Genomic DNA, 57,671 nt, shown 5'->3' with positions numbered 1-57,671 from the left:
GGCGTTTTCCATGATGATAAAACAACTCAGGCACATCCGTATCAAAGCGCAGTATAAGGGCGTCAATGCACGCTTCCTTGATGTCATCGGCAAGTACACCGAATGCCAATTCCCACACTCCCTGAGATTTCCTGAAAACATAAAAAGCAAGACCATTTTTGCTATAAAGATGATAATCTTTCATGCCCATGCTTTTATCATGCACGGTAATTTGAGCGTACATTACCCGATTTCGGCAAAAGATTTCTAGCGGTTTCATTCCACAATATTACTAATAATATTAGTAATATTGTATACGGTATAGATTTATAGGGTTTCTCATTTTTTATATGCGAATGGTTGGATGATGCCTCTCATAGCTCGATAATAGCATTAAACAAATTGCCTGGACGTGTTACTTGAGCGTTTCTATGATACGCTTGTACATCTCTTGCATAAGTTATTGGTTTGGAAGTCGGAATGGCTACGGGAAACTGTAAGTTTAGTAAATTTCATTCTCTTTAACTTACTTTCTTGCATACTAGTTTTCTAAAATAAAATATATACCATTTTTTGGTGTACCACGAAATTCACAAAGCATATTTTCTTGCAGTATCTTAGGATCGAGTTCGACAGTGAAATGACACTTACTGCTTAAATCGGATATTTCTGCCTTTCATCCCATTTTAATTCTTTAATATAGCTAGCAATAACACAAAAAGAGTCATTTTCTACTGGTCGAACAATTGCTTTTCTCCTTAAAAATTACTATTTTTGAATAGTATTAATGTGGTATTATGAGAAATTTAGAGCACTTAAAAGAAGTTAGCAACAGCATTGTTCTCAAGTTGCGCAAACAAAAGCTTGATAAAGGGCAACCATTTTTAATAAGATCTAGCAAATTACCCAAAAATCAAAGCTACATCGAATACCCAAATCATTTAGTTAAAATTGTGATTGTTTCTTCTGATAAACGATCTTTTGATGTAGTACAGGAATTTAATATTCGTCAATCAAAAGATATCTTGAGAGAACTCAATATTTACTAATGCCTGATCTTTACATAATAACGGGTTCTAACGGTGCCGGGAAATCTACATTAGGTGCAGAATATCTTCCAGAGCATATAAAGAGTAATAATATTATTTTCGATGGTGATTTACTCTATACGAAAGAACTATCTCGGATATTCCCAAAAATTGTTCCTTCAGCAAAATACGCTCGGAAAGAGGCTTTGGATTATGTAGTACAGCAATTTGAAGAACAGACAAAACATGCATTAGAAAACCGGTTAGATTACGTCTATGAAGGACATTTTACAAATGACGAAACTTGGGAAACGCCCAAGCTGTTCAAGGAGCCTTCCCTATCCTATTGCAGATAATCTATCTATTAAATTCTTCTTTTGAAATTGTCTTCGTGTCAAATTTGTCTTTAAGCGAGTGATCTCGACTTCGGACAGCAAGTCGCAAACTATAAGATGGTACGCTTTGCACTTCATATCTTTTTCCATCTATTGTTTCAATCCGTTTTGGCCCCATATTAAAATCTAATATTTCCTCTCCAATTTCGTAATGAGCGCTTTGATTAAAAACCATAATACATTGCCCGTCTTTAATCCCCTGTCTAAAATCCCGGCCGCTGGCAACCTTTAGATAATAGGTATTTTGGGGTATATCCTTTACTTTAATTGATTCACCGGACTTTATATAAAATGCTCTTATACATAAGCCTGTGTTTCTTTCCATAACTTTTACAGCAAAATCTGCTCCTGCCCCAACTGTTATTTCAAGTGATCCTTGGGCACCATAGTCATACCGCCAATCCATATTATCACACTCGGGCGAGTCACCCGTATTTAAATTCATCCTATTATATAAATTCTCAGGTTTCGCTATCAAATAGGATCTTCTTAACCACCCTTCATAGTGACCGACAGAAACTTTAAACCAATCATAAGCTATATCAATGATGAGCACCTCCTGTCCCCTGCTCAATAACCCGTAAGATTTAGATTCTGCATTTGGAAACTCTCTCAAATTCAGCTTGTCCGCATTGACTATATACACATCATCTATCTGAGCGTACAGTGATAGAGAACTGAGATAAATAACAAGAAGCACAATTATTCTTTTCATAATAAAGTTTTGTTCCAAAATTATCAGTTTGATAGATCAATAATTATGGTTTCCCGTAATCTGAGCTTATTTTCTTTCTATATTTTTACCATAGTCAAGTATGGGGATAAAAATTTAGCAAACAGGTTTGTTTATGTATGAATATTTTTTAAATTAGAATTAGCTAAAAGCCTATATGTTAACCTAACAGACCATTTGGAGTCATTATGAAATATTTGGAATATATACCTAATTTATGGTTTAGATTTCGTGATGTAGCGCGATTATACTTACGAAAACTGACATACAGCTTTTCTGGAAAGGATATAACAGTAAAGAAGTTTACCTACCACGCCGCTAATAACAAAGGACTATTAATAATAAAATATGAATGTGATGGACTTCTCTACACGGAAATTCTAAGCAAAAAGTACTTCAATCTAAGCAATACAATCATTCTAAACCTTGAAAAAATTGGGAATAATATCCCTTTGGAAGTCTCATTCATTGGGCGGCGGAAAAAGATGGTCGAAAAGATTACGGTTGATCATATCCTCCAAACAGACTTCGGACGATTCAAATCTGAAATAAACCTAAAAAAGCTGGAGATGACGGATTTGAGACTTGCGCAGAGCAAGAATACATTGCGCTATAGATTAAACAGCACAGCCGTTACCATTAAATCACCTAAACTGAAATTTAGATAATCCTCATTATATGGAAAGCCAATTTTACAACACCAATAAACCCGGAAAAGTTATCAAATTTTTATGGGCCTCCGCTGGCGGAGACGAATATATTTTGGAACGATCTACCTATAGTGATCAGGTTAAATATGCTTGTCTCGGCGGTATTGTATTCGCTACAGGTCTGATGGCTGGGTTATCAGGGGGATATGCATTCTACACGATATTTGAACCCCGGGGTAATGTACTCGAGAATCCAATTCATATCCCGACAGTCTTTATGGCTCTTGTTTTTGGGGTCGTGTGGGGGCTAATGATCTTTAATTTAGACCGTTTTATTGTGGCAGCCACAGGGAAAGGTGATGGTACAGAAAAAATAACTTGGGATGAATTGAAAGGTGCTCTCCCTCGAATTATCATGGGGATGATTATTGCTGTTAGTATTTCTAAACCCGTCGAAATCCGGATGTTCAAAACGGAGATCGATACGGAGCTCAGAAAAATTCAGATCCAAAAGCAAACAGAGTATGCGGCCGAAGTGGATAAGACCTATGCTGAACGTGAAAGAAACCTGGAAAAAGATTTTGGTAAGGTAAGCGAAGAGCGAAAGAAATTATTAAAAAGCCTGGAGGAATATGATAAAAAATATCAAGATGAAATGGCTCAGGGACAAGGTGGACGGGGAAAAGGTGAAGGCCCTGTAGCACTGGCATTAAGGCGGGAAAGAGATAAGGCAGATGAAAGGCTGGCAAAATTTGATCAGCAGAATCAAGCTGAACTAACGAATCTGAATGAACGGAAGGACGCACTCAGAAAAGAAAAAGAAAAGGAAAGATTAAACAATAAAAAAGCAGCGGATGGTCTTGATGGTCTGCTTGAAAGAATCAAGATCGCACATGAGGTAGCTGGTTTTTCCATTACCTTATTTATCACGCTCCTATTTATGGCAATTGAGCTAACACCGATATTCTTTAAACTGATGTTAACAAAAACTCCCTATGATTATCTCAAAGAGAATATCGAGGATATGATGATGGCCAACAATGGTATTGAAATAAAATATGACTACTATAAAGATAAAAAAGGCCTGGAACGGCATCTAGTCATAAACCATGAAGCCGACATAAAACTCTATGAGAAAATAAAAGAATCAGACATTCAGAAAGAACTTTCGGATTACGCCATCGAAAAGTATAAACAGAATGAGAAAGATATTATAGATCATAATCCTGACCTCTATATCCGAAAAAATACAAGCCTAAAAAGTGGCGAGGAATTTAGGGAAGAACTTGCTAAGGAGCTTCAAGATCTTACGCAGCAATTGGATGCAAGAACTCAACGCGAATTATTAGCTTTTGCCTATGCAAGGTATAAGCAGAATGAGGAATCTGCGATCATGAATAATCCTGAAGCATACATCGATTCTGCGAAAAAGAAAATAGAGTCGGATGTACCTGAATCACCAATTGATGTGGCGGATCCTGATAAAGATAACTCAAATATGGCCTAAATTGTAATCGTAAGATGAAGTATTCATTGTCGAAATTCGAGCACTTTCTGTTTTTTTTCTCTTCAGAGGATGTATACGTCATTGAGCGATATTTACAACTTAAGGAAGAAAATAAAGAGTACAGGATCAAGTATTACTTTTTGACTATTGGATTGGCTGTCCTAATATTTTTTATATGTGCAGCTATCAGTACCATGTTTTTTATCTACAATATCTTTGATGGTTATTCGAGGCTACTCAGCTTACCCATTGGATTATTCATCGGATTGCTGATTGCCAATATCTATTTGTTTTTACTGTATACCATTACCCCTACGATCCTGGACACGGTAGACAAAAGAAAGAGAAACGACATCAAAATTAAGGACGTCAAAAATACGCAGGAAAGCACATCGATGTTTTCATTTTCTTTTCTGTTTCGCCTGGGGTTTATTGCCTTCATTGGTTTGATCATTGCTCAGCCACTCAACGTCTGGTTATTGGTGGATATGAACCCATTTGGAATAGGCAAAAAAGAAATCGTACAAATAGGACGCTATAAATCGGAATCGCTGGTGGATAGCTATCTGACCAATGACGATCATTATACAAAGAACGAAATCGTACTTTTTAAAGACATCAACGAGAAATTGGCATACATAGAGCATGGACCCCGTGATTTAATGGAGATACAATCAACAATAAACACCATCAACCAAAAAGTAAAGGAAGATGAAAGTGCGGTGCGGCAGTTGAATCAATTTAAGTTCAACCTAAGCCAAATAAACAAAAACTTCCTAAAAAAGAGGTTCAATTATCAAGAAACCGATGCATTAATTTCACAAATAAATGCCTTTGTCGAGCAAATGGCGCAAAGTGATCAAGATTTTCTTGATAAACTCGAAAAAATGAATGTCAATCAGACATTGGACAGGAATATATTTGGCTTTTACCTGCACAATGCGATCCCGCTGATAAAAGAAAAGATAGAAAGTCACGATCAGCTAAAACAGTTGCTTGATAAAAATACACTCTATACCTTAAAAATCAGATTATTAATGACAGAAAACCCTATTGCCCTAATCATAGCCATACTGACAATCAGTGTATTCTGTATTCCGGTTTTTGCGAAATTCTTTATCCGAAGGAAATTTAATTATTACAAATTTAGGGCCGGATCGGAAAAAACAATCATCACGAAACTTTATGAGAACCACCGTAAAAATTATGCAGATCTCATAAATGCGAGATTGAAGGAGCAATTAGTTGATAGCAACAGAAATTTACTCGGAAAGCTAGCGCCAGTGAAGCGCATCAATACACCGCTATATGAGCATATTGAAAAGGATCTTTTACAGAGAACAGATCGTGAGGAAATAGAAAAGTTTGAGTATTGGAATGATGCCCCCTTTAGAACACAACGGAAATCGGATGTAAAGCTTCCAAATAAAGAGGATCTCATAAACAAATTATACAATTAGCGGATGAATCTACTGATCATTGGAGTAATATTGTGCGCATTATGGTGGTTTTTCTTCCGAAAAAAAAGAGCCTCCAAAATAGATTTACGAAAGAGATCAGAGGACATCGTCGTTCCTGTGGTCGAAAGTAATGAATTAAAGTACAATTTAACTTCCAATAATTATCCGCTATACGATGAGAGCAAGTCAAACTGGTATCGTGAAGTGAGCGTCCCCTTCTTCTGGGAACGAAAAACGCATGTACAGGGAGAAATGATCGGTAAATATTATGGCGAATATCTGCCAAACAGTAATGACCAACCTATTTATCACATCACAATTTATGAAGCGACAATATGTCCCAGAAATTCGGATAAATGCGGTTGCATAAATGGAGAAAAAACATATTGTGAAGGAATCCACAGACATGAAGAAGGTGGTTTTGTGGATTTTGAACAACCGGTATTTTTCGATAAATCACAGCTACCGGAAAAATTCACGCTGCTCCTTCCAAACGATCAACTTGAATATAGGATCGATATCAATGGATTAACAATGTATAATGTTCAATATCTCCGCCATCTTCATCAGAAGGAAAACAAGGAGGTATTTGGTACAGTTAAATGTGTTGTAAAGGGATATTTTTCGGATATAATTGAAGGGAAGCGGTTGCAGAGAGAGTATAAACCATTGGCTGAACAAGTTTCTCAACCTTCTTTTCCAAATGCTATTCCCCAGGGAAATCCACTAGGTCAGAAGCCAAGCGGTAATCATGTTTTTGAAGATGATGGTAATACTGGCAGTTCCAACATTTTCCGAGCTGGTTTAGGTTCCAGAAAATTTTCAAATGGAAATTGGGACAAAAAAATCTCCTATTCAGGAAACAGTCATACCGGAAATAATTATGCAGATACTGGCATAAGTTGGATATTTGTGCTGTTGGCGCTTCTTTTTCTATTAATTATCATTCCTGGTTTAAAGTTTCTGATACCAATAATCGCGGTTATATTATTATTGACGCTGGTGCCCGGTAAGATTTGGGAGTGGTTTTTCAAGATCATCGGGTTTCTGTATTTAGCATCTATTGCCGGACTTATTGGCTGGACAGTTTTCAATAGCTTTCAGAAAAATCTAGCTCCGTTAATCGAGATTCCCAAATATATTGTAGCCTCGCCTACTATAAAACCTGCGCCAAAGCCTGTAATGGAAGAATCAATAAATAACAATAACAGAGATACCATCTTAAGGTTTTCTAAAGAATGGAAAGATTACTCAGGTGCGGAGTATTCTGGGGGCTACTATATCTTTAAAAGTGACTATCAAAAATCAAAGAGTAACAAGAATGCTCTATTTGGAAGTAATCAAAGGGCTAACTATAACTTTATTGTCCATAAGATAAAGGAGTTTGATCAAAATAAGCTTGACGGTGTCTATAAGATGTTTGATAGCTTGGCGACGGCTAGAAATTTAACCAGGCTGCAGTTTGCTTCAATGGTAATGGCATTTGTGCAAGACTACAACTATTCCCTGATCTTACCACAAGAATGCGATCCAACGATCTATTCAGACTATTTTGTAAAAAATTATCTGACAAAAAATAATGGTTCGTGTATACCCAATGAGCCTTTTGGTCTATTGACACCGTTGGAAACCATTGCAACCTCGAATGCAGATTGCGATACACGAACATTGCTAATTTACACCATTTTGTCCAAGTATGGGTACGATATGGTCATGCTATCAAGTGATCTCTATGGGCATTCACTGATTGGCATTAATTTGCCTTACTATGGAAGCAACTATTTTATATACGGAAATACAAAATATGCTTTAGTCGAGACGACAGCTCCAGCAGCCAGGCCGGCTTACATCCCAAGCGAAATCGCGAACATGAACAATTGGTATATATCCTTAAAATCTAAATAATATGAACCCTAACTTCTTTTTAATTTACACGGTTTTTGCATTGCTTACAATAATGATCAGTTTATTTGTGCTGATCAGGCTAGCTAGGATTTTAAAAGTAAAAACACAGCGGGATGAAATCGATTACTACAATGGAATTGTTGAGGTCGGTATGCTTATCGGATGTGGCATATTATTTTTCGATGTATTTCCAGCTGTCTCTACCATGCTCAATGCCATGGATATGCAACAGGTGAGTTTATATAGTAAAGATATTATCAAGCTACTATTCGTTTATGAAGGGGTTACTTTGGGAAGTATCATAATCGCCTTCCTCTGTTCTCGTGCGGTATTTGGAATTGTGACGCGCCAATTTAAAGAGGGCCTGACACCGATCTTATTCAGGTTATTTTTTGCTATCATTTTTATTGTGATGATTGTTGCGGTCAAACCAGTTGTCGTAGAGCTATTAAATTACTTCCAACCTACCATTAAGACACCGTTCTTTAGATAGTGTAATTTTTTAGTTAGTGGAGGAAAAACTGTAAATTGACAATGTTACCTTATTCACGAAGTATCTTTTCGGGCTGAAACTCAATAAGACGCCATTGAAATATGGTAATGATTTAATTTTATTAAAAGTTGCTCGGTTTGAAAATTCATTAGATATAACACGTAAAGCTATGATGAAAAAAGTACTGTTTATTATCTTACTGTATACAATCTCGTTTCCCGTAATTGCGCAAAACAAATATGCTACAACAACGGATGGAAAGATGGTATTATTAAAAAGCGACGGAACTTGGGAATATGTAAAAGACAGATCTACATCATCAAATATTAATCAATTTAAAAATACGAGCTCCTCCCCTTCGCCGCGCAGAACAAATACATCTAAAAGTAGTTCTTCTTCCAGAAATTATATCCGTGGACCTCGAGGAGGCTGTTATTATATCAACTCCAATGGCAACAAGACTTATGTCGACAGAAGCATGTGTAATTGATTAGGCAATTCGGATATGATTATTAGGGTTATTCTCATCATATGCATAAAGATTATTACCTATATTCGGCTGATAAAGAAATTCTTTTTAACATTGAATGGGATAGCTTCTTTCTTTCTCATCGCAACAGATCATAAAAAAATGGATAAGTTTATCGCCAGCCATTTGTTTGAGGTTTTTCTCTGGAATGACAAGACAAATCATTATTGGGAATATACCGTTGAGTAAAATAAAGATTTTAGCCCGAAACATATTCAGTATAATATAGTACCACAGTCATATATGAAAACAGAAACCCAGGAAAAATTTGACAGAATCATAAAAGAAAGCTTTATTGAAATCTTAAAACCACTTGGTTTTAAAAAGAAGGCCAACAATTTTTATTTGCAGCTTGAGAAAATCGGTCACATCATAAATATTCAAAAAAGTTATTATAGCACTAAAGACGATATCCGTTTCACTATAAACGTTGGAATATTTTCACCTGAGTATTGGTTAGCATGCTTTAATTATCATAACAAAGATGTACCGGCATATCCTACCGAACCTGAGTGTATGATAAGAGAAAGAATTAGCGGCATGAGAGGCCTACCCGATATTTGGTATAATATAACACCGATGACAGATATTGAAGAACTAATTACCGAAATGAAATACAATATTTCAAGCTTTATTTTACCATTCTTTGAAAAATTAAACACAGTACAAAAGCTTATCAACGAACTCGAAGCTTCTGAAACCTTACTGCACACTGCCGCTAAAATGACGTTTTTCACAGAGCTAAGGCTTCTGGATAAAGCCAGAGCCGAATACAGGAAGATATCAAAAGAAAGATATAATCCGCAACAAATGGTAAACCTCAAAGATTATGCGGAAAAGCACTGTTTAATTTAATAAAAGAGATTTTTTAATTGACATTTTATACAGCGATCAAGACAGGATGAAGATATTGGACTTTTTCAGGATATTTAAACGAGAGATAGCATCAAAAACAAAGAGGAATACATACTTACCCCTATCTTGGGACGACGATTATTGTCAAATTGAAATTGTCCCCGCCGAAAATAGGGCGTCTATAGAGAAGAGGATTACAGAAGTAAAAACTCTCGCGGATCAATCAAGAGAAGGTCTGGGTTTTACTGAAATATTCGAAGTCGGCCAGATGTCTATAACAACTTTTTCAAAAGAAATCCTAAAAGAGCCGCTGAGTCAATTATTAACAGATTACAAATTTGAAAAAGCAAAAAAAATTAACTATGTCGGTTATAAAATAGCTAACTGCGAAACAACATCCACTAAAGCTTTTGGTTTCTCAAACTTCACTATATTTTTTGATACAGAAGAAGAATTTGTAAAAAATATTTGGCTTTCGATTAACGCGACAGCTTCTCGAGCAGAAATTTCACGAGAACAATTCATATTGATTAAAGACGCACTATATAGCTTAGGAGAAGAATACGAAATGGTTTTGGTGGACTGGAATAGCTTGCAATTAATCGATCTAAGCAACAGAAATCAGATTGGCAAATACCTCAACGGATACTGGAAATAGTATTCGAAGATTAATTATCCCTCGTTCCATTTTCATAATGATAATGATCTTGATTTGCCGAAGTAAATTGTTGGATAAAATTGGGTTCCATTTGAGTTTGTCTTTTCACATTGAAAAAATCATTAAACAATGCCCAGTCGTACACCCCTTCATCAATTGGATACGCTGTCAAAACCCCGGATAATTTATGTTTATTTATCCATATTTCTGCCTTTTCTATTGAAGTAAAAACTCCACTTGAAAACCGCCCTCCTTCTCCATGAAAAACCCAAATTGTATCTAACATAAAGCTCATTTTTTATTATCCTGGGAATCTAGTATTTAGGACAAGTCGGCCTGGACTCTTTTTGATATGCTCAAAATCTTCTATTTTTTTACAGTTATTAAAAATAATCCTTTCGATGTGCTCACATTCGTTTACTCCCTTGACAGATTGTAAATTTCTGCCGTAGCTTATTTCAAGCTTTTTAAGATTTTTGAGCTTCTCGATACCTTCCAAACTTTGCACATTGGTATGATGGATCAATATTTCTTCCACATTAGAAAAAGCATCCACGATCGACTCAATAGACCTACTTGTAGGGTTGAAATACCATAATGTAATATGCTTTACAGAACTACTCTGATTTTCGAATTTAATGCTCTTATTAAAACCCAAAATATGGATTTCCTCTAGCATACTATATTTGTTTAAGTCGATGGTTCCCTTTGTCGATTTCCCATTGCAAAAGAGTTGTCGTACCTCCTGTACATTCTTAGGAAGCTCAACATCCAATAAGGATTCTGAAAAGATAATTTTTTGAAACTGAAAATGCTGTAATTGTTCAAACAATAGATTATTAAGAGCCTTATCCTTATAACGATCTATTGTCAATGATTTTAAATTTCTCTTATCGAAGGGTAACCCTCCATCATACAATTCAGCAAAATGCTCGTTATAGCCAGGAGGATCCTCACGTCGCAGATACTTTTCAAATTCGTGCCAGTTTTCTGGTTTATAACGCTCCACGATAGCCATCACATCTTCTAACCTACTGATTGATAAATACTCTTCTCCTTTAAATTGACAAAGAAATAACTGGTGCATCTTTTACTATTGTGTTGGCTCTAAACTTACCAAATTTCCATTGAAATAAATATGATGGCTTAAATATTTCCGACATTGTTTTCTCTTGTAGAACAACCACCAAATGCTATCGACTTTTATAAAAAGAACGGCTTTGAACGAGCGGTCAAACAGAGCCTATGTGGATCTATAAAGGTAATGATCACTGAGAGAAGGTTAAGATAGCCTGCCCAAATTCAGGCATTTGTAAAGACTGAAATGCAGGTTTATATCAATGCACAGAAAACTTATTGACAGATTGTACTCCGTGCTCAACATCTGGAAATATTTTTTTTAAAAACCAAACAGGATTCGATCCTCCCAGACTCAAGGTTTTTTTATTCCTTTTATATCCTTTTTCATCGAATATCGTCCTTTATCCACTTTAATTCCCCACGTTGGATCATCGCTATATACTTTTGCATGTGATCATCGATCAATAAGAAATTGTCTTCAAGGTGGTAATTTGTTTTAAGTATTTTATCGGCACATCCTCTGTAAGCCAAACCCCATTGTCTGAAATAAAAAACCGAAAATTGTCATTGTACATTTGTTCTGCAAGCACTTTGAAAACAAATGGTTTTCCGTGTCTTTGGCCAACTTTCATTGCAGTTTCAATGTCGCTACTTAAATGAACATGTTGTCTATTTCGTTTTTCAAGTCCTGTATTTAAAATGGATTGGACTGATTTTTCACTTGTTCCGTGGTATAAAATTTCTGGTGGTTTTTGATTTGTGTAGCCTAACTCAATTTCTACTGAATGTCCTTGACTAGCTCTTATCCTATCAAGTGTATCATTAAATGCAAATCTCTTTTTAGAGTTTGTTGCTACAATGTGACTAAGCGTTTCTCTGTCTAACTTTATACCGTGGTTGTTTACTTTTTCAATTAAGTTATTTACATCAGTCCAACCATTTTGGTCAAGTTGAATACCGATTGTTTCAGGTTGGTGTCGTAATACCAAACTTAAAAACTTGCTTATATTTATTTCGCTCTTACTCATAATTCTACTATTAAGAACCTAAAAGTTTCTGCCACCACGTCCGCGCCGCTTTTGGCAAGCTGCTGTTATGTGCAGTAATTTTTTTCTCTTTCATTATTTCTGTCACGTCCTGAATTAAACCGTCCACCATTGGTGAAAAATTTCTGTACTTTTTATGTTGAACTTTTATAATATGATATGAATTCTTAGCTATATCATCTGATGAGCTGTTTGTTTTAATAATTATTCTGCAAAGTTGTTCAATACAATCTCTTATAATATTGTGGTTATCTGTTCCTTTTATTTCGCTCTCAAGGATTTCAAGAGCTTTATTATTCTCACCAGTCTCAACATATAACGCTGCCAATTTTAGATTGTAGATGTCGGTTGGAAAATCTTTATCATTTTTTTTGATTGTCAATTTATAAGCTTCTATCTCTGAAACCTTGTCGTCTGCATATTTGGCGTATGTCCTATATAAACCTAGTTCTTCATATGTCCAAGCTCTTTCTTGATTGATCCATTCAGGTAGTTTCGTCAAAAATAGCTCCCGTTCATTTGTCGAATAGAGAAAATACAGTTCGTCCTGAATTGGTGATTTGTAACATCTGAAATAGGACATCTTCATTTCTTTCCAATCGTCAATTTCTACCTGCGAATAGATACAATTTTCTTCCGCTTCTCCAATATACTTTAACAGTTCAGTTTTATTTGGGTTGTCCGCTGTTTTTAAATATTGGTAAGTTTCTTTAACTCCTGCCGAAACCAAATATTCGCCATCAAAACCAATTCCGCTGTCAAAATCAATATTTTTAGCATCAAGAAACAACCAAACGGTTTCAGGTGAATTGAAAAGTGTCAGAATGAAAGCACAGAAATATAAATTATCAACATCACCAACTTTTCCATATTTTCGCCATTCCTTTTCTTCTGCGAAAAGATACTTTACAATTCCATAGTCTGTCTGTTTAAGATCATTGTAAATTGCAATATTTAGTCTTAATCGGTCAAAATGTTTTGAATCTATGGCGTCTTTGTCAAAGCGATAATTGCCCAAAAGTTTTGGGTTCTGTCGGACTAAGTCAAGTTCAGTTTTATATTTTTCTATCATTGTCAAACTGTCTTGGGATTATTACACATACCTTTCAAATATACGCAATTCACCAAATTAGAAAATAAATTCAATGGAAAATACTGGAAGAGCGTGCTAAATTTATACAGCAATCCAAAAACTTGTTTTTAATAGTAGATGCAAATTGATACTTTTAAAGTGATAAAACTGATTGCAAATAACCAACAATATCGACAAATTTTTTAACGCGTATTTGACCAGGGGAATAGATTCCGTTTACACGGAAGATACTCCAAGAGACATTATAGCATCCGAAGTAAACGAAGATGACTGGTATGAAAGGAAACTTATCCCAAGGACAATGACCTCTGGGGATTACAAAAGAGTAGCGACACAATTTTGTGTTACTTTACTATTCTGAATTAATATGTTTATGGCTATTAACTTTCAAGATTATTATAAACTTTAAGGGTGAGGTGTTCGTTTGGAAGTCGGAATGGTTACAGGAAACCGTAAGATATTATAGGCTATACGATAAACCCAATAGAAAAATACGGGGCATCGTATAGATAATTTTATCGGAACTGATGTACTCTGTCAGTACCGCAGTGCGGTAGCTTGTATTTTTTAACACGTTTAGCCCTTGAATATAAAAACTGAATGGAGATTTCACTTTCTGGTAACGCAATTCAAAATTTCCATTTATAGTAGTAGGATCAGCACTGCTATCACCCAGCCCTGTCTTCAAGATACTCCAGTCTGTCTTAAATACAAGATTCTTCAGCTGATATTTCCCGATAATGCTCCATTTATTGAGCGCGACCTTTTGATTATCCGCCAAACTCTTCTGCCAGCTATCGGTCTTAGTCCAGGCTAATTTTACATCAGCAAGCTTTGGTATAAACCATCTTAAGGAAAGGTCTGTCGAAACCGTATTCTGTCGTAGATAAATCTCGCTGTTATCGATTCCTTGTGCTAACCTCATATGGATATAGGACAGATATACACCCGGTTCAAACCTACCATATCGTATGCTATACCCCCCGATATTGGTGAAATTGAGATCAGGTCGATCAAACAACTGCACTGTCTTCAACTGCTCGTAGGAAGAAGTCAAAAGACTGCTCCCTTTGATCTTATCTTTCAAAGTCAATGCACTGTTAAAATGGATTACCCGAAAGTCTGTAAGTCTAAAATTGTTATAGGTAAAAGTAAGTTTATGGAATGTCTGTCCCTCCAGCAGGATATTTCCCCGAGACAAACTATTGTAACCTGTGATCCAATAAGACGGATTAAGGTCCATTGCTGTCGCAAAAGTATAACCTCTTCGGTAATTAAGGCGAAATCCATCCAATGCACTTTTCCCATATTTTAGATCCACCTCCGGTTGTAGAAACCAGTGCCCATGACGATTATCGTTTGTTGGAGTCTGGTTGATTAAATATAAGTAATACTGCTTTACAGAAAATAATATTTTTAACTTATCAAAGTCTAACCGATAGCTCCCACCCACATAATTGCTGCTGTTTCGATAATATTGTCCGTGATCAAATAAGTGAGCACCGGTTGTATCCTGGGCTCCAACTGACTGCCCATTCTGCCGTAATAATTCATTTTGGGAGTTGACTTCCAGATGAATTTGCTGGTTCTGATTGATGACCCAATAGTATTTATAAGACCCATTGAAAAGATGCTTCTTCCGCTCCACAGGTCTCACTATACTATAGTTCGACAAAGAATCAAAACGTATAAAACCACGCAGAAAAAGGCTGTCCGAAGAAAGGGAAAAATTGTCTCTCTCTGAAGTATACTGATGCTGGAAAGCAAATGAGCTATAACTTCGCAAAGAATGCTTCCAACTACCTTCCAGGTATTGTTTCAGAACAACAGAATGTCCATCCTGGATTTGTATACTATTGTTGTCTACTCCAAATCTGTCAATGACATTGTTCGTCTGTACCTCCTGCTTGGGCATTGTCCAGAATGTACCCAGATTGTAATCCAAGCTAAAATAGGGACTTGGCTTAAAATTGCTCGAAATATTGAAAGACGCCTGTCTATTGACCTGCGAAGAACGCATATTGGTTTGTTCTATATACCGAAGGTCGGGAAAAGAATAATGATTAGTGCCTTCTAACATGGTGCCCAGTCTGTTTTCGGAATATACGCCATAGAGATTTACGCTCAATTTCTTCTTTAGCCCCTTTTGAAAACCGTTGAATGCAGCGAATTTATTGATGTTTTTTATCACATTTCGATTGTCACGATTGTAACCCGTCAGACCATCCTTAGGAACTGAATTAGAAAAATATTGCAACTCGGCACCCTGAACCCGGTCAATATCTTCCTTGGATACCGGTGAAGTACCGATATTATTGATATCCCCAATAAAAGACATGGTTTTTGACGGTGAATAATAAAATAGGGCGGCGTGTTCCTTGTAGGATTTTTCGCTTCCCAATGAAGATTCAAGATCTCCAAAGATGAAATTCTTCTTATTCTCTTTCAGCTTGACGTTCATGGCAAGCTGATCATTTACCTGCACGTTTTTCAGCAGGTCGTTTTGGGAAAATCTACTGATCATCTCAACCTTGTCCACTGCATTTGCGGGAATATTCTCGATAGCGAGCTTACTGCCGCCACCAAAAAAGCGCTCATTTTCCACCAATGTTACATTGACCTGCTTCCCCTGAAAACGCACTTTTCCATCTTCGATAGAAAAGCCAGGCATCTTTTCAATAAGATCCTGTAATTTTCGGTCTGTACTGTCCCTGAAATAATCGGCAGAAAAACGGATGGTATCTTTGGCAATTTCAACTGCACGGTATTGGTAGTTGATCTTTACTTCATCAAGTCTCTGGACAGATTTTAATAATTTGTATTTGAATTTTTGTTCTGCCGATCGAATATCGACGGTATCAACAACTTTCTGATAACCTAATCTGGAGATTGAGAGCTCAATTTTTCCTGTGTTCGAAAATTCGAGCTGAAAATGCCCCTGCTGATCAGTTTTCTGAAATACGGGAGCACCTCCGGAAGAAGGAATACGCTTGATCACGATACTTGCGTTCTCCAACGGTCTGTCGCTGTCATCCACAACAAGGCCTTTAAATAGCAAGCTTTGTTGCGCTAATGTAGTTGGGGTAACAACAAATAAAAGAATATATAACAGTATAAATCTTAACGTCACAAGCTATTGATAAGGAACATTTAATTCTTTAGCCAGTTTATATAACCTTTCTCGCCATTGTTCTTTTGTCAGGATTTCTTTATCTGGCAATGGAGCAATGTCAGCCTTTCCTGTTAAGTTAATGTCAGTTAGTCCGTAGACAATACCATCATATTGAAACTCAAATATCAACCCAGGTAGGTCACGTGCGAAGACAGGGCCAAAGGGTACTGGAATTTCAGGACAAAACCAGGCAATAACAGGTGTTTTTCTAATTTTGTATTCGCCGCCCTCCCTATAGCTTATTACTTTATCTCCTTTTGCTTTATAGCAGGTAAACTCACCTATTTTTTTCGTTTCCTCACTGATTTTCCAGTCAAAATTATTATGGGTCTTCAATATAAGTCCTTTTTTGTCCATACCTTTTCTAATATCCCTATCAAAACTGTAAAAATACGAAGCATCATGCCAGCTCGTATCTTTATAACCGACTAACCCTTCGGTTATTTTAATATCTTCATTCGAAACTTTTTCAAGTTCAATGGTCTTTACCCGGTTAAACATAGATTTTGTGGTTGTAAATTCCAGCTTAAAACGCATCATTGCAGCCATCTTTGGAACAAAGGGATATGCGTTGAGCACCCATAGACCTTCAGGGCCATTATTAATACTATCAGTACTCCTTAATACAGCATAATGAGCATGGCCCGCAACTTCCTGTGCGTTGGACTTGACCTTCATAATGAAGATCAATATAAAAAGAAGAAAGATGTGTTTTAGTTTCATTTTATAAATTTTGAATATGGTTGAGTAAATACCCAACCATATTTATTACTTAAATAACCGACATAGTTCTTAGACTATGAATTTTATTGTTGTGTAGAGTGAGTACCTTCAAAACATTTTTGCATTTCAATTTCTAAGATACGGTCAAGAACATCATCTGGGTAATGTCCTTGCATCTGTTCGCCGCGAATTACGACTCCTAAAAGACATGGGACAGGACTGTCCTGTTCAACCATCGCCTCCATTTGCGCAACCGGAACTTCTTCAGCAATGGTTGATGCTTGAACTTGGCTCGCCCCAAAGATAACACCACCTAGTAGCATTACCTTTAAAATACTTTTTTTCATAATTTTTATTTAATATATTATCGAATATATTTATAAAAATTACATTTATAATATGGTTTTTTGAAATTTACACAAATGTGTAGTAAACAAAAAATTGTCTGAATTAATTAATGTCACCTGAATACTATTATTTACACTTGCGTCCTAAACGATAAAAAAGTGGCGGTGTTTTGATATAGCAAAGTTGCTATATTTAAATTGCTAAATTTTATACGCTGTCATGGTAAATTTAAACGTTTCTAGTCAGATTTTATCCCTTATCGACCGCGAATTATTCAAGGATTTGGTGGCTAAACATAAGAGCATGAGAGCCTGCGTGCCGGTAGTTACAGCTTTACCAAGGGAAGCGTGGTGGTAGTGGACCGTGGCTATGTGGATTACAGCTGGCTTGGGGATTTGGACAGCGCTAGCTGTTACTTCGTTACCAGGAGTAAAATTAATATGAAGTACAACGTTATCAAGTCCTAGAGCGATGTCCTTAAAGAAAAAGGCATCCTTAAGGATGAGATCATTGAGCTTTCCGGTGCTGCCCGCAATAAATACAATTCCAAACCGTTACGCCTGGTCCACTTTTGGGATAGCACCACTGGCAATGAGTACCATTTTTTGACCAATAATACTAAATGGAAGGCTTCTTTGGCGGCAAATAACTACAAACAACGCCGGCATATCGAAGTCTTCTTCAAGCATCTAAAGTAGCACTGTTAATTCGCAAAGCATAAACTTTACTTACTTTAGGCATAAGCCTCAGTTCATGGATCTGTTTAGATATTTTACCAGTTGACAAAATATTTTTGAAATTGGGGAGATATAAATATACTTGCACAACGCTATTTAAACTCAAAATACCTTATGTTTTAAGGTACAATAGCGGCTCCAGTAACACGAAAGACTGGAACACATTGTAGATTGCTTTTTTTCATTAATTTAACGATGTTTACAACAGCTCTGTCTTTAAAAAAAGGTAGCAGTTCCCTTTGTTGTGAATTGCTTTCATTCTTTGATTTAACGATAATTGACCTGCTTCCCCTGAAAGCGCACTTTTCCATCTTCGATGGAAAAGCCAGGCATCTTTTCAATAAGATCCTGTAATTTTCGGTCGGTACTGTCCCTAAAATAATCGGCAGAAAAACGGATCGTATCTTTGGCAATTTCAACTGCAAGGTATTGGTAGTCGATCTTTACTTCTTCAAGTCTCTTGATAGATTTTAATAATTTGTATTTGAATTTTTGTTCTGCCGATCGAATATCGACGGTATCAACAACTTTCTGATAGCCTAACCTGGAGATCGTAAGTTCAATTTTTCCTGTGTTCGAAAATTCGAGCTGAAAATGTCCCTGCTGATCAGTTTTCTGAAATACGGGAGCACCTCCGGAAGAAGGAATACGCTTGATCACGATACTTGCGTACTCCAACGGTTTGTCGCTGTCATCCACAACAAGGCCTTTAAATAGCAAGCTTTGTTGCGCCAGTAAACTATTGGTCAGCAGGCATAGGAGAATAAATAACAGTATAAATCTTAACTTCACGCGCTATTGATAGGGAATATTTAATTCTTTGGCTTTTTCATATAATCTGGTTCGCCACTCTTCTTTAGTAATAATTTCTTTATTCGGTAATGGTGCAATCTCAGGTTTACTTGCCAAATTCAATTCCTTCAATCCATAAAGAGTTCCACCTTCTTGAAATTCGAAGATCAATCCTGGAAGATTCCGTGTGTATATAGGACCAAAGGATACCGGAATATCAGGACAAAACCAAGCTATAACGAGCCTTTTCTTTATCTTAGTAACTCCTTCCTCGATATAACTTGTTTCCCTATTTCCCGTTGCTTTATAACAGGTGAACTCTCCTATCTGCTTTGTTTCAGTACTGATCTTCCAGTCAAAATTATTATTTGTCTTTAACATTAGTCCTTTTTTATCCAGCGGATTTTTCATATCTCGATCGAAAAGATAGCAATAGTCGTTATCCTGCCATGTAGAATCCCTATATCCTATTAAAGTCTCAGTACTCCTTACATCTGCCTTGGCCAACTTGTCAATTTCTTTACTTTTGACTCTGGTAAATAAGGACCTGCTTGCTGTAAATTCAAGTTTAAAAGTCATCATGGAAGCGATTTTCGGGACAAAAGAATGGGTGCTCAATATCCAAAGCTCCTCTGGCGTGTTAAGTGAACTATCGGCGCTTTTTATAACTGAATAATATGCGTAGCCAGAAGTTCCCTGACCTTGGCTTTTTAAAATAAAAAATAATAAAAAAAAAGGAAGTAGAGTTCTGTATAATCTCATTCTTAAAATTATTAATTTGGCTGGATAAATCCAGCCATATTTATGAAATATAAATTTACCAAATTAATAATGACATTATGTCTGCGGCAATGAAGAGTGTGTACCATCTGCACACTTTTCCATTTCAATCTGCAAAATGTCATCCAATACATCTTGTGGATACGCCCCAACCATCTGATTCCGTCGAATTAGTACTTGTATAACGCAAATTACCCTCGGATCTTGAGCTTCAAGCAGCGCATTTTCTTGTTTGGTAGAGGTTTCTTCAATCAATACATTTTCATGTTTGATAGGAGTTTCATCAGCGATGGTTGATGCTTGAACTTGGCTCGCTCCAAAGATAACACCACCTAGTAGCATCATCTTTAAAATACTTTTTTTAATAATTTATATTTAATATAATATCGAATATGTTAAATATAAATTATGACTATAAGATGATTTTTTGAGATTTACACAAATGTGTAGTAAATAAAAGATCATCTGAATTAATTAATGTCACCTGAATACTATTATTTACATATCTATCACATAACACGCTGGCTGCTATTGGATCATTATAGCGTGAAATCTCCCTCCTTTCTATGAATTGGTCATGGTTACTATCATAGCATGCTACTTTTCAATCGGGCAAGGTTAATACCCAAACCTAATATACATTATTTATGCTGAATTAATATGTTTACAGATATTAACTTTCAAGATTATTACAAACTGTAAGACTAAGGTACAGGTTTGAAAGTAGGGCTGGTTACGGGAAACCGGAGCTGATTTATTCGACCGTGTTAATAAGACAATGAAATAAACAAAAAGGCCTTCCTCGTTAACCGTCGAGGGAGGCCATGTTGGCTAGATGTACGCTGCAAACTATGAGGAATACCATAAAGAATTAGAAAGCTTATTAGCTTTAAGAAGTAAGACAGCAAGTGTTATAGATGCATTGGAATCAATAATCTTATCCGTAAACTGAATATTCCGACAAAATTGATGAGGACCCACAAAAGTACACCAAAAGCATAAGGACAATGAATTCAAAGATTGGATATCCTGGCTGATTATTGGAGGAGCGGGCCTTTTTGGCTTTGTAGATTTGATATATTGAGTAGAACACTATTGTATATTCTCTTAAGGTTTCATTTTCCAATATATAAAATTATAAATTTAAATAACGTCCCTCCGATACTAAGAATACTATTGTTGATTATAATACTACAGTACAGCAATTACCAGACAGCCTAATGGATGACGGCCTACTTTATTTGAAATAATGGGAATGGCTTTGGCCCTTTTGTAATATTTCAGTTCATATGGATCAGCGGGAAGGGCTTTGAGATATTCTCGTTCAATACTCTGGAAGAGTTCGATACGGCTCGATTCTTAAGAACAAAAGTCCGCAATATTTTACTTTCGCGGCATTGACCTACGACAGTTTTGACAAGCCGAGAACTTCAAACATTAATGATATCGAATTCTTTGGAATAGGAAATAGAAAGTGTGACTACTTCAACTTTGTGCCACTTTCCCTTTTGAAGAGAATAAATAAGCGCCAAATAATCTTACAAGGTAATTAAATACACAAGTACCAACCGAAATAACGAATTTAAAATAAGAAATTAAAATTCGATCAATTTTCCCTATTTTGACAAAAAAACCGCATATGCCAAATATCTACATTATCTCTGGGTGCAATGGAGCCGGAAAAACAACCGCTAGCTACACTGTGTTACCTGAGATATTAGATTGCAGAGAGTTTGTAAATGCCGACAATATAGCAGCAGGTATTTCTCCTTTCAATCCACAAAGCGTAGCTGTATCAGCTGGTCGAATTATGTTGGAGCGTATCGCGGAGTTAATGAAGACTAGAGCTGATTTTGCATTTGAAACAACGCTTTCCACTAGAAGCTATAAAAATTTAGTAATCGAAGCTCAAAAAATGGACTATTCAGTAACTGTACTCTATTTTTGGCTCGACTCACCTGCACTAGCCATACAACGTGTAAAGAAAAGAGTAGAAAACGGCGGACACAATATTCCTTCTGATGTAATAGAAAGACGATATCATCGTGGTTTAGAAAATTTGTTTAACATTTATATTCCAATATGTGATCGCTGGTTGGTTTTTGATAACATGGATTTAATTCCCGAAATTATTGCTCAGGGTGATAAATTTGGAGAATTCGTTTCAAATAGCGAAATTTGGTCAATACTAAAATCCAAATACCACAATGAACGATAAGGTAAATATTGAAAATATCAATCTTGCTGAACGAATTCGTTTAGGAGTACAAAAGGCTTTACGAAAATTAGCCGAAGAAAGTGCAGCAAAGGGTGAGAGTTTGGTGGTAAAAGTTGATGGCAAAATACAAGAAGTACCTGCAAAAGAACTACTTATGAATTTACCGAAATAGTTTCTTCTGTAAACTATTTAACTAGCCCCCTGGCTATACTCAAAAAAATATTTAGTTCCTTAACACGTATATTTATTACCGGGAGTTTCTTTGCTGTCTCTTGATTAAAATAGCCTCACCACTGCATATAAATTTCAGATATATCATACAAAGTGGTTTCATGCATCACAGTTTTTAAGTAGACCATCTTTTCGCTGGCAAAAATTCCAGTCGGGCTGATCACCACCTTAACTTCGCCTGCAGGTACGTCGCAATCTAAAGCGTTATCCCGTCCCTGTGGTAAATCGATAAGTTTCCTTTGTCCCCTACCCTTATCATCAATCTTCCAGAAATGCCAGAGGTGGAAGAACAATAAAGTGATAACACAGTCTTCTTTTGTGGTAGGGTGCTTTTTAAGTTTTCCTTCTCAATTTCAAATTCCTCCCTGGTAATCAAGTCTGAATCGAGCAAACTCTTAAGTTTATATAATTCATCAGTAAAAGACTTATCAATTGCTTTTAAAAGCCCATGAGTTTGTTTTTTCGCATTGGATAGCAATTCTGTTTCAAATTTAACCTGATCGTCTGATTTAGACACCAGTGTGAATATGAGTCCAATAACAGGAGATAGAAACATTCGACTCAGATTTAAGTGGCAGAGCTATTTGATACGTTTAAATACCCGATGAACTTTTAGCGAATCTTGAGATCCGATTCGGTTTCCCTTTTCGTCCCAAAGGACTGGTGTTGCTCGCAAATGAAGCTTCTTATTGATTATTTCCAGTTCAACCTCATCATTCTCATTTTGGATGGCAGGAATTATTAGGAGCTTTCCGTTTACATTTGCTTTAACAGTTTTTGCAGGAGCCATCCCCGAGCCGTCATCGGTAAAAAGTGCATAGTCCGTCCCCGGTTCAAAATGTATCTTGACGGTATTTGTCTCATACTTTACGCTGTACTGCCAGATACCTTCAAATGCTGTTTTTACCGTTAGAGGAATAGTTGTACTTTGTGCATAAGAACTTTGTGCAGCAATTACTATGAATATGATTGTAAATAGCCTTTTCATACTTTGTGCCATTAATTTTTTTAGCTAACGTTTTACATGCTGAATACTATTCCGCTCCGACCCTATCCAATTTGTTGTTCTATACGTCAGAGTTTTAATAAATACCTGTCGACTCTCCATATTTTTCTACACAAACTTCGTCGGCTATGCCATAAAGAATTTGATCTGTAAATTCGTTAACACTATAGGGTATTTTTTCCGGATTTTTAATAACCGACAAATATAAATCTAGGCCATTACTAACTATCCAATTCGCAATATCTTCCACTCCATCTTCGGATTCTTCCATATAATCAGTATATGGTTTATCCTGCAATTCAACTGAAGCATCCACAAAGGTTTCCTGAAATCTGATAATTTCTTCTTTTTTAAAAGCACTAAGAATTTCTTTTAGCTTTTCTCTATTACAGTCTGCCTTTTTTATTATTGACCAAAACCATTCCAATGTTTGAATATGATCCATATCTATTGTTCTTTTTACGATATCCTTATAGCACACAATTTGCAGAAAATCCAAATTGTGTGGTTTATACTTTTAATTTTTAATAACCTTTTCTAAATTTCCATTTTCGTCATAGACTTTCCATTCTCCTTTTTTTCTTCCATTTTCATAGTTTCCTGTTTCCCGTAATTGTCCATTGTCGTGATAAAGCTTCCATAACCCTGAATTTTTATCATTTTTAAAGTTTGATACTTGCCGTATTTTTCCTTCTTCAGTATAGCGTTTCCATTCTCCAGTTTTTTCACCATTTTCGTAATGACCAATTTCTGCTAGCTGTCCATTTACATGGTATTGTTTCCATTCACCAAACTCCTTGCCATTTTCATAGTATACAATATCTTGCAATTGACCATTATAATAATATCTTTTCCACTCTCCTTTCCTAGTTCCATTTTTATAATTTCCGATTATTTTTAATTGTCCATTCACATCATATTCTTTAAATTCGCCTTGCGGTAGGTCGTTTTCATAGCTTAAACTTTTCCAAAGCTGTCCATTGTCAAAATACAAGTTCGATTCTCCCGTCACTTTTCCATTTTTATCTAATTTTTCCTTCAATCGAATTTCCCCATTATCATGGTAAGTAATTACCTCTCTTGAATTTGAATTATCCTTTTTAAATTTTTGTTCCTGTCCACTACAGAATGTGAAGAGAGATAAAATTACTGGCATTACTAAGAATTGTTTCATTTTGTGTATAGTCTTATCATTTAGGGATTATCAATATATTCTATATCAGAATAATTATTTGCTGGATACCTATCTTAATATACTTGAAGCTCCTTGCTATTTTTTGGGCGATAGAGATATAGCTGAATGTAAGTTGTAGTATCAACTCCTTTATCTTTTCGCTTAAAGCCTCCCCACAATGCTGATTTTTCATTGTTAATTTTCTCTAAACACACCAGTTTTCCGTTAGCATAGAAAATCATCTTGTATTTTTCAATGGGTTTCAGATCAAAAAACTCTAAATCCTCATCTGTTCGGAATTGATATTCTTTGTCCCAGTTGTTTTTTATTTCTTCGGAAGAAAGATACATTTGCTGGGCTAGTCTTTTTTCTTTTTCATAAACAACATTCGCCAAATCATCTTTCGTACCTTTCATATATATACCTCTTATCTCATTGTATTTTGCAACAACTTCTATTTCTAACGCTTGTAACTGGTCTTTATCCTTAGCAAAAAGAACTTCGGCATTATCTAAAATGTTTATTTTGTAGGGAACTTCGGCGTCAAAAGTAAAACTGTCTTCAAAAAAATTCTGTCCGTCAAATGTTGAAACTTCTTTACCTTCCTCTATTTTTTGTGGAGTGGTGTAAGTAGTCACTTCTTCCTCATCACTCCAACTACCATCTTTACCTATGAAGGATTTTTTGATTAGGATCTGAACTCCAGAGTTTTTCATCAATGATGAATGCATTGACTTTGTATTTTGATTAAATCCTGGAGAGAGACGAATGGTGATTTTTTGCGGGCCTTTTTGTGTGATGTCCCAATTCAAAGGGAAGTACGAGCCCGATAAACTTCCTCCTGAATTATCTTTGTATTTGATAACGGGAACATCGTTGATAAGAATTTCGAACGAGCAGTTACTCGTGGATATATTTGCGCCATAATGCGGTTCTTTATCGAAGTGCTTTATTTCGGTTTCGATAGCATAGATATCTTTTGCTGATTTTGTGCTTTTATTCTGGCCATTACAGCTAACAGATAGTAGTATAAGATTTATAAATAAAAATATTCCCTTAAATTTCATCATACGTGTAATTTATTTATTTGGCTGCGAAAATCAGTAGGCCAATTATCGTAATTGAACTGTGCTTCTTTGCGATATACTGTTCATCATTTTGCTTATACTATTTGTTTTAGATGAATAGATTTTTGAATAAATTTAAAGCTTTAATGCTTAGGTGATTTCTATAATTACAATTCGTTGGATGTGCTTTATTATTCGCTGCGGTTGAGTCAAAAAAAAGTAGGTCCTTTTGCAAACCTACCATAATTTGGTTCTGATCTTAAGACAAATATTGGAAATATGGTATTCACAATTTGTACGGAACAACACTATCAGGATCGAAAAATTCCATCTCCGGAAAATGCACCATCTTATCGCGAATCACTTACACTTGAAATTCGAAAAGAAATATTTAAGGTGATTATCCAGGCAGAGGGAAAGTCGATACAAATGGCCGAAAAAAGTATCCATTGACGAGCTTTAGTAATGCGAAGAAGAATGATACTTATCAACATCAGCTAGCAAAAAAGTTCAAGGCCGAGATCCAAAGAAAATTTGATCAATTTGTTGAGCGGAGATCTTGATTAACGTTGGCCGTCCGGATTCGAAAACCAATGACCATTCAATTCACGAATAGATGAACCATACAGACAAGTAAATTGAACCGTAGAAGAAAGCAATATGGTTATTAAATCAAGACCTTTGTATAATAAATTTAATCAATCAAATGTCAGAAATTACTAAAATTCAATTGGGGCAAAACGGCCCCACGGTTTCAAAGCTTAGTCTGGGATGTATGCGGATGTCATCAATATGGGGTGGCCCAACTCCCGACGAAACCGAAAGCATTGCAACCATCCATCAAGCTTTGGACAGTGGGATAAACTTCCTGAATACGGGAGATTTTTATGGTGCAGGTCACAACGAAATGCTTATTGGCAAAGCCATTAAGGGAAGACGGGATGATGCTTTCATCAGTGTCAAATTCGGTGCTATTTTCCACAACGGTCAATGGATCGGCTTGGATCTCCGTCCTGTAGCGATCAAGAATTTTGTCAACTATTCGTTGACCCGTCTGGGCATTGAAACTATCGACTTATATCAACCCTGTAGAATGGATAGCAGTGTGCCAATAGAAGACATCATCGGAACGATTGCAGACCTAGTAGCTGAAGGAAAAGTACGTCATATAGGCGTATCGGAAATAACCGCCTATCAGCTCCGTAAAGCCAACAGCGTTTATCCCATCAGTGCACTAGAAATCGGTTATTCTTTGGCTGACCGTCAGATCGAAAATGAGCTATTGCCTGCGGCTAAAGAATTAGGGATTGGTGTCGTGGCATTTGCCAACACGGCCGAAGGACTGTTAACCGGTAACCTACAAGCGCCAATTCCTGCGGATGACCATCGAAATCACTTTTCCCGTTTTCAGGGTAATAACCTGATCCATAATCTTGAAAAAGTGAAAGTATTAAAAGAAATTGCTCAGCGTAACAATGTCAGCCCTACACAACTTGCGATTGCGTGGGTAAAAGAACAAGGCGACAATATCATGCCATTGGTGAGTATGAGCCGCAGATCAAGACTACCCGAAAATATCGATGCGATGGAAATTGTAATTAGCCCAGAGGAGATGAATATTTTAAACACTACATTTGCAATCGGTGCTATTAAAGGTGGTACTTACTTACAAAGATAAATGGAAAGTCCAGCAGAAATACTTCCCGGCGTGATATTCTATTCCTACCTTTCTTCCCTAAAGAAAGAGAAAGCATGCGTATGGAACCACCATACCTTGGTATTACAGGTCTCGGGCCAGATGGTTCTGGAAACAGCTGAGCAGCATGTAAACATATCTGCCGGGGAAGTATTGCTAATTCACAAGAATCAGCTGGGAACCTTGACTAAAACCCCCGGGCCAAGTGGCCACTATGAAACTATCGTAATATCACTGCAAGAAGATCTGATGCGTCAAATAGCACTAGAAGAAAAGATGGAAGCCCAGGGTAAATACACCGGCCTTCCGAACATATGCCTCCCCAATAATGCGTTTATCAAAGGTTATTTCCAGTCGGTCGTTCCCTACGCACGAAGCGCTGGTCATGAAATGACTGACGAGATGGGACTTTTAAAGGTGAAAGAGGGAATCAAGTTGATACTGATAGCTGTTCCGGCACTGCGTAACTTTTTGTTTGATTTCGCAGCGCCTTATAAGATGGATCTAGAAAAATTTATGCTGAGCAATTTTCATTTCAATGTCCCTATTGAAAAGTTTGCACAACTCACCGGAAGAAGCCTTTCAGGATATAAAAGAGATTTTCAGAAAACCTTCGGGATGCCGCCACGTAAGTGGTTACAGGATAAAAGGCTGAATGAAGCACGGCATTTAATTGAAAGAAAAAACAAAAAACCATCAGCTATCTATCTCGATCTTGGTTTCGAGACCCTGTCCCATTTTTCTTCCGCCTTTAAGAAGAAATTTGGCAAAGCGCCGACTGTAGGTGGATAGTATTCCCAATCTTTTAATTGAATTATTAACTGCTACTTTTCAATCGGGAAATGTTAATACTTAAGCCCAATATACACTATATATTGCGGGCGAAGTGGTACAAAATGCTGGTTTCGCTTTCCGATGTCCAGCATTTAGTTTCTCTGTTTTATTTTGTTATTTAATTCTTCAAGTTTAGTTTTTGCGATATTATTAGTTGGAGAAAGTGTCAAGATTTTTTCATAACACTTTTTTGCTTTATCCATATATCCCCTGACTGTGTAGGCCTCGGCTAAGCTATCCCATACATTGATTGATTGCGGATAATTTTCCGTATTCAGCTCAAAAATAGAAATTGCTATATCAGGTAGTTGCCTATCATAAAGGGCAACATATCCAATTGTATTTACAAAACTTTGGTCCGGTTTAGTATCAAAGAAAAGTTCCTTTTTTATTTTTGCACTGTAATTTACCAATATATTGGGGTCTTTTGTTACTTCATTTATATCAATATTATATGGCTCGAAGAGATATCGAAGGCCATAATATGTAGCAGGAATTGTTACTGTTAAATGCTTTTCGTCTTCAAAATATCTAAAGTCTACCTTCAGATCTGGAGATTTATTCTCTTTCAGTAATTTATAAAATTGATTTCCCCATTGATAATGCCTCTTATCCTCCTGCATATTATTGGCTAATGCAATGTATATCCTAGCTTTTAGGTCGACTCGATTCGCCAAAACTTCTTTACTTCTTTTCCCAATATAATTATGATCCCAAAACCAAGAGGGGTCGATAAGTAAGTAATAACTAAACAGCTGCGGATTTTCTAACAGGCAATGTAACGCAAATAGTCCACCCAATGAGTGGCCGATAATCATGCTTTGTGGAAGGGTTCTGAAAGAATTATTGATTTCTACCATTAATTCATCCTCCATAAAACGCATGAAATCATCCGCTTTTCCGCTACTTTTAAATGCAGTAATATCTTCTCTATCCAAATAATTCAATGAATTTGTAGGAGTAAAATTCTTCGTTCTATCGGTATTTTCTATTGATACAATAATAAGTTCAGGTATTTGCAGCTTAAGATTTGCATCTGAATGCATCGATTGTGCAATCCCCGACACTTCTAAAAATTTACTTCTGTCCCCATCTAAAACATAGGCAACGATGTATTTTTTGTCGACATTGTTTTTATAGGAAGCCGGTAAATAAACAGAATAATTTCTGCTTTCATTAAGTATTTTAGAGTTTATCGTGTAGCGCTGTCCAACCACTAAAAAATTGTCAAGTGATTGCGCAAAAGAATTGCTAAGGCTAAAAATAAAAAAACAGATTATTGTGGTTATAGTTCGGCTCGTCAGTATATTGCTGGAAGTCATCCGTATTGTTGCCATTAAAAAGGATTAAATAGATCTTATAAATACAAGTAAGCTTTAAATTTATGTAAAAATTTTAGATTTATAATATCTTCATGCATGATTTTAGGGAAAGAACGCAGCATTCTGTTTGTTCTAAACCTTATCATATTGAAATTCGTTTTTTTATTGCATATTAGCCATCGAAAATTGGACCATTTGAATTGGTACACCAATAGAACAAATTGAATATGGAAAGGCCATATAGCGATATTGCAACCCATTACGAAACTCCAACGGGGTATTCCATTATTGTCCCGGCAAAAAAGCATTTACCTATTATCATTATTTTTAGTTTATGGCTGGTTGGTTGGATACAATCAATTATTTTTTTTGCCCCGACACTTGAAAACTTTTCCGATAACACTGGCGGTTTAAGCTTCGAGGGAATATTTTTTATAGTTTGGTTGATGCTCTCGATGGCAGCGGGCTTATTTGTAATGAAAACGTTGATGTGGTACCTCATTGGAAAAGAAATTATTACAATAGATCGCGAGCAAATAAGTATTGCCAGAAAAAACGATATTCTATTCAGGCATAAGATTTATGATCTACAAGAAGCGAAGAAATTTCATGTTGAGGAAGAACATTTTGAGTTTGTTTTTTGGAACCAGGGGAATAGTTTAGGTATTTTTAGAAACAGAGGCACTATTCGATTTGAATATGGTTTTAAAACCATAAAATTTGCAAATGATATGGATCAAGCTGAGGCAAACCATATCTTGGAATCATTACGTGCGTCGGGCTATCTGACCACCACTAATTTTTGATTAAATTTTTTATGAATACGGAAAGCACCTTCGATTTAAAAAAATTCATACCACATGTGTCCTAAATAAATTTTAGGAGTCGGTTTCTGTGTTACAACCATAGATTTTTTGTTCATTTGAATTTTGCCCCCCAAGTAACGATTAAAATAGCCTTACATACAATTTAAGGCCAAGATATCGGTTGAATAGAGGATTAGTTACGGGAAACCGTAAGAATGCCTAACAGGCAATCCGTAGGTTTGAAAAGACAATACAAACCGCATTAATCAATAACATATGAAAGATAAAACAACCGCAGCTTTAATGGCATTTTTCCTTGGAGGATTTGGTGCACATAGATTTTACCTCGGGCAAACCGGATTAGGTGTCCTTTACCTCCTTTTTTGCTGGACGCTTATACCCGCATTTATCGCTTTGATTGATTTTATCGTTTTTCTCTCCATGAATAAAGAGAGTTTTGATATGAAATATAACCGTGTATATTTTTCACAGCCCATTATTCATAATTATGTACCCACTTCACCCATTCCCCAAAAGGATGCTGCGACTGAAATAGAGCGATTACATGGATTGATGGAAAAAGGAGTGATTACAAAAGCAGAATTTGAGGATGCAAAACGTAAGCTGCTATAAAGGTATAAAATAGATCGAAAAGTCTCCCTTAACGGTCGTTAAGGGAGACCGAAGCAATAAGCCTTTCAAAAAAATTATGCCTGTTGGCCACTCGCTCTATCAGCAACCAATTTGGCATTCAGCGAACCGCGTACCTCACTAGTCAGACTGCGAAGCTCATTGTATTTTCCGATCAATGTATTTAGGTCAGTGACAATTTTTGGTAGTGTATCCGCTACCGAATCTGTAACTGCATTTGGCAAAGGGCTTGCTGAACCTCCTACTGCTGCCGACTTTTTCACTAAGCCTGGAACAGTATTATTGGCCTCTAATATAATATTCTGATCCAGCACCTTTACTGCTGCCCCAACCTCATTGGAAACGCGCTGGGCAAACTGTCCGATCAGCATGTTATTTTTAATATAGGTTTCAGACAGCGACAAGGATGCACGAATACCGATCGACAATGCATTCGCTGTCTGTAATATGGTATTATCCTCAACGACGATATTGGCACTGGCAGTAACTCCCGTAACATAAATACAGGGACCATTCGCCTTACCAGAGGTGTTGAAATTGTTAATGACATTCCCTTTGATAATACAATTGGACAACATGCCACTATTGGAAAAGAAGCCCATGCTCAAGTTGGTACTATTATTATTGTAAATAAACAAATCGCTGCAATTACTATAATTGTACGCCATCACCGAAGTTCCTATTTGCTTATTGATCGTGTTGGAATAAACTTTAATCTTGGAGCTATTGCCAGCGGATACCATGGCATGCATTAGGGTATCAACAGTATTTGCATGCACGGTTAGCCCCTTTACTTCTGTTTGGCATAGCACAAAGTGGAACGATCGCCAGGAGAAGTTAGAGCCAACCACAACATCAAAGACAGTATCGAGTTTAATCGAAGTGATGTCAAGATTGGTTTTAAATGTATTGCTGCTTATATCGATCACCTTTGCAGAACCGTAACAATAGATAAATGCTGTAATCTGAGGTACTCCATCAAATTCATAAAATAACTGATTATTTTTAATGGAGATATTCTTGGTAATCATATCATCCTTAAGCCTTTCTGCATTCACCTTGATTAGAGCGCTTACTGTGGCAGATTTTTGTTTAGTTACCTGAATGGTATTATTGTAAAAATTAACATTCTCGATCATCGTATTTGTCCGCATGCAATTGCTTTCGAAATCATGCCCGACATTATTCAGGAAAGTATTATCATAAATATTGACGTTCAAAACGCTATTATTTTTATTCGGCTCAATGTCTATTCCATCCATGGGGAATTTGCCATTAATCACTCCAGTATTGCTGATTCTCGACTTTGAAATACTGATGTTGCTTCCTTTCGTTACCGTAATACCCTGACGTCCATTATTGTCCACGATTACATGATCTACAGAAATATTAATGCTCCCCCCGTCGGCAGTTTCTGCACCGCCTATACATATGCCATCGCCACAACAATTTTCAATCGTGATATCCTGAATGCTGATATCGCTACAGCCATCGACAATATTTATACCGTGCCCCCACTCACTCGAAGTTTCAATATGTGTTGCATTATCGCCGGTTATACGCCCCCTACCAAACACACCGCTATCGACGACCTCCGAAAATAATATAATTGCATACCGGTCATTGTTATTGGTTCGAATAGCGATCGTCGCATTGAGCTCCAAATAAACATGTGACTTCATCAATATACCTGGTCCATAATAGCTCGCTGGCAAACTTAAAAGCACATCTTGGCTGACTTCAACTATTTTTACGTTATTGTTTTGCGCATACACAATGGCACGGTTGATTCTTTCAAGACAATCGACAACGCCACCTATGGCACCAAAATAACTCACATCAACCCGATCACAAAATTCATGGATAAGCCCGATTCCACTAACTACAATTAGACTGCCACCATCGTCTGCCCCAGGCCCCGGAGTAGCCGCAGCCAGATAGTACTTGATCGGTGCTGGGGTATCCCCTTTTTCGTAATAGCCTAATAGCTCCACTCCTTCGTAGGTACCGTTTTGCAATGCTGTGATTTCAATGGCTGATATGCCTTGCATAGCTGCCATAGTTTCCTTAACTAAAAATTGATTTGCCATATTTCTTTGATTTAAATGATATAGGCAAAAGTATGTTTGCTGCCAGGTCGATCTGAGAGAAAATAGGGCTTTGTAAGCGGTAGTTGGACGATACCGAAAAGTTGAAATGATTACGGTTCCTATCCGTTATTTTAAAAGAAAAATGCGATATTTTTTGGAATACCGCACTTTAGGTTTTTGTTATATGTTATTTAATTATTTTGCCAATATGCCTGCAGCCCTTAGCTTCGCTTTTAAGTCCCGCAATTCGCTCAAGATCCCTTGAACTTCAGATTGTCCATAGGTCGCCCCGGGAGGTAATGCACTATTAGGAGTAACTGCAGTTTGATTAACCACTCCTTTAATTAAATCCGTAGCATTCCCTAATACGTCTTCATTTTTATATCGAAATAGATGATTAACAGTATTGGCCTGCAAAACAATATTGCCGGAATAGAGCAGTGGAGAAATTATGTTCTTATTGGCTGCCAATTGTAATACATTCATATTAATAAATAATCTAAAACCTGTAGCAAAGGCGCTGCCCAATATATTAATAGCATCCTCTGCAGAAGCTCGGGTAAATAGGTTTTTTGCTATAAAATGAAAGCCGTGGTTGCTTCTGTTCACTCTAAAATAATTATTTACATAACAATCTATAAAAGAGTTAGAATCAATTACAAAAGTCGGTGTGCTATTTCCCCCAAAGGTTTCAATAATTGGACTACTTACCTTGCCGATATTTTTAAATGTATTCTGTAAAATATTGGCCCGAACACCCGCGCCTGTATTACGCACAGTAATAAGACTGTTATCGGACTGTATGCCGACCAGCTCTAAGCCATTAAAGGTATTTCCGACGATATTGGATACTTGACAATTAACAGGAATATTAATCAAAGACTCATTGACAACATTAGGTCGAGACGTGAGGTCGAACGTATTATTAATATAGTTGAGCTTTTCCATTGCTATGGTCTTAGATCCAAGGTAACCAGCATAGCCTTTAAAATAGCAGTTTTCAAAAGACAAAGATTTTAACTGGGTAACGGTTCCCCCGGTCGCAATTGTACAAGTACCTACATCGATGACACGAGCATGTTTAAATTTAATCTCCAAATCCGGACAGGCAAATGGAAGGTTAAGAAAGTTTTGGCTGCTACCGTTTAGTCCCCTTAATTCACTGTCACTGATCCCAAATCTTTTCATTAAAGATAGATCCGCAAATGTGTTACCTAGATTTATTGCATGTAAATTGGTCTGTACAGTACTGTAATTAGCATCGGATTCAATATAGGAATTGCCCATATCAAAAGATGCTGCACAGACAGAAATATCTCCAGAATAATTGCCAACTTTAGTCGGATAGGAACGTAATCCCTCAACGGTTACTTTTCCTGCTCTAGTCACCACTAGATTACTGATCAAATTACCGCGCATTTCATTATTTTCAAGATAAATATTATCAATCCTGGACGTTTCCAACTTGAAAGGATTGAACATTGCGAGTGCCTGATAGTTATCAGTAAAGATAGAGTTGGTAATTTTAACATCAACAACTTTTCCGACCTTGATTTTGTTATCCTTATCTGGGTTTGGCTCAATATCTATCCCCGCCATCGGAAGAGTCCCATAGGTTTGGGAAAATACGCAATGATCAACTTCGATTGTACGACAGTTTACGAGAGATATTCCCTGCCTTCGATTATCGACAAACTGAACGTTCTTGTATTTGACTACTTCACTCGGTTTGTCATTGCCCTGATCTTCTTCACCGCCCACTGTGGATCCGTCTCCCCAAAATTCGCTTAAGGTCAACCCGCTAATACTTACATTGCTTGAAGAAAAAATATAAATGCCATGCCCCCATTCACCTAAATTCTTTTCAATAAGCTCAAGCTTCATAAATTTGATTTCTTCAGAAGAATTGGAAGGAGTTCCAAGCATAAAAATAGCTCCTATTGCAGAGGTGCTGGTAGCATTGGGATCCTTATCCATCTGTCCCAACTGAATGACTTTATATCCAAAAGAATTGATGGTTACATAATCACCTAACTGATAAACACCATTAAATCGATTAAAATGTTTATAGTAAAGGTTGAGGCCCAATACAGGGCGTTTATGCTTATAGCCGATAAGCTTACCAATGCCGTCAAAAGAAACATTGACAGCATTTCGAACGAGAAACATACTGGCGTTGCTGTTAGTACTGGGGCGATGGCGTATCACTCCATTGATAATAATATTGGTATTGCTCACCACTTTAATAGTCCCATTGTCCCAATAAGTCCCCATATCCATGGTAAAGTCTGTATCGTAATCAAACAGGATACATTTGCCCGCATTATTGATGAAGATATTATTGACAAGCTGCGGATCATTAATATAGCCTAAACCGCTTCGCAAACCAAAATACCGCACATCGATAATGGTTTCAAAAGAGTGCACCAACTTTGTCGTCCCCACTGTGACTATGCTTCCTCCATCGTCTAGCCTTGTCTCTTCATTGTTCACGTAATAGATAATGGGGGCTGGGGTATCTCCCTTTTCGTAATAACCTAAAAGCTGTACACCTGCATATAGTGCATCGTCTCCTGTTAATCCATCGATCTCAGTTGCAGATAGATTCTCCATCAACTGCATTGTCTCTTTAACTAAAAATTGAATTGCCATATTTCTTTGATTTAAATGATATAGGCAAAAGTATGTTTGTAGCATGGTCTATCTGAGAGAAACTAGGGCTTTATAAGCGGCAGCAGGGAGATACCGAAAAGTTAAAATGATTACGGTTCATATGCCGTTATTTTAGTGGCTTCCCTATCGAATTGACAATCGTCAATATCAACTCCAATAAGTACAGAAGGATCGCATTTGCTCGCGTAAAATTCCCAATCATTAAAGAACGAGCATACCAAACACTCAATTGCCTTATTAAAGAGATTGCAAAAAGACTTTGTATTGGAGAAAAAGAGAAATGCGACCAACTTTTTTACTGAAATGCTCTTATTCTCAATTGCCAATCGAGAAGTATTTTTGGATATAACAAAACATTTCTCCGAAGATGCATACACCTCTCATCAACGATTAATAGAGCCTTCATTTCAGCAGGCATTGAGATCCTTAGAATATTTAAATACACAATGCAAAGTTATTTGCATTGTGTATTATGAAAAAATACTACTTCTTCCCTTGTTGTCTTTTTGGAGGAGGTAAAGAAGGCGTATTGCCTGGAGTTTCTTTGTTGTCTCTTTGGCGTCTGTCTGGTTTGCCCGTCGATTCGGCAATTCTTTTTGGTCCTGGTTTTAGTGCCATAATTTTGAAATTTAATTATAAAGTATGTTTATTCATAGCCGCATATTTCTAATAGTCTATGACCTACTATAGACTTCAAAAATATCGTAATAAGCAGCTTCATCTTTAATAGTTTTAAGATATACGGTCTTTTCGCTAGCGAATACTGATTTAGGACTAATCACCACCTTCACTTCATCTGTCTGTACATTGAAATCTATTGCATCATTCTTACTCCAAGGTAAAGTAACGAAACCTCCTATATCCCCCACCCTTACCATAAGTGTTCCTGACATACTTGGAGTCTGCGAGCAATATAAGGCGAGTACCGTTTTCTTAATAGGGGCATTTCGTCTTAAATTCTCCTTTTCCGACTCGAACTCCTCTCTGCTAATCAGACCGGAGTCCAACAATGTCTTAAGTTTAAATAACTCATCTGTAAATGATTTATGACCAGCATTTAAGATGCCATCGGTTTGCTTTTTTGTATGTGAAAGCAATTCCGTTTCAAATTTGAGTTGCTCGTCTGATTTAGACACCAGAGTGAAAATGAGTCCAATAACCGGAGATAGGAATAATGAAAGAAAGAATGCTCCGGCAAAACCTATATTTCTATTAATACCAATAGCACCCACTGCTAACGAAAAGATAATCCATCCTAAAAATATTTCCATTGTCTATGTTGTTTATAATAACTTTAATCAAAACTAAAGCTTGTTTAAAATGAAATTATACGGGAACCCGTAAGGAGAAAGTAAAAGAAAGGCTGAGATTTACTAGTAGATTCTATTTAATCTTAGAACCATCTGCAACATCATGGCGCAAAGAAAACCTTATAATCCGAATACAAAATATGGTCGTCGCAAATTAAGGGAAGATCATTACCGTCGAGTGGCAAATATGACAGACGACGAAAGAGGCAAGCTAGAAGCTAATACTTTTGGATGTATGCTATTGTTTATCATCATAAGTGGTTTAATTGTATTTTTTCTTTTTGGCGGAGATGGACTTATGAGATGGCTTGGTGGAAAACATCCCTATTAAAACAGTTCATTTAAACTTTAAATAGCTTAGAGTACAAGAAATCTTAGCTTGATTAAAATCGAAAACAGGAAATTTAACCAAAGCACATATTAAAAAATATTATGAGGAAAAGATTTTTATTCACATCCCTGAGTGCAATAATACTGTTTGCTTGTTGTCTAAATTCAGAAACAATTGAGTCTACTGAGTTGACGGACACAACTAATGATGAAATAAGTATAGCGGCACCCATTAAACTAAGCGGATACAGGTTATTACCACCAACCATTTCTAGAACACCGACAAAAACCTTATATAGAGCCAACATCGTATTAAAGGGTGACGATGGATTAAATGATGAAAACAATAAGCAGCTCCTACTCCATCTTTATGATTCTATAAAGAATAGTGATGCAAGCCCAAATGCAGTCAGTCTATTTCTATTTCAAACGGAAGAGCACAGTCAAAGTGGTATGGGACAATGGGTCGCAAGGCTTTCAAAGGCTAAAAATGATGATGAACTTACCGTAGCTGCACAGCATTTTAAAATTCCTTCTCCGGAAAAAGCACCATCTTATCGCAAATCACTTACACTTGAAATTCGAAAAGAGATATTTAAGGAGATTATCCAGGCAGAGGACAAGTCGATGCAAGAGGCCGAAAGAAAGTATCCATTGACGAGCTTTAGTAACGCAGAGAAGAATGATACTTATCAGCATCAACTTGCAAAAAAGTTCAAGGCCGAGATTCAAAGAAAATTTAAAGTAGACCAGAAAACACTTAAAACAATATCATTGGAAGGATTGGAATATAATTGGCCGATGCCAAAATATTCGAAAGACTGATTAATTATCCCTCGTTCCATTATCATAATGATAATGCTCTTGATTTGCCGAAGTAAATTGTTGGATAAAACTAGGTTCCATTTGAGCTTGTTTTTTCACATTGAAAAAATCATTAAATAATGCCCAGTCGTACACGCCTTCATCAATTGGATATGCTGTTAAAACTCCTGATAACTTATGTCTATTTATCCATATTTCTGCCTTTTCAATTGAAGTAAAAACTCCACTTGAAAACCGCCCTCCTTCTCCATGAAAAACCCAAATTGTATCTAACATATTGTTTATTTTTTTTTAATTACCCTGGGAATCTAGTATGCAGGACAGTCCGATTTGGACTCTTTTCTATCTGCTCTAAATCATCTATTTTTCTACAATTATTGAAAATAACCATTTCGATGTGATCACATTCGTTTACCTCCTTGACAGATTGTAAGTTTCTGCCGTAGTCGATACGAAGTGTTCTTAGATTTTTGAGCTTCTCGATACCTTCCAAACTTTGCACATTAGTATGATGGATCAATATTTCTTCCACATATGGAAAAGCATCCACGATCGATTCAATCGATTTGTTTGTCGGGTTGAAAAACCATAATGTAATATGCTTTACAGAATTACCGTGATTTTCGAATTTAATACTTTTATTAAAATCCAAAATATGGATTTCTTCAAGCCTAGTAAATTTACTTAAATCGATGATTCCCTTTGTCGATTTCCCATTGCAATAGAGTTGTCTTACCTCCAGTACATTCTTAGGTAGCTCAATATCCAATAAGGATTCTGAAAAGCTAATTATTTGAAATTTAAAATGCTGTAATTGTTCAAACAAAAGATTATCAAGAGTCTTATCCTTATAACAATCTATCGTTAATGTTTTTAATTTTTTTTTATTGAAGGGCAAGCTTACATCATACAATTCAGCAAGATACTCATTATAGCCAGGAGGATCATCACGTCGCAGGTACTTTTCAAATTCGTTCCAGTTTTCTGGTTTATAACGCTCCACAATAGCCATTACCTCTTCAAAGCTACTGATTGATAAATACTCTTCTCCTTTAAATTGACAAAGAAATAACTGGTGCATCTTTTACTATTATATTGGCTCTAAACTTACCAAATTTCCATTGAAATAAATATGATGGCTTAAATATTTCCGCCATTGTTTTCCCAGTTACGTTACAGTCTCGACTTCGTCTTGGCTACACCCGAATAACCAGCCATTTTTCAAACGGCATCTCAAATTTAACTTCTCCCTTGCCATGTATACCTATCTCCGTCCACCCTGCTTTTCTATAGAATGCTTCTGCTCTTGTTCCGGGTGCTGTCCCCAATCAGACTGTTTCTTTTGTTTTTGAGAAGTACCAGTCAATCATGATTTCATGCAGCTGTTTCCCTATTCCATTCTTGTCATAACCAGGATGTACAAATAAGGCCCAGATATTATTATCGATAAGGTCGACAATTGAAAAACCAACTATGCTGTTATCAATTTCAAATACCCAACCCTTTCCCCGCTTTGTGATAAAATCTTCACAGTCCTGATTCGTTACCAGGCTAGGGTCTGATAGTGTATTTTCTTTCACAGCATTTCTTACTATCTGTATTTGCGGAATATCTTCTACTTTAGCTTCCCTTAAATTCATAATTTTAAATTCTTTGTTAACTCCCCTCAATAGCCTTCTCATAGCAATAGAATTTTCCCTTTCGAAAATAAACTTCCCCAACCTGCGCATATCCTTTCTTTAAATAAACCACATTCGCAGTGTTATTTAAGGAGTATGCATCCAGCCGAATGGATCTATAAGAACAAATGGAAGCATATTGCTCCACATATTCAATCATTTTGCTTGAAATACCACGCCCCTGGGCAGCCGGCTTGACAAATAACCGATGGACAACAATAAAGGGTGATGATGTTTTCCAGTCTAAGTCGTTATATTCATCGTCGTATTTCTCGTTAAGTGTCATATAGGCTAATAACTCGCCTTTATCCTCATAGATAAAGGCTTCGCAATTGTCAATATCCTGGGCCAGAATAAGTCTATTTGGATATTCTTCATCCCATTGATCTATTCCTTTATTTAGCATATGGACTTTTACTTCTTCAAGTACTTGTACTATTTCGCCTAAATTTTCATGCACTGCTTTTTTTATCATTTTATTGAGAATTGTTGTATATCCTTTAAAATGGCTCACCATAGTTATATTGCCTAATTTAAAAGCCATTTACCGACACTACCACCCAGGTAAAGTTAACATTTGCAGCGATAATTGGGATATTATTTATCGGTAAAACTACCTTGACCCACGCTATTTCAATTTATATAGGTCAATCTTTTCCTAATAGTTTTTTAACCTGATTAAAGCCATTGTCAAAAACTTGCTCATTGACACAATTTTTCAGGTAGATCGCATAATTTCCGTAATATGGAATACTGGAACGATTACTACAGTTATAGATTCGATTTTTTGTTATTTTAATGCCATCAGTCGAAGATACAAAGATCGCCGAATTTGCACAGTCGTTGATCGTATTTGCCTGGATAGTAATATTGTGATGTACCCCCGCGGGCTTGTCAATCCCTCCTATTTCATGTCCTGTCTTAACGGCTATGGCGCCATAACCTGTCAGGGTATCGTCCCATCTGAGGTAGTTACCGCAATTATCTATCCTGTTGCCTGTTATAGTGGCCTTTTTCACGGTTGTCGCTTCAAACCAGCGCTCCATATCACAGGAAAGTAAGATCGCCGGACCAGAAATATTCCATATTTTATTATTGCTGATCACAACTTTCTTGGACTGAACTACAAATCCGCGAGCACGGCTGTTTGAAACCATGCAATCCCGTATAATGGTCGACGGTGTGCGTGTGTCTTTTGCAGCAAAATCGCCTACATTGACATTCTTTGGGATAGATTTTAATTGATACTGTCCTTTGCCGCGAAACTTGACCTTTGCTTTGCCCTTGGGCAAGCCTGTTTTACCGTCCAAAAATTCGATAACATCATCCTTGAAAGCCCAATCATCTTCGACGGGAGCTTTCGTCCAACCATTGATCAATAAAACTGAGTCAGCACCGATCTTGCCGATATGGCACAAACGACTGTGTATATTAATGGCATCATCGCCCAGTCCAACAAATTCACAATGCTCGGCCTTAAACGTACCCGCCATTGAGGCTACATGTATGCCATCCGCACTAACCGACATCAAACGCCCAGAAGTTGGTTTGGGTTTCATACGAATACGCTCCAGCGTCATATCCCTGGAGCGATGACGACTATCGGCTAGATCTGATACGTACATCGCAAATGCAGGCCATTGCCAGATGGTGATATCGCGCAATATTAATGTATTGACACCTAAAAAACTAAAGCAGGGATTGCCGGTAATCTTTAGTCTCAGATTGATAAGTTCGCCTTTACTGAGTTTATGAGCCTCATCATTATAAATTTTCAGACGTAAGGTACTTAGCTTTTCGATGTGTGGCCAATTTCCATTCTTAAGATCACAATGTGTGGAAATATGATAATTGGGTGTTCCATCGGCATTATAGCTGAGCTGATGCATGATCTTGAGCTCAGCTAAACGATCCACATATCCAGAAAACTCAGGTAAAAGATCAAGAACATAGAATGACCCTTCCGGACTATCGCAAGTCCCTACGACAGTGCCATTGATACTTACGGGCCGGTCGACATCAATAAAAAGGTCGTGCATAATAAGATCTTTACAGTCGCTGACTTCCAATAAACTATTCCAGCTGACATTGGAACTGAACGGATCGAACCCGGTAGCCATAAGCGTGGATGTATTCGTCCCGGGGCTACCATAGATCTCAATTCCGATTTTACCGGAAAGTCTCAATGACGATGAAAACGAGTAGGTTCCCGCAGGAAAGTATACTTTATCACCATCTTGGAGACGATCAAAAATCAACTGTAAAGCCCGACGGTCGTCTTGCCCGTCATTCGGTAGCACTGCAAAATGCGTAACGTTTATAATTTTTGCATTTAAATCTGTCCAACCTAACAGTAATTGAACCAGTATTCCAAGCCTGAAAAAGGTTAATCGTGTCATAAAAAACGGCTTATAAGATCAATACTATAATATAGATTTTAAAAGATTCTTAACTTCGCTCGCCCATATCCCATAAGCTTCTTGGTTGATATGTGTGCCATCGGTCGTATATTGCGCGTTGAGACCTTTCGATGAGCTAAGTTTGCCATTTATATCCAAATAGTAAACTCCTTTGCTTTGACAATAGGCATTCAAATAGCTGTTGAGGCTATCGACCTGAACCTTACTCTCCGGATTATCCTGTTGGTACAAAATGGACTGGACGACGGGTACAATCTGATGTTCTTTCAGCCCATCTATGAGCGAACGGTAATTGCTCTTGGTACGTTCCAAAGGGATCCCCACACCGATGTCATTAATACCGCCCTCGAGAAAACATACGCGAGGGTTTAAATCAATAACGTTTTCCTTTAATAGCCAGACCAGATGTGAGGTGGTAAACCCAGGGAAACCGCTATTTTTGACGTCGCTACGTCCTAACAATGTTGCCCAATCTCCCCCTTTGGTAATCGAATCACCAAACATAACGATCGTTATCTTTTCATCATTTTGATCAGACATCCACTTAAAGCCTGTTAGAATCCCGGCCAACAAAACTGAGCCAATGAAGAATAAGAGCATCTTTGGAATATACTTTCTATTCACAATTTCTATTTTTAAGTCTATGGTTAATCATTATTTAAACCGCTGTACTTTTAAGCGCCGTACCTCATCAGTCGAGCTGAACTCGGAGTTTTTAGCTTCAACTTTCCAATAAATATCTCCTTGTTCACCTAATTTAAAATGCATTGTATTCATCAGCGAATCCAGCACAAAGTGAGTCAAAAAATATTTTTCACCTACTCCGGCAGATATCACTTTTCTTTCAGTGGTAAGTGCGGGATCTACAGCAAGAAGAAGATTGTAATCTATATAGGGTCTCTTCGAAAAATACTCGAATCCGACCAGCATACTTGGATTATTCTTATCCAATATAACCAGTGAATCTGCCACCGGTTTGAGCAATACGGTCGGCTGAAAGCCGACCTCATAAAATTCATTATCGTTTTTGCAGGAAAAAAACAGATTGATGCTAAGGAAAGCGAAACTGATATATATTTTATTTTTCATAATGGCTAACTTAAATTAGTTCATGATACAACGTACATTGTAGTGAAAATTACCTCCGCCGGCGCTGCTCCTCGATTGTGTATTGATATCTGGATTACCTGGATCATTGTAAATAATCACCGCTGATGCTTCACCCGCGCGGTCTGCTGAAAGTGTTTCCCAAGAATATTGATACCCTTTTAAGGCCGGCGATGAAGTCCAGAATCCGCACATAGTCCCCGGATCGGTGAGAAACGAAAGTCCTTCATTCCAATAAAATCCCGAGGGCACAATATTGAATTTGACCTCATCTGTAATTGCTCCATTTTGAATCCAGAACTGTGGGTTTTTGACTTTATTACCTGAATTTGGTCCGAGGTAATTGATGACTTCTTTCCACTCTGCTAACGCAGGAACATGCCAGCCATCTGGACAAATGCCCTGAATATTTTCGCCAGCCAGGGTTTTCTCCCTTGCGATGGCTTCATCACGGACGACTGTACCCCATGGATAAAATCCACCGGCAAGATTACGAATAGCAGCTGGACTGTCTTCAGGTGCTAGTTTTCGAAGTAGCGGAAGGGCTGTACCGTCTGCATATACTGTTGCCCTAAGGTTCTCCGACATCATAGTAACAAGCTTGCCGCCTGGCAAGACAAATTGTAGTGCCTTATAATGTTCTTGATCCCGGGGGTCTACAAAGCTGGATACTGAAACCAAAGCATCAAAATAGCGCCATACGCTCTCGACTTTTCCTTGATTTCGCTGTTCTAGCTTCCAAAAAAAACGACCTGAATTTTTAAATGATGGGTTTAATCTCTTCAGATCATCTAAAAATTCCTGATTGGTAATTTTATAGCTGGCTTTTGCTCCAACTTCGTAACGGATTGGATTGCCAAAATTCTCGTCAACGTCCAACATTAACGTATAGGTAGCTCCTTCCCGCTGTACCCAGCTGAATTCCTGCATCGTCTCATTGTCAAAATAATCAATTTTTATTTGTGTGCTATTCATCGGTAACAGCTGTTGTACCCAAGTAGGGTTAACATACGCTATCTCTTCTTTACAGGAAATGAATAAGAGGAGCATGAAAAAATAGATATATTGTGTTTTCATTCGTTTCAGTTTTACGATAATTGAACGATTAGTATCCTGAGTTCTGTTTAATATTGGGGTTAGCATTGAGCTCTTCATTCGGTATCGGCCAGAGATAATCTCTGTTGGGATTAAAAGACCTACGGTCAACGACAATAGGGATATACTGCCAGTAGGTTGTAATGTTGCCGTCCGAATACCAGGAAAGCTTGGATTTATCATAACCCAATGCATCGACCATAACGGTTTCGGCTATTTTCCAACGTCGAACATCAAACCATCGCCTTCCCTCCGCAAAAAACTCTACACGTCTCTCATTGCGAATTACTTCTGTCATAACGGCTTGGGAAATATTGGGCATTGCTTGAGATACTTTCACCATCCCAACACGTGATCTTACTCTGTCGAGCAGTTCGTAAACTTGAGCTGTCGGGCCATGAAGCTGATTCTCTGCCTCAGCCCAGGCAAGCAACACTTCTGCATAACGCATTACAATTCGATCTGTAGTTTCATTGGTCAATGTTTTGAGATAGGGGTCAACAAACTTACGGACTGTAAAAGATGTGACGACATCCCAATTGGCCGGTACGTAATGTGCCTGATACCAACTTTGGCCATCTAACCTAAACTCGGAACCGGGAACAACGATGGATAGCTGCAACCGCGGATCACGATTGTCAAAAGGGCGGTCTTTATTATAACTGGGGTCGCCTGCAATAAATACACCATCGGTGGTACGGATGTCACGGATTGGATATCCATTCGTAGTATAATAACTATCAACCATCTGGAGAGTCGGCGTAAAGTTGTTCCAATTGCCAAAGATTTTAGAAACCTCGCTGCTCTGCAGATCTTTGGCATAGTTGATCTTAAAGATAATCTCGGGGTTATCTTTTTGCTCAATACCGGCTGGCTGAAAAAGCTCAAAGTAATTAGGATACAGCTGATAACCCAGTTTTTGTATCTGTTGGGCCAGGGAAATGACTAGCTCGGGCTTGTTCATCCATTCGGCCACCCGAAGTTTCAGCATCAAAGCCGCGCCTTTGGATGCACGCTCTCCTCCTAATGCGACCGGAAGCTGGTCTATGGCATAATCAAGATCGTTGTTTATAACCGATAGTACCGCATCCAATTTGCCCCGTTCGGGATTGTTTAAAACGGTTTGTTCGTCTAAAATGGGTACCTCGCCGTAAAAACAGACCAGGTCAAAATAGTAATACGCTCTTAAAAAACGCGCTTCAGCACTTATTTTAGCCTTGTCCGAATTAGTGATCGCATCTGCGCCAGCGAGCCCTTTGAGCAATGAATTTGCACGTGAGATACCTCTAAAGTTATATTTCCATTTGACCAATGTGAAATCACTGTCACCCGTCTGTGTACCAGACGCAAATTGTGGCGCAGGATCCCAGGAATGCGAATTGAAGGAATTATCACTCATATTGTCGTAGACATAAGGAACCATCTTATCAGGACTGTCATAGTACAATTGATTGTATACTCCGTTTAATAGCGTGTTAGCTTGCTCCGCTCCTGTCAGAAAGCTTTCAGGGGTTACTTTGTCCTCGGGAACCGTATCCAGATAATTTTGGCAGGAAGCGGATAGCATTCCTGAAATAATAAATGTATAAAGCAATAGTTTTGAGTTCATGTCGATTAGTTTAGAATGTCAAATTCACGCCAACGGTGTAGGTTTTTACTTGCGGATAGTTTCCGATCCTTGTCCCTTCTCTCGGATTGCCCGAAGCTTCAGGGTCAAAACCTTTATAGTTTGTCAAAGTCAGCAAATTTTGTCCGCTTATAAAAAATCTACAGCCTTGGATCGAAAGCCTACGAAGTGCCTGATCAGCCAGGCTGTAACTGAATTCTATGTTTTTGACCCGAATGTATGAGAGGTCTTCTACGAAATAACTGGACTTTAAATTGCTTCGTTGATTGTCAAAGTAAACACGTTGATAGGTATTATTGGGCTGCTCAGGTGTCCACCTGTCCATAAGCCAACTAGCCCCATTATACCCACCGTTAAAAAATGGTGTAACGAGCTGTCCTGCACTCCATCCCCTGCCCCCCTGCGTACCCTCCAAAAGAGTACGCAGCTCAAAAGCCTTGTATTGAACATTAAGGTCTGCAGAAAATATATAGTCTGGAGAAGTATGCCCCAAAACCACCTTATCCTTATCATTTATAATACGATCACCATTCTGATCCTTCAGCCTAACATCTCCGGGTTGAGCTCTCAGGCCTGCGTATGAATTTAACAAGGAATACCCATCCTCATCGAAGGTCCGGAGGTGCTGCTGAATCTCACTTTCACTCTGATATATACCTTCGGTATCGTATCCAAATAACGAAGTGGACTCTACGCCTTCTTTTAATATTGCACCGTCGAAAATAATTGGACTCATTCCCTTCAGATCAGTGACACGATTCTGATTGTGGGCGACGGCTACATTGGCCTTGAAGAGCCATTCATTGATTTTCTTATGGTATCCCAGCGCCACCTCAAGTCCTTTATTGCGTATTTTACCAGCATTCTGAAAGGGGACTTCTGTAAAACCAAATGTACTGGAAATAGGCAGTTGTAGCAAAATAGCACTTGTATTTTTAATATAGTAGTCGGCTGTTACACTAAAATCCTTAAAAATCTGTAGATCGATACCGATGTTAGTCTGTGTCGTCTGTTCCCAAGTAAGCCCCTTGTTGGCGATCACCGAGACTGCAGCGCCTACGTTGTCGATATTGTTAAAAATATAATTGTTCTGCCTTCCTCCCAATGCTAATATATCAGCACCAGCATAGGGGTTACCAATATTTTGGTTGCCGAGTATCCCCCATGATCCCCTTATCTTTAGATCCTGAACGAAGGTAATATTCTTGAAAAAACGTTCTTGGGATAGACGCCATCCAGCAGAAAATGAAGGAAATGTCCCCCATTTATGGCCTCGTGCAAATTTGGAAGCGCCATCGTACCGCAAGTTGCCCTCAAATAGATATTTGCCCTTATAATCATAATTTAACCTTCCGAAAAATCCAATGGAGGTTTCCTTGCTTCCCCAATCATTATTTTTGGTAGAGGAAGGGTCGCCCACACTAAAATAAGGCAGATTGGCGGACAGCCGCCTGATTGATGTCTGGAAATAATTGCCTTTCCATTGAAATTGCTGAAAACCTACCAGAGCTTTAAAATGATGATCTTTTGCTAAGTCATAAAGATAATTGAGGTTTGCCCAGCTGGAAATAGTACCATATTTATTTGAGCTTTTGCTAATGGAAGATTCTCTAGAATTGTTTTTTCCAATGATGCTGGTTCCGTCGGCGGCTCTGGTTACCAGAAATAGATCTACATTTGGCGCATAAGATAGCTGCCGATCATTATTGGTCACATAGCTCAATGCACTTTCAAATGTGAGCCGGGGCGTAAGGTTAATAGTCAAATTGGCGATTGTATTTAAATTGCTATTATCAAATGTCTGCCCTCCCCCTGCTTCTTTAATTGCATCGCTATAGAACCAGTCGGTCCATCCGTAACCTTCTATCTTTGGGATTACAAACGGCGCCATTTGGGTAATTCGGGCAATCGTTGCTCCAGCTCCTTCAATCAGATCCTTTGTCTTGCCAATATAGCCCGACACAGTAAGCCCCAGATGTGCTTTATTGTTTAAAAATGAATGCTGGGTATTGAATCGGAAATTATATCTATCGTAATTTGTCCCCTCAACAATACCTTTTTGGTTGAGGTATCCTGCGGAAATGGCATAAACAATATTTTCCTTGCCGCCACTAAGCTGTAAATAATGGTTTTGCTGTAATGCAGGCTTAAAATAGAAATCTGCCCAATTGTAATCCCTATAGCGCACAGGGTCTTTAATATCTTTATAATGACTTATATATTCATCGCCATATTGCGGCTGGAAACCTGAATTCATTTTCGCTTCATTCAGTAGCGTTAGATAATCATAGGAATTCAACAATTTTGGATACCGCGTCACTTGTTGGACTGCGGCGTATCCATCATATTTTATTTTCAGTTTTCCTTCCTGCCCCCTTTTTGTCGTAATCAAAATAACACCATTAGCCGCTTTATTGCCATATATAGATGCCGATGCAGCGTCTTTTAGTACGGATATGGAGGCGATATCTTTGGGATCTACATCATTAATTGCTGCTTCAAACCCGTCTATTATGACCAAAGGTGATGCATTGTTCAATGTACCGATCCCGCGGATCGTTAGGGTACCGCCATCAGCACCTGGCTGTCCTGAACTTTGAGTTACTTGCAGTCCGGCCACTTTTCCAGCTAGCGCCATAGAAGCATTTGTGATAGGACGGCTTTCTATATCAGCCATTGAGACAGATGTGACTGCCCCCGTGAGATTTACTTTTTTTTGTTTTCCAAATCCTACGACAACGACATCTTGTAGTCCAAAACTGTCCTGCTCGAGTTTGACCATTATTTCTCCAATGCCAGATTCGACCTGAACAACAGTCTGTTTATAACCCAAAAATGAGACTTGCAGACGCTGTCCAGAACGAACGTTAATACTAAACCGTCCCTCACTATCGGTCTTGGTACCTGTCTGCGTTCCCGTTATTTTAATATTAGCACCTGCGAGTGGAATTCCCTGCGTGTCAAGGACACGCCCGCTGCGGATTTCCTGTTCGCGATATCGATCTATAGAAATAGCTTTTGTTCTCCAAGCCGCATGAACGAGAGGTGGCTCTAGTATAAAAACAAAGAGAAAATAGAGCATACTACGGTTTAATTTTTTTCGGTTCATCTCTTTCAAAAATTTGGTTATTGGTTATCTCATGCAACAAAACAAGGTGTGATCTGTAACATCGTCCCGAAAATAAGGAGTTATTCCAACTAAAAAAGATAATATGGTTTAAATATGGATGAATTTAATTTTTCATCATTTTTTTTTGAGGAACTGAACGATATTACAATTAAATAAACGATATTATATTTATTAATCTATACATAGTTGTTTATTTGACAAATAAGCAAAGCCTAAAGAAAATGACTCTAAAAACGTTTTTCATATTTTGTTATCTACTGTTTACTTGCCTATGGCTGGATGCACAGCATATCAGAAAATATAATAAGCTGACACAAGAAAATGGCCTTCTCTCAAATCGGGTAACCGCAATCTCTGAAGACCCTATTGGGCGTGTCTGGATAGGAACGAGCGATGGCATTAACCTATATGACGGCGCCCACATAATGAGTAATCCAAAGTCGATAAGTGACTCTACTTTTCAACCGGGCAAAATCATCGAAATTAAGTCATTTAAACAGGAAATGATCATCGCTGCTGACAATGGCATATATAGCTATGATTTCAACAGCAATAAATATAGGCTATTGATCAAAGCCGAATTGCATAATACGTCGAAAGCCTTGGCCTTGACAATAGATGCTGTAGTAATACTCTGCAACAACACGTTATACAAATGGGATGAACAAAAAATTTCTATACTCAATAACCATGTATATTTTAATAGGATTCAGGCGGATAATCAAGGTAATCTATGGGGAGCGACCTTTACCACCGTTGCTAAATGTGACAAAAAAGGGAATGTCTTAGCCAGTTTTAATTTCGCCGAGAGCTATGACAGGGATGTGCTCATCACCTCGCTGTACTGTGACAACAAAAATCTGATCTGGGTAGGAACAAAAAGACACGGTATCCTGCGCTTCGATCCCATCCAAAATAAATTTAAGGCGCAGCTACCACAACCCGCACAGATCCAAAATGTATGTAGTATTGCCGAAGACGCAGAGGGTAGACTTTGGATAGGACATAACAAAGGTGTCGCTGTATTTGATTATATCAACCAGTATACAGAATATCGGATGTTAATAGAGAACTTTGACAATGAACTTAATTCTACAGTCTGCGCAATCTACAAAAGTAAGTTTGATGACATGATATTGGGGACTTATTTTAATGGAGCATTCTGTCTCTCGAAAAATGATTCATGGTTAGATTTTTTACACGTCACCAATCCCGAAAGAGCGCGTGGAATCGTAATCAACAATATACTCATGTCATCTAAAAAACAGCTTTGGGTTGCAACCAACGCCATCGGGATAAATGTATACAATGGACAATCACAGGTAATAAAAAGGTTTAATCAGGAAAAAAACAAAATCAGTGATAATATCATATCACTAGAAGAAGATGCTCAGGGAAATATTTGGGCTGGGTCTGAATCAAACGGTTTATACTATTTAACTGATCAGGGAAGTAAAATCAAGCATTATCAATATGATAAGAACATCGCATCATCTTTACCAAATAATAGAATATTCTCCATCCGAAACTTCAACCAGGATTATCTACTTGTGGGGACAGATGGTTTTGTAAGCATATATGACCGCCATAAAGATAATTTTACAACTCTACTTAAAACGACCTCGACGATCAATGACATCATGGTAAACAATCATCTGATATGGATTTGCTGCCTCGATGAGATCGTATGTTATGATTGGAGCAAAAAGACAACTAAAATATATAAGAAAGAGCTGAATAAGGGAAATAGGATACAATTTCTTTCGATGCTCCTTGATGGAGAAAATGTCCTTTTAGGAACAAAGCAAAACTACCTTTATTTTATTGACAAAGATGGTCACCTACTTCCTTATCCTGGTCGAGGAAAAATCAATGTTCAAATACATGGTATCAAGAAAGACAACTTGAAGCGGTACTGGCTATCAACAACAAATGGCTTGTACTGTGTTGATACCGACCGGTCCATTAAAAATTTTAATGTCAGCTGGGGTTTAAACACGTCCTGGTTTAACGAACGTTCTGCCTACTATTACAATGACACCTTATATTTTGGCTCTGTTGACGGAATATGTTTTTTTAAGGCTCCACAGCTCGACCCGCTTCCAGTACATAAACCTTTACTCTACTTTTCTGATTTTAAAATATTTAATATCAGCCAACTTAGAAACAAAAAGTATTTTGAAAAAGGCATTGATCATACGAATGAAATCGTGCTCCCTTATGATCAAAATATGATTTCTATTGAGGTGAACCAAGTAAATTTCGATCCGCAAAGCCGCGAAAACTATCGCATATTTTATACTTTAAAAGACATTGACAAACGTTGGTATGAACTTTCGAAAGCTTCAGGAACAATAACTTTTACTTCCTTAAAATCAAAAAATTACGAACTCCATATTAAGTTAGTAGATTTGAACAATAATATCATTGCCACAAAAAAAATGCTGATCAAAATCAAACCCCATTTCCTGTTGAGCAATATTATGCTGTGGGTATATGGAGCATTGGTGATTGTGGCCCTCATCCTATTTAGAAAGTTCTTAAAAAGACGGCATTTGAAAATCTTGAAGATAAAACTGGCTGAAGTAGAAACGTCTAAATTAGAGGAACTGAATAAAAGTAAGCTTGATTTTTTCACCTATATGTCTCATGAACTTAAGACTCCCTTAGCTATTATAATGGCGATACAGGAAGACCTTTTTTCCAATCATAAGATTGAAAACATCAAGAAATATGACATCTCCCAAAAAAATATCAAACGGCTTACGTTCCTGATAAGTCAATTAATGGAATTTAGAGAAATTGAAAGCAGTAATTTGCCATTAAACACCATTAACGGAGACCTGGCCACCTTTTGTCAAAATATCTTTTCGATGTTTGCGCCTTTATTCGACCGTAAAAACATCAAATACCGATTTGAAAACCCATCAATGGATGTAAATGTCGACCTCGACTTTGACAAACTGGAAAAAATAATCAGCAATCTGCTGAGCAATGCGTTTAAAAACTGTGAGGTGGGTGGCCAGATAGCTCTTGTACTATGCGTTTCCAAAGACACCAATGAAGTTGTTATTCATGTAAGCAATACGGGCAGTTATATACCACAGGACCAGATTGAAAAAATATTTGAACCTTATTTCAGACAAAAGTCAACCGGCAATTATTATGACAATAATGGCATTGGTCTAGCTTTGGTTGTAGGTCTCACAAAGCGTATAAACGCACAGATTGAGGTTAAGAGCAGCATTGAAACTGGAACACAATTTACACTTACTATACCAGTGGATAATTTTGCATCCGAGCTTCCGGATGACCCTGATCTCGAATTAAATGCTACAATTGAGCTCATAGACGACGTGATTTACACTGATAACAGCCAAATAAGATTTGATGTTCCGTCAGAAGGCAATACGCATAAAATTCTTCTGGTAGAAGATCATACTGATCTGGCAGAACTATTTAGAAATAAATTACTGGAATCCTACCATGTCATCATCGCTCACAATGGACAGGAAGCTTTAGAATACATTAGGAATAATCCGATCGACATGGTGATCAGCGATATTATGATGCCCATCATGGATGGATATGAATTATGCAAGCATTTGAAAAGTAACCCGAAGACCAAACACATCCCGGTTATCCTAATGACTTCTTATGATACGATTGCCAATAAAATCAAAAGTTATGAATTAGCCGCAAATGGCTATATCAATAAACCCTTCAGCACACAGGAGCTACTGGCTAAAATGGGCAGTTTATTAAAAAATAAAGCTACGCTACGCCATTACTACAGTCAGGCGGAGCCTTTACGAATTAAAGAAGAAGCAAACTCACAAGAGGAAACTTTTATTTTAAAAGTGCAGGAGATTATCGTTAGAAACATTGCGGAAAATAATTTTTCAGTCCATCAACTAGCGCAAGAAATGCGCATTAGCAGAACCCAGCTGTATCTATTGCTGAAAAAAATAACAGACCTCACTCCTACTGATTTCATTATTAAAGTCAAACTTGATTATGCTAAAACCTTATTAAAAGACCCATCTTTTAGCATTTCTGAAATTGCATATAAGTTAGGCTATTCCAATGCAAACTATTTTAGCAAGCAGTTTAAGGATTTCTTTGGTATAACGCCAAGCCACTATAGAAAGGCTAAATAGTCACTATCCATTTCAATCCTGACGATTGAAATGGATAGCAAAAATGCTTATTGATATGCAATTTCTGGATTCCAGTATGTGGTATCCCAGCCTGAATTGGAACGCTGATCCACACGAAAGGATAATTCGTCACCAAAGGTGACAGGCAAATTAATATCATGCCAAAATCCAGTGGTATTATTATAAACAACAGTCTGCCAGCTGCTTGATGGCCAGACCATCACATTATTTTTCCAAATGCTTACGTTTACACCATCCCCACCCCCGATATCATTTTTACGAACCAATCCGGTAATTTTTACGGTACCCGATTTTGGCGCATTCCAAACGAGTATCGGCTGGCTATTATCGGGATGAATATAGATGTTACCGCTACCGTTCCATATAGCGTCATAACTACTCGAACCGCGCCAATGATTTGATCCGTCCGGATTCCAGCTCATCAAATTTGTACCTATACCTGCCTGCCAGTATTTATAGTACCACCTGCGGGTTCCTTGTACCGGCGAAAAATCGGTCGATGCATTATAGACATCGCTATTAACTGTTCCGGATGGACTGACAATCTTGACCGAATTCGCATACTGATTCATGGTCAAATGGCTATCTTTAAAATCTTTAACATAGTTACCGTTAATCTTAACATTCTCTAGGGTCACTCCTTCAATACGATGGCTGTCATTCCAACCGATCAATTTGATTTCGTTACTGCCGCCAGATGTGGACGTAATATTCTTATAAAGTATGTTTGTCATTGCTCCGGGCCAATTCCAGTTTCCGGTCAACGAACCAAAATAAAATGTTTCATCCATCTGAACATTTATTAGTCTTTTTGCTCTTTCTACACGGATGTCTTCAAAGGTTATATCATTAAAATAGGTGCCATGTAAGGCGAAAATATTGATAGCGGAACGATCAGGGAGAACATCCGGGTGATTTTTGTCATCGTAATTATATAGGATATCTATGTTTTGAAACTTAATGTTCTGAAAATAGGCCGCGCGTGTTTCAGCGCCGATACCAATGGTGTTATTTGCATCAGCCCATAATTGTGCATTTTTGTAGATTATATTATAAACGGGCAGTGAATTTGCGGGAATTTGATCCGACATTCCTTTGATGGCGACTGCATCGTCTGCAGAGTGGATAAAAGATTTATCAAAAGTGATATCGTGACTGCTGTTGATATTAAATCCATCGGAACTGGCAAAATATGGGCTGACAGCTTTATAATTAGTTACATTGACAAAAGAACAATTGTGCATGGCAGAAGTCCAGCTTCCTATGTTTCGATTGACAATGATATCTTTCACAGTCGAGTTGCTTACTGCGCCCAATGCCAGGGCGATATCATCCGTTGGACTGTTGTAATCGTTGAGCAGAATGCCCCTCCCCCTTATTGTCACATTTGACGCATTATCTATTTTTACTCTTCCTCTGATAACGGCTCCGCCGGCGATATATAAGGTTTTTCCGGAACTCAAAGTTAGTGGCGGCTGCGAGCTCAAATCGTAATATCCCGGACCATAATACAAGACATTGGGGTCTGTCGCTGATGGAATATTACTTTCTGGCTCTTGGGCAAATAAATGCAGTACCTTTCCTTGGTAATCGTTGTCTAATACAAGTGATATATTGGTTGGCTGAGAGAGTGTGAAAGTAATCGTGTTGCCGGATCTCACCCCTGTGATACCCAATGATGAAGGCACTAATTTGAAGCTGCTGAAGCCGCTGGAAGGGGTAATCGATATCGATACAGTACCGCTGAAATCAAAGTAGCCATAACTAACGCTATTTCCCCAGCTGTTATTTCCAGCGTTATATAGGCCGACTGGATTTCCACCCGCACTAACTGTAAAGGCCGTTGACTTGTACTGATTTGGCAGGCTGCTGGGCAAAGGATAAGTAGTTACTGCTGTGCTTAAATTAGCTTGGACAGTTGAGTTTGCTGATTTCAGAAATTCAGCTTCTTCTTTTGAAGGTGCTATTTTGTTGCACGCGACAAAGCATAGCCATAAAAATGGCAAAATAAATGATTTCATAGTTGATCTATAAGTGGTTAATTGTTAGGTTAAGATAGAGAAACTCCAGAAAAATTGCCACGAACTGATCAATTATTGAACAAAAGTGTAACACTTTAAACTTTATTAGTAGTAGTCGCCATGTTAATTAATCACTTTTTATTTACTCCTAGATCGCTAAAGACAGTGGTGCCAATGTTGTCATCGATATCAATATCTTTAGCATCTAGGTGATTTTGATATCTCAAATGCCCGAAACCATATTGGCCATTCTTGGTCACTGAAATAAACTTTCAAGATTATTACAAACTGTAAGGCTAAGGTATTGGCTTGAAAGTAGGATTGGTTACGGGAAACTGTAGCCAATATACCCAAGGATGTTTCTCAGGTAATTAAGGGAAAAATTTCTATACAAAAATGCTTTATCTTTACCATTGCTAATTCAGATTCTTAAATTACCTCACAGGATGAAAAAAATACATGTATGGTTCGGAAAGTTTAAAATGGAGAAAGAATTAAAAAAATATCTGGATCAAAATGACTATTTGGAAGCATGGTCTGTTTATGACAACGAACCGTCAACGGGAAACAGAGAGGACGATAAAGAACCAAATACGGAGTTACGCTGTGATTTTTGCAAGGAAGTTCATTTGGATAACTATAATGAAGATCTCATGATAATGAAATATTATAAGAACTCTCTAAATATCAAAACCATTGCAAATGATATTGGTGTAGATAAAAATGAGTTAGAAACATTATTAAGAGGACATAGTTTCATTGGTTTTAACGCTGTTGTAGCTTTTGAAGACAATGACCTAGATGAAATAGATGCCTCACGTTCTGAAACGATAAAGTACATTGGGAAATTGGCTCAGTTTTCTGACCGGTCTTTATCACATTATGAGGTTTATTATTTATGGATAGGAGACAATAAAATTGATAAAAAGAATATTCTACAACAAGCGGCATTAAATAAAAAGGATATTATAAAACTGAATTATTACCATACTTCAAAAGGCGAAAAACTTGACGAGATACTGATTCTCCAAATAGAAGATTACAACATTGCCGAAAAGATGATTCTCAAAGTTGAAGAGCTGAGAATGATCACCGCCCATTCCATACTTGAACTTGTTGTAAAAGGCACAAATGAAATGCATGGTGAAAAAATTGCCGATATGCTCGGTATGAAATATATTGGAAAATTTGACAAGGAATAAAATCTAATTTGTTTTTTATGGTTTGTAATCTTCGATTTTCACATATTCGCATATTTACGAACGAAGAACATAGACTTAAATATACTGACGAAAGCTACTGAATATTATATGAACATAGAGCTAAGTGTTAATAGAGATTTGAACGCAAATGACATTCTGCAACTCTACCAAGCTAATAAATGGAGTGCAGCCGATAAACCAGAACTACTGATCAAAGCACTCTTAAATTCGCATTCCTTAGTTTCGGCATGGGATGGTACCACTTTAGTAGGCCTAGGGAATGCTATTTCCGATGGATACCTCGTGGTTTATTATCCACATCTCCTGGTGCTACCCTCCTATCAAGGCAAAGGTGTTGGGCGTTTGATTATGGATAAAATGCAAGAGATTTATAAGGGTTTTCACATGCAGATGCTTACTGCTGATGGAAATGCTATCGACTTTTATAAAAAGAACGGCTTTGAACGGGCAGGTCAAACAGAGCCGATGTGGATCTATAAAGGTAATGATCACTGAGAGAAGGTTAAGGTAGCCTGCCAAAATTCAGGCATTTATAAAGACTGAAATGCAGATTTATATCAACGCACAGCTTAGCGCGAATCTTGCAAGAGTAGCCAATATGGTAGGAACTAATCCTGAGGCTGGAGTGAAAAGCTGGGATCCTAATTGTAAATAAATTCAGATGCGAAAGGAACAAATAACAGAGCAGTTAAAAGAGTATTATCCGGAGGGTCTTACCCTCGACGATATCATGGCTTATTCCGCTTCAGAAGCTTACAATAACCGCAAACGATGTGTTGAATCAGCCTGATCAGACCGCGGGCAATAGGAACTATTAAAAGAGTCCCTTACCGACCCGTCTGCTGAAATCTGGAGTCTGTAACATAAACTCATATCTTTGAAAATAATGTATAATCAATATTTTTATATTAAAAACTAACAGAGCTAAAGCAGCAACTTGAACATTAAACTAGGCACTTTTCTTTGAGGATGCTGGGACACAGAGAAACCTG

At 37.5% G+C, this 57,671-nt stretch carries 56 protein-coding genes (1 of these 56 running past the window's edge); 23 read left to right on the top strand and 33 right to left on the bottom strand.

Features of this window, described 5'->3' with window-relative positions:
- Positions 1–259, bottom strand: partial view of a hypothetical protein gene (locus GVK91_RS26540; RefSeq protein ID WP_159732490.1) — the 5' portion only. The gene continues 131 nt to the left of window position 1, outside the view; only the first 259 of its 390 coding nucleotides appear in the window; its start codon is at positions 257–259; the stop codon falls past the left edge of the window.
- Between the two features lie 517 nt (positions 260–776).
- Between GVK91_RS26540 and GVK91_RS26535 the strand changes: the two genes are divergently transcribed.
- Together GVK91_RS26535 and GVK91_RS26530 are read left to right on the top strand one after the other, a co-directional pair.
- Complete coding sequence (locus tag GVK91_RS26535) at positions 777–1,028, top strand: hypothetical protein (protein WP_088161872.1); 252 nt, start codon at positions 777–779, stop codon at positions 1,026–1,028.
- The gene (locus GVK91_RS26530; RefSeq protein ID WP_159732487.1) at positions 1,028–1,363 is read left to right on the top strand and encodes a zeta toxin family protein; all 336 of its coding nucleotides are present in this window, start codon (positions 1,028–1,030) and stop codon (positions 1,361–1,363) included. Before GVK91_RS26535 ends, GVK91_RS26530 begins: the two co-directional genes overlap by 1 nt.
- Before the next feature lies 1 nt (position 1,364).
- Here the strand turns inward: GVK91_RS26530 and GVK91_RS26525 are convergent, their stop codons facing one another.
- Positions 1,365–2,117, bottom strand: a complete 753-nt coding sequence (locus GVK91_RS26525; protein WP_159732484.1) for an SH3 domain-containing protein — start codon at positions 2,115–2,117, stop codon at positions 1,365–1,367.
- 206 nt (positions 2,118–2,323) lie between these two features.
- Here GVK91_RS26525 and GVK91_RS26520 point away from each other — a divergent pair, with 206 nt between their 5' ends.
- The 8 genes from GVK91_RS26520 to GVK91_RS26485 all read left to right on the top strand — a co-directional run bounded on the left by GVK91_RS26520 (position 2,324) and on the right by GVK91_RS26485 (position 10,192).
- Positions 2,324–2,803, top strand: a complete 480-nt coding sequence (locus GVK91_RS26520; RefSeq protein WP_159732481.1) for a hypothetical protein — start codon at positions 2,324–2,326, stop codon at positions 2,801–2,803.
- Positions 2,804–2,813: 10 nt separating this feature from the next.
- Positions 2,814–4,292, top strand: a complete 1,479-nt coding sequence (locus tag GVK91_RS26515) for a DUF4407 domain-containing protein (RefSeq protein WP_159732478.1) — start codon at positions 2,814–2,816, stop codon at positions 4,290–4,292.
- Positions 4,293–4,306: 14 nt separating this feature from the next.
- Entirely contained in the window at positions 4,307–5,752 is a 1,446-nt protein-coding gene (locus GVK91_RS26510; protein ID WP_159732475.1) for a DUF4407 domain-containing protein, read from the top strand.
- Between the two features lie 3 nt (positions 5,753–5,755).
- Entirely contained in the window at positions 5,756–7,657 is a 1,902-nt protein-coding gene (locus GVK91_RS26505; protein WP_159732472.1) for a hypothetical protein, read from the top strand.
- Position 7,658: 1 nt separating this feature from the next.
- Positions 7,659–8,150, top strand: a complete 492-nt coding sequence (locus tag GVK91_RS26500) for a hypothetical protein (protein ID WP_159732469.1) — start codon at positions 7,659–7,661, stop codon at positions 8,148–8,150.
- Positions 8,151–8,319: 169 nt separating this feature from the next.
- Positions 8,320–8,640 (top strand): hypothetical protein, encoded by a 321-nt coding sequence (locus GVK91_RS26495; RefSeq protein ID WP_159732466.1) that lies wholly within the window; start codon positions 8,320–8,322, stop codon positions 8,638–8,640.
- 282 nt (positions 8,641–8,922) lie between these two features.
- Positions 8,923–9,534, top strand: a complete 612-nt coding sequence (locus GVK91_RS26490) for a DUF4304 domain-containing protein (protein ID WP_159732463.1) — start codon at positions 8,923–8,925, stop codon at positions 9,532–9,534.
- Positions 9,535–9,580: 46 nt separating this feature from the next.
- Positions 9,581–10,192, top strand: a complete 612-nt coding sequence (locus GVK91_RS26485) for a hypothetical protein (protein WP_200845717.1) — start codon at positions 9,581–9,583, stop codon at positions 10,190–10,192.
- A 10-nt stretch (positions 10,193–10,202) separates the two neighbouring features.
- Here GVK91_RS26485 and GVK91_RS26480 read toward each other — a convergent pair whose 3' ends face one another.
- From GVK91_RS26480 to GVK91_RS26435, 10 genes are all read right to left on the bottom strand, one after another.
- Positions 10,203–10,478: a hypothetical protein gene (locus tag GVK91_RS26480; protein WP_159732460.1), complete on the bottom strand. Its 276-nt coding sequence runs from the start codon at positions 10,476–10,478 to the stop codon at positions 10,203–10,205.
- A gap of 15 nt (positions 10,479–10,493) precedes the next feature.
- Positions 10,494–11,279 carry a hypothetical protein gene (locus GVK91_RS26475; protein WP_159732457.1) on the bottom strand — a complete coding sequence of 262 codons (786 nt, stop codon included), beginning with the start codon at positions 11,277–11,279 and terminating at the stop codon, positions 10,494–10,496.
- A gap of 454 nt (positions 11,280–11,733) precedes the next feature.
- The gene (locus GVK91_RS26470) at positions 11,734–12,300 is read right to left on the bottom strand and encodes an RNA 2'-phosphotransferase (protein ID WP_159732454.1); all 567 of its coding nucleotides are present in this window, start codon (positions 12,298–12,300) and stop codon (positions 11,734–11,736) included.
- A gap of 10 nt (positions 12,301–12,310) precedes the next feature.
- Positions 12,311–13,390, bottom strand: coding sequence for a hypothetical protein (locus GVK91_RS26465; RefSeq protein ID WP_159732450.1), 1,080 nt, complete (start codon positions 13,388–13,390; stop codon positions 12,311–12,313).
- 481 nt (positions 13,391–13,871) lie between these two features.
- On the bottom strand, positions 13,872–16,448 hold the full coding sequence (locus GVK91_RS26460; RefSeq protein ID WP_159732447.1) for a carboxypeptidase-like regulatory domain-containing protein: 2,577 nt from the start codon (positions 16,446–16,448) through the stop codon (positions 13,872–13,874).
- Positions 16,449–16,544: 96 nt separating this feature from the next.
- Positions 16,545–17,306 (bottom strand): GLPGLI family protein, encoded by a 762-nt coding sequence (locus GVK91_RS26455; RefSeq protein ID WP_159732444.1) that lies wholly within the window; start codon positions 17,304–17,306, stop codon positions 16,545–16,547.
- 83 nt (positions 17,307–17,389) lie between these two features.
- Positions 17,390–17,653, bottom strand: a complete 264-nt coding sequence (locus GVK91_RS26450) for a hypothetical protein (protein ID WP_159732441.1) — start codon at positions 17,651–17,653, stop codon at positions 17,390–17,392.
- A gap of 1,005 nt (positions 17,654–18,658) precedes the next feature.
- Positions 18,659–19,183: a carboxypeptidase-like regulatory domain-containing protein gene (locus GVK91_RS26445; RefSeq protein ID WP_159732438.1), complete on the bottom strand. Its 525-nt coding sequence runs from the start codon at positions 19,181–19,183 to the stop codon at positions 18,659–18,661.
- Positions 19,184–19,186: 3 nt separating this feature from the next.
- Positions 19,187–19,945, bottom strand: coding sequence for a GLPGLI family protein (locus GVK91_RS26440; RefSeq protein ID WP_159732435.1), 759 nt, complete (start codon positions 19,943–19,945; stop codon positions 19,187–19,189).
- A 75-nt stretch (positions 19,946–20,020) separates the two neighbouring features.
- On the bottom strand, positions 20,021–20,308 hold the full coding sequence (locus tag GVK91_RS26435) for a hypothetical protein (RefSeq protein ID WP_159732432.1): 288 nt from the start codon (positions 20,306–20,308) through the stop codon (positions 20,021–20,023).
- 1,294 nt (positions 20,309–21,602) lie between these two features.
- Between GVK91_RS26435 and GVK91_RS26430 the strand changes: the two genes are divergently transcribed.
- Positions 21,603–22,181 carry a zeta toxin family protein gene (locus tag GVK91_RS26430; RefSeq protein ID WP_159732429.1) on the top strand — a complete coding sequence of 193 codons (579 nt, stop codon included), beginning with the start codon at positions 21,603–21,605 and terminating at the stop codon, positions 22,179–22,181.
- The gene (locus GVK91_RS26425) at positions 22,171–22,353 is read left to right on the top strand and encodes a hypothetical protein (protein ID WP_028069684.1); all 183 of its coding nucleotides are present in this window, start codon (positions 22,171–22,173) and stop codon (positions 22,351–22,353) included. The genes GVK91_RS26430 and GVK91_RS26425 overlap by 11 nt, the downstream gene beginning before the upstream one ends.
- A gap of 255 nt (positions 22,354–22,608) precedes the next feature.
- Here GVK91_RS26425 and GVK91_RS26420 read toward each other — a convergent pair whose 3' ends face one another.
- The 5 genes from GVK91_RS26420 to GVK91_RS26400 form a co-directional block, all read right to left on the bottom strand.
- Positions 22,609–22,968: an SHOCT domain-containing protein gene (locus GVK91_RS26420; RefSeq protein ID WP_159732426.1), complete on the bottom strand. Its 360-nt coding sequence runs from the start codon at positions 22,966–22,968 to the stop codon at positions 22,609–22,611.
- A 24-nt stretch (positions 22,969–22,992) separates the two neighbouring features.
- Positions 22,993–23,400, bottom strand: a complete 408-nt coding sequence (locus GVK91_RS26415) for a hypothetical protein (protein ID WP_159732423.1) — start codon at positions 23,398–23,400, stop codon at positions 22,993–22,995.
- 94 nt (positions 23,401–23,494) lie between these two features.
- Positions 23,495–23,863: a DUF4240 domain-containing protein gene (locus tag GVK91_RS26410; RefSeq protein WP_159732420.1), complete on the bottom strand. Its 369-nt coding sequence runs from the start codon at positions 23,861–23,863 to the stop codon at positions 23,495–23,497.
- A gap of 72 nt (positions 23,864–23,935) precedes the next feature.
- Positions 23,936–24,592 carry a toxin-antitoxin system YwqK family antitoxin gene (locus GVK91_RS26405; RefSeq protein ID WP_159732417.1) on the bottom strand — a complete coding sequence of 219 codons (657 nt, stop codon included), beginning with the start codon at positions 24,590–24,592 and terminating at the stop codon, positions 23,936–23,938.
- Positions 24,593–24,666: 74 nt separating this feature from the next.
- Positions 24,667–25,662 (bottom strand): hypothetical protein, encoded by a 996-nt coding sequence (locus tag GVK91_RS26400; protein WP_159732414.1) that lies wholly within the window; start codon positions 25,660–25,662, stop codon positions 24,667–24,669.
- Positions 25,663–25,938: 276 nt separating this feature from the next.
- Here GVK91_RS26400 and GVK91_RS26395 point away from each other — a divergent pair, with 276 nt between their 5' ends.
- The 3 genes from GVK91_RS26395 to GVK91_RS26385 all read left to right on the top strand — a co-directional run bounded on the left by GVK91_RS26395 (position 25,939) and on the right by GVK91_RS26385 (position 28,147).
- Complete coding sequence (locus GVK91_RS26395) at positions 25,939–26,112, top strand: hypothetical protein (protein ID WP_159732411.1); 174 nt, start codon at positions 25,939–25,941, stop codon at positions 26,110–26,112.
- A gap of 253 nt (positions 26,113–26,365) precedes the next feature.
- Entirely contained in the window at positions 26,366–27,337 is a 972-nt protein-coding gene (locus GVK91_RS26390; protein WP_159732408.1) for an aldo/keto reductase, read from the top strand.
- Positions 27,338–28,147 (top strand): AraC family transcriptional regulator, encoded by an 810-nt coding sequence (locus tag GVK91_RS26385; protein ID WP_159732405.1) that lies wholly within the window; start codon positions 27,338–27,340, stop codon positions 28,145–28,147.
- Between the two features lie 134 nt (positions 28,148–28,281).
- Here the strand turns inward: GVK91_RS26385 and GVK91_RS26380 are convergent, their stop codons facing one another.
- Complete coding sequence (locus GVK91_RS26380) at positions 28,282–29,511, bottom strand: alpha/beta hydrolase-fold protein (protein ID WP_235033001.1); 1,230 nt, start codon at positions 29,509–29,511, stop codon at positions 28,282–28,284.
- Positions 29,512–29,738: 227 nt separating this feature from the next.
- Here GVK91_RS26380 and GVK91_RS26375 point away from each other — a divergent pair, with 227 nt between their 5' ends.
- The gene (locus tag GVK91_RS26375) at positions 29,739–30,317 is read left to right on the top strand and encodes a hypothetical protein (RefSeq protein WP_159732399.1); all 579 of its coding nucleotides are present in this window, start codon (positions 29,739–29,741) and stop codon (positions 30,315–30,317) included.
- 276 nt (positions 30,318–30,593) lie between these two features.
- Positions 30,594–30,950: an NINE protein gene (locus GVK91_RS26370; protein ID WP_159732396.1), complete on the top strand. Its 357-nt coding sequence runs from the start codon at positions 30,594–30,596 to the stop codon at positions 30,948–30,950.
- Between the two features lie 74 nt (positions 30,951–31,024).
- Here GVK91_RS26370 and GVK91_RS26365 read toward each other — a convergent pair whose 3' ends face one another.
- The 4 genes from GVK91_RS26365 to GVK91_RS26355 all read right to left on the bottom strand — a co-directional run bounded on the left by GVK91_RS26365 (position 31,025) and on the right by GVK91_RS26355 (position 37,002).
- A complete protein-coding gene (locus tag GVK91_RS26365; RefSeq protein ID WP_159732393.1) occupies positions 31,025–33,058 on the bottom strand; it encodes a right-handed parallel beta-helix repeat-containing protein in 2,034 nt (677 codons plus the stop codon).
- A gap of 195 nt (positions 33,059–33,253) precedes the next feature.
- Positions 33,254–35,710, bottom strand: coding sequence for a hypothetical protein (locus tag GVK91_RS26360; RefSeq protein ID WP_159732390.1), 2,457 nt, complete (start codon positions 35,708–35,710; stop codon positions 33,254–33,256).
- 504 nt (positions 35,711–36,214) lie between these two features.
- Positions 36,215–36,349 (bottom strand): hypothetical protein, encoded by a 135-nt coding sequence (locus GVK91_RS27690; RefSeq protein ID WP_262886229.1) that lies wholly within the window; start codon positions 36,347–36,349, stop codon positions 36,215–36,217.
- Positions 36,350–36,405: 56 nt separating this feature from the next.
- A complete protein-coding gene (locus GVK91_RS26355) occupies positions 36,406–37,002 on the bottom strand; it encodes an SHOCT domain-containing protein (protein WP_159732387.1) in 597 nt (198 codons plus the stop codon).
- Positions 37,003–37,144: 142 nt separating this feature from the next.
- Between GVK91_RS26355 and GVK91_RS26350 the strand changes: the two genes are divergently transcribed.
- The gene (locus tag GVK91_RS26350; RefSeq protein WP_159732384.1) at positions 37,145–37,372 is read left to right on the top strand and encodes a hypothetical protein; all 228 of its coding nucleotides are present in this window, start codon (positions 37,145–37,147) and stop codon (positions 37,370–37,372) included.
- Between the two features lie 101 nt (positions 37,373–37,473).
- Entirely contained in the window at positions 37,474–38,196 is a 723-nt protein-coding gene (locus GVK91_RS26345) for a hypothetical protein (protein ID WP_159732381.1), read from the top strand.
- On the opposite strand, the gene GVK91_RS26340 is transcribed toward GVK91_RS26345, so the two are convergent.
- The 10 genes from GVK91_RS26340 to GVK91_RS26295 form a co-directional block, all read right to left on the bottom strand.
- Positions 38,197–38,472 carry a hypothetical protein gene (locus tag GVK91_RS26340; protein WP_159732378.1) on the bottom strand — a complete coding sequence of 92 codons (276 nt, stop codon included), beginning with the start codon at positions 38,470–38,472 and terminating at the stop codon, positions 38,197–38,199. It abuts the gene before it with no gap.
- Positions 38,473–38,491: 19 nt separating this feature from the next.
- Complete coding sequence (locus tag GVK91_RS26335; protein WP_159732375.1) at positions 38,492–39,277, bottom strand: hypothetical protein; 786 nt, start codon at positions 39,275–39,277, stop codon at positions 38,492–38,494.
- 247 nt (positions 39,278–39,524) lie between these two features.
- Positions 39,525–39,836 (bottom strand): GNAT family N-acetyltransferase, encoded by a 312-nt coding sequence (locus GVK91_RS26330; RefSeq protein WP_228280217.1) that lies wholly within the window; start codon positions 39,834–39,836, stop codon positions 39,525–39,527.
- Positions 39,837–39,852: 16 nt separating this feature from the next.
- Complete coding sequence (locus tag GVK91_RS26325; protein ID WP_159732372.1) at positions 39,853–40,350, bottom strand: GNAT family N-acetyltransferase; 498 nt, start codon at positions 40,348–40,350, stop codon at positions 39,853–39,855.
- A gap of 172 nt (positions 40,351–40,522) precedes the next feature.
- The gene (locus GVK91_RS26320; protein ID WP_159732368.1) at positions 40,523–42,274 is read right to left on the bottom strand and encodes a right-handed parallel beta-helix repeat-containing protein; all 1,752 of its coding nucleotides are present in this window, start codon (positions 42,272–42,274) and stop codon (positions 40,523–40,525) included.
- 24 nt (positions 42,275–42,298) lie between these two features.
- Complete coding sequence (locus GVK91_RS26315; protein WP_159732365.1) at positions 42,299–42,919, bottom strand: GDSL-type esterase/lipase family protein; 621 nt, start codon at positions 42,917–42,919, stop codon at positions 42,299–42,301.
- 30 nt (positions 42,920–42,949) lie between these two features.
- Entirely contained in the window at positions 42,950–43,384 is a 435-nt protein-coding gene (locus GVK91_RS26310; protein ID WP_159732362.1) for a hypothetical protein, read from the bottom strand.
- A gap of 15 nt (positions 43,385–43,399) precedes the next feature.
- Positions 43,400–44,479, bottom strand: coding sequence for a fibrobacter succinogenes major paralogous domain-containing protein (locus GVK91_RS26305; protein ID WP_159732359.1), 1,080 nt, complete (start codon positions 44,477–44,479; stop codon positions 43,400–43,402).
- A gap of 28 nt (positions 44,480–44,507) precedes the next feature.
- A complete protein-coding gene (locus GVK91_RS26300; protein ID WP_159732354.1) occupies positions 44,508–46,106 on the bottom strand; it encodes a RagB/SusD family nutrient uptake outer membrane protein in 1,599 nt (532 codons plus the stop codon).
- Positions 46,107–46,116: 10 nt separating this feature from the next.
- Positions 46,117–49,233, bottom strand: a complete 3,117-nt coding sequence (locus GVK91_RS26295) for a TonB-dependent receptor (RefSeq protein WP_159732351.1) — start codon at positions 49,231–49,233, stop codon at positions 46,117–46,119.
- A 242-nt stretch (positions 49,234–49,475) separates the two neighbouring features.
- On the opposite strand from GVK91_RS26295, the gene GVK91_RS26290 reads away from it, so the two are divergent.
- Positions 49,476–53,414 (top strand): response regulator, encoded by a 3,939-nt coding sequence (locus tag GVK91_RS26290; protein ID WP_159732348.1) that lies wholly within the window; start codon positions 49,476–49,478, stop codon positions 53,412–53,414.
- Positions 53,415–53,461: 47 nt separating this feature from the next.
- Here the strand turns inward: GVK91_RS26290 and GVK91_RS26285 are convergent, their stop codons facing one another.
- Positions 53,462–55,456: a glycosyl hydrolase family 28 protein gene (locus tag GVK91_RS26285; protein WP_159732345.1), complete on the bottom strand. Its 1,995-nt coding sequence runs from the start codon at positions 55,454–55,456 to the stop codon at positions 53,462–53,464.
- 446 nt (positions 55,457–55,902) lie between these two features.
- Here GVK91_RS26285 and GVK91_RS26280 point away from each other — a divergent pair, with 446 nt between their 5' ends.
- The 3 genes from GVK91_RS26280 (at position 55,903) to GVK91_RS27685 (ending at position 57,469) form a co-directional block, all read left to right on the top strand.
- Positions 55,903–56,658: an immunity 22 family protein gene (locus GVK91_RS26280; protein WP_159732342.1), complete on the top strand. Its 756-nt coding sequence runs from the start codon at positions 55,903–55,905 to the stop codon at positions 56,656–56,658.
- 108 nt (positions 56,659–56,766) lie between these two features.
- Positions 56,767–57,174, top strand: a complete 408-nt coding sequence (locus tag GVK91_RS26275) for a GNAT family N-acetyltransferase (RefSeq protein WP_159732337.1) — start codon at positions 56,767–56,769, stop codon at positions 57,172–57,174.
- A 166-nt stretch (positions 57,175–57,340) separates the two neighbouring features.
- Positions 57,341–57,469 carry a hypothetical protein gene (locus tag GVK91_RS27685; RefSeq protein WP_262886228.1) on the top strand — a complete coding sequence of 43 codons (129 nt, stop codon included), beginning with the start codon at positions 57,341–57,343 and terminating at the stop codon, positions 57,467–57,469.
- Positions 57,470–57,671: the final 202 nt, after the last annotated feature.

It is taken from the genome of Sphingobacterium sp. 18053 (genome assembly GCF_902706145.1).
GTDB lineage: Bacteria > Bacteroidota > Bacteroidia > Sphingobacteriales > Sphingobacteriaceae > Sphingobacterium > Sphingobacterium paramultivorum.
The sequence above is the reverse complement of the archived record's forward strand: the minus strand, read 5'-3'. Positions and strand labels throughout refer to the sequence as shown.

Bases quoted from the DNA above. Each gene is read 5' to 3' on its own strand.
- GVK91_RS26375 (WP_159732399.1), top strand. From the start codon at position 29,739: ATGGAAAGGCCATATAGCGATATTGCAACCCATTACGAAACTCCAACG.
- GVK91_RS26500 (WP_159732469.1), top strand. From the start codon at position 7,659: ATGAACCCTAACTTCTTTTTAATTTACACGGTTTTTGCATTGCTTACA.
- GVK91_RS26380 (WP_235033001.1), bottom strand. From the start codon at position 29,511: ATGACTTCCAGCAATATACTGACGAGCCGAACTATAACCACAATAATC.
- GVK91_RS26435 (WP_159732432.1), bottom strand. From the start codon at position 20,308: ATGATGCTACTAGGTGGTGTTATCTTTGGAGCGAGCCAAGTTCAAGCA.
- GVK91_RS26320 (WP_159732368.1), bottom strand. From the start codon at position 42,274: ATGACACGATTAACCTTTTTCAGGCTTGGAATACTGGTTCAATTACTG.
- GVK91_RS26480 (WP_159732460.1), bottom strand. From the start codon at position 10,478: ATGTTAGATACAATTTGGGTTTTTCATGGAGAAGGAGGGCGGTTTTCA.
- GVK91_RS26300 (WP_159732354.1), bottom strand. From the start codon at position 46,106: ATGAACTCAAAACTATTGCTTTATACATTTATTATTTCAGGAATGCTA.
- GVK91_RS26370 (WP_159732396.1), top strand. From the start codon at position 30,594: ATGAAAGATAAAACAACCGCAGCTTTAATGGCATTTTTCCTTGGAGGA.
- GVK91_RS26400 (WP_159732414.1), bottom strand. From the start codon at position 25,662: ATGATGAAATTTAAGGGAATATTTTTATTTATAAATCTTATACTACTA.
- GVK91_RS26505 (WP_159732472.1), top strand. From the start codon at position 5,756: ATGAATCTACTGATCATTGGAGTAATATTGTGCGCATTATGGTGGTTT.
- GVK91_RS26350 (WP_159732384.1), top strand. From the start codon at position 37,145: ATGGCGCAAAGAAAACCTTATAATCCGAATACAAAATATGGTCGTCGC.
- GVK91_RS26520 (WP_159732481.1), top strand. From the start codon at position 2,324: ATGAAATATTTGGAATATATACCTAATTTATGGTTTAGATTTCGTGAT.
- GVK91_RS26385 (WP_159732405.1), top strand. From the start codon at position 27,338: ATGGAAAGTCCAGCAGAAATACTTCCCGGCGTGATATTCTATTCCTAC.
- GVK91_RS26510 (WP_159732475.1), top strand. From the start codon at position 4,307: ATGAAGTATTCATTGTCGAAATTCGAGCACTTTCTGTTTTTTTTCTCT.
- GVK91_RS26470 (WP_159732454.1), bottom strand. From the start codon at position 12,300: ATGAGTAAGAGCGAAATAAATATAAGCAAGTTTTTAAGTTTGGTATTA.
- GVK91_RS26305 (WP_159732359.1), bottom strand. From the start codon at position 44,479: ATGAAAACACAATATATCTATTTTTTCATGCTCCTCTTATTCATTTCC.
- GVK91_RS27685 (WP_262886228.1), top strand. From the start codon at position 57,341: ATGCGAAAGGAACAAATAACAGAGCAGTTAAAAGAGTATTATCCGGAG.
- GVK91_RS26430 (WP_159732429.1), top strand. From the start codon at position 21,603: ATGCCAAATATCTACATTATCTCTGGGTGCAATGGAGCCGGAAAAACA.
- GVK91_RS26515 (WP_159732478.1), top strand. From the start codon at position 2,814: ATGGAAAGCCAATTTTACAACACCAATAAACCCGGAAAAGTTATCAAA.
- GVK91_RS26285 (WP_159732345.1), bottom strand. From the start codon at position 55,456: ATGAAATCATTTATTTTGCCATTTTTATGGCTATGCTTTGTCGCGTGC.
- GVK91_RS26440 (WP_159732435.1), bottom strand. From the start codon at position 19,945: ATGAGATTATACAGAACTCTACTTCCTTTTTTTTTATTATTTTTTATT.
- GVK91_RS27690 (WP_262886229.1), bottom strand. From the start codon at position 36,349: ATGGCACTAAAACCAGGACCAAAAAGAATTGCCGAATCGACGGGCAAA.
- GVK91_RS26410 (WP_159732420.1), bottom strand. From the start codon at position 23,863: ATGGATCATATTCAAACATTGGAATGGTTTTGGTCAATAATAAAAAAG.
- GVK91_RS26275 (WP_159732337.1), top strand. From the start codon at position 56,767: ATGAACATAGAGCTAAGTGTTAATAGAGATTTGAACGCAAATGACATT.
- GVK91_RS26420 (WP_159732426.1), bottom strand. From the start codon at position 22,968: ATGTTTCTATCTCCTGTTATTGGACTCATATTCACACTGGTGTCTAAA.
- GVK91_RS26465 (WP_159732450.1), bottom strand. From the start codon at position 13,390: ATGATAGAAAAATATAAAACTGAACTTGACTTAGTCCGACAGAACCCA.
- GVK91_RS26535 (WP_088161872.1), top strand. From the start codon at position 777: ATGAGAAATTTAGAGCACTTAAAAGAAGTTAGCAACAGCATTGTTCTC.
- GVK91_RS26525 (WP_159732484.1), bottom strand. From the start codon at position 2,117: ATGAAAAGAATAATTGTGCTTCTTGTTATTTATCTCAGTTCTCTATCA.
- GVK91_RS26485 (WP_200845717.1), top strand. From the start codon at position 9,581: ATGAAGATATTGGACTTTTTCAGGATATTTAAACGAGAGATAGCATCA.
- GVK91_RS26490 (WP_159732463.1), top strand. From the start codon at position 8,923: ATGAAAACAGAAACCCAGGAAAAATTTGACAGAATCATAAAAGAAAGC.
- GVK91_RS26495 (WP_159732466.1), top strand. From the start codon at position 8,320: ATGATGAAAAAAGTACTGTTTATTATCTTACTGTATACAATCTCGTTT.
- GVK91_RS26295 (WP_159732351.1), bottom strand. From the start codon at position 49,233: ATGAACCGAAAAAAATTAAACCGTAGTATGCTCTATTTTCTCTTTGTT.
- GVK91_RS26455 (WP_159732444.1), bottom strand. From the start codon at position 17,306: ATGAAACTAAAACACATCTTTCTTCTTTTTATATTGATCTTCATTATG.
- GVK91_RS26325 (WP_159732372.1), bottom strand. From the start codon at position 40,350: ATGATAAAAAAAGCAGTGCATGAAAATTTAGGCGAAATAGTACAAGTA.
- GVK91_RS26355 (WP_159732387.1), bottom strand. From the start codon at position 37,002: ATGGAAATATTTTTAGGATGGATTATCTTTTCGTTAGCAGTGGGTGCT.
- GVK91_RS26290 (WP_159732348.1), top strand. From the start codon at position 49,476: ATGACTCTAAAAACGTTTTTCATATTTTGTTATCTACTGTTTACTTGC.
- GVK91_RS26425 (WP_028069684.1), top strand. From the start codon at position 22,171: ATGAACGATAAGGTAAATATTGAAAATATCAATCTTGCTGAACGAATT.
- GVK91_RS26335 (WP_159732375.1), bottom strand. From the start codon at position 39,277: ATGCACCAGTTATTTCTTTGTCAATTTAAAGGAGAAGAGTATTTATCA.
- GVK91_RS26405 (WP_159732417.1), bottom strand. From the start codon at position 24,592: ATGAAACAATTCTTAGTAATGCCAGTAATTTTATCTCTCTTCACATTC.
- GVK91_RS26340 (WP_159732378.1), bottom strand. From the start codon at position 38,472: ATGTTAGATACAATTTGGGTTTTTCATGGAGAAGGAGGGCGGTTTTCA.
- GVK91_RS26475 (WP_159732457.1), bottom strand. From the start codon at position 11,279: ATGCACCAGTTATTTCTTTGTCAATTTAAAGGAGAAGAGTATTTATCA.
- GVK91_RS26365 (WP_159732393.1), bottom strand. From the start codon at position 33,058: ATGGCAAATCAATTTTTAGTTAAGGAAACTATGGCAGCTATGCAAGGC.
- GVK91_RS26310 (WP_159732362.1), bottom strand. From the start codon at position 43,384: ATGAAAAATAAAATATATATCAGTTTCGCTTTCCTTAGCATCAATCTG.
- GVK91_RS26360 (WP_159732390.1), bottom strand. From the start codon at position 35,710: ATGGCAATTCAATTTTTAGTTAAAGAGACAATGCAGTTGATGGAGAAT.
- GVK91_RS26280 (WP_159732342.1), top strand. From the start codon at position 55,903: ATGAAAAAAATACATGTATGGTTCGGAAAGTTTAAAATGGAGAAAGAA.
- GVK91_RS26415 (WP_159732423.1), bottom strand. From the start codon at position 23,400: ATGAAAAGGCTATTTACAATCATATTCATAGTAATTGCTGCACAAAGT.
- GVK91_RS26450 (WP_159732441.1), bottom strand. From the start codon at position 17,653: ATGAAAAAAAGTATTTTAAAGGTAATGCTACTAGGTGGTGTTATCTTT.
- GVK91_RS26530 (WP_159732487.1), top strand. From the start codon at position 1,028: ATGCCTGATCTTTACATAATAACGGGTTCTAACGGTGCCGGGAAATCT.
- GVK91_RS26330 (WP_228280217.1), bottom strand. From the start codon at position 39,836: ATGAATTTAAGGGAAGCTAAAGTAGAAGATATTCCGCAAATACAGATA.
- GVK91_RS26345 (WP_159732381.1), top strand. From the start codon at position 37,474: ATGAGGAAAAGATTTTTATTCACATCCCTGAGTGCAATAATACTGTTT.
- GVK91_RS26395 (WP_159732411.1), top strand. From the start codon at position 25,939: ATGGTATTCACAATTTGTACGGAACAACACTATCAGGATCGAAAAATT.
- GVK91_RS26390 (WP_159732408.1), top strand. From the start codon at position 26,366: ATGTCAGAAATTACTAAAATTCAATTGGGGCAAAACGGCCCCACGGTT.